The sequence below is a fragment of the Actinotalea sp. JY-7876 genome (assembly GCF_014042015.1).
Classification (GTDB): domain Bacteria; phylum Actinomycetota; class Actinomycetes; order Actinomycetales; family Cellulomonadaceae; genus Actinotalea.
This window is the reverse complement of record NZ_CP059493.1, coordinates 1093546-1149474: the sequence shown is the minus strand read 5'-3', so window position 1 is coordinate 1149474 and position 55929 is coordinate 1093546. Positions and strand designations below refer to the sequence as shown.

Genomic DNA, 55929 nt, shown 5'->3' with positions numbered 1-55929 from the left:
GCCCGGGAACTCGAGCAGCGCGTTCTCGAGGGAGCCGAGGGTCTCGACGTCGAGGTCGTTGGTCGGCTCGTCGAGCAGCAGGACGTTGCCGCCCTGCTGGAGCGTCAGCGCCAGGTTGAGGCGGTTGCGCTCACCGCCGGACAGCACGCCGGCCGGCTTCTGCTGGTCCGGACCCTTGAACCCGAACGCCGCGACGTAGGCGCGGGACGGCATCTCGACGTTGCCGACCTTGATGAAGTCGAGCCCGCCCGAGACGACCTCCCACAGGGTCTTCTTCGGGTCGATGCCGCCGCGCGACTGGTCGACGTAGGACAGCTTGACCGTCTCGCCGACCCGCAGGTCACCGGCGTCGAGCGGCTCGAGGCCGACGATCGTCTTGAACAGCGTCGTCTTGCCGACGCCGTTCGGGCCGATGACGCCGACGATGCCGTTGCGCGGCAGGGAGAACGACAACCCGTCGATCAGCACGCGGTCGTCGAAGCCCTTGCGCAGGTCCTTCGCCTCGATGACCACGCTGCCGAGCCGGGGGCCCGGCGGGATCTGGATCTCCTCGAAGTCCAGCTTGCGCGTGCGGTCCGCCTCCGCGGCCATCTCCTCGTACCGGGCGAGGCGGGCCTTGGACTTGGTCTGGCGGCCCTTGGCCGACGAGCGCACCCACTCGAGCTCGTCCTTGAGACGCTTCGCGAGCTTGGCGTCCTTCTTGCCCTGGACCTCCAGGCGCGCCTGCTTCTTCTCCAGGTACGTCGAGTAGTTGCCCTCGTACGGGTACAGGCGACCGCGGTCGACCTCGGCGATCCACTCCGCGACGTGGTCGAGGAAGTACCGGTCGTGGGTCACGGCCAGGACCGCGCCCTCGTACTGCGACAGGTGCTGCTCGAGCCAGAGCACGCTCTCGGCGTCGAGGTGGTTGGTGGGCTCGTCGAGCAGCAGCAGGTCCGGCTTCTCGAGGAGCAGCTTGCACAGGGCGACGCGGCGCCGCTCACCGCCGGAGAGCACCGACACGTCGGCGTCCGGGGGCGGGCAGCGCAGCGCGTCCATCGCCTGCTCGAGCTGCGAGTCGAGGTCCCACGCGTTGGCGGCGTCGATCGCCTCCTGCAGCTTGCCCATCTCGTCGAGCAGCGCGTCGTAGTCGGCGTCGGGCGACGCCATCTCCTCGGAGATCTGGTTGAACCGGTCGAGCTTGTCCTTGATCTCCCGCACGCCGTCCTCGACGTTGCCGAGCACCGTCTTGGACTCGTCGAGCGGGGGCTCCTGCAGCAGGATGCCGACGGTGTAGCCGGGCGAGAGCCGCGCCTCACCGTTCGACGGCTGCTCCAGGCCCGCCATGATCTTGAGGATCGTGGACTTGCCCGCGCCGTTGGGACCGACGACGCCGATCTTGGCGCCGGGGTAGAAGCTCATGGTGACGTCGTCGAGGATGACCTTGTCACCGTGCGCCTTGCGCGCCTTGTACATGGTGTAGATGAACTCAGCCACGCAGATCTGCTCCTGCTCGTCTCGAGGGCGTCGGGGTCCGGCCAGGTCGCGATCACTGGCGCCGGAACACCCGCCAGCCTACGGCGTCCGTGCGCCGCCGTCCGCGTCCACCAGGTCCTCGAGCCGGGTCGACGACCCGTCCGCCGCCGCACCGTCCGGCTCCTCGCTGCCGTCCCGCTCCTCGGCGTCGTCGGGTGCGGGCGCGCCGTCCGTCGCCCACGGGTCCTCGGTGTCGGGCAGCGGGGCGGCCGCGCCGTCCGCGTCGCGCGCGGCAGCCGCCGGCTCCCCGGGGGCCGTGCGGACGACGCGGGCGAACCGCGTCCGGCCGCGCGTGAGGTCGTGCCCCAGGGCCGAGGCCTCGAGCACGAGCGTGGTGCGGGGGCCGTTCTCCCCCTGCCACTCCTCGGTCTGCAGCCGACCGTGCACGAGCATCGGGTCGCCCTTGCGGACCGACTCGGCGACGTTGTGGGCGACGTCCCGGAACGCCTTGACGGTGATCCACTCGGTGCGACCGTCGGCCCACCCACCCGTGCGGCTGTCGAACCGCCGCGGGGTCGTCGCGAGGCGGAAGCTCGTGTAGGGCACCCCGGTGCCGTGGATCTCCTTGGGCGGGGTCGCCACCCAGCCGACGACGGTCACCGACAGTCCTTGCGCGTTCATCAGGTCCTCCTGTCCCCCGCCGGTCGCTCCGGCGGCGGGACCACGGTCGCGCGCCTCGCGTGGGCGCGGCGGGAGGGACCCGTCAGCCTGTGGACAGGCCGTCGAGGTGTCGACCTGTGGACGACACCGCGGACGGCGCCGTCGCCTCGCGGGCCGCCCGGTGCTCACCGAGCACCGCCGCGACGGGGACCACGAGGCGCTCGTCGACCACGCGGCCGATCGCCTCGCGCGCGGCCGCCGCCGCGGACTGCGCGTCGCGCTGCGCCGCCGCGCGGGCCGACCGGCCCGCGAGGAACCACGCGAGAACCGCGAGGACCAGCGCTCCGGCCGCCACGGCGCCCGGGAGCAGGGGCCCGCCGTCCCCCGCCCCGGCGGCGACCGCCAGCCCGAGGGCGACCAGGCCGGCCACGCCGAGCAGCACGGCGAGCACCCGCAGCACGGTCACCGCCGCGGTCCGCCGTCCCTCCAGCGGCACGCCCGCGAGGGCGTCGTCGACCGCGGCGCTCAACGCCCGGTGGTCGGGCAGCACCGCGTCGATCGCGGCGCGCCAGCTCGCCGGCAGCCCGGCCGAGGCGGCCTCGGCCCAGCGGGAGCGCAGCCGGGCCACCCGGTCGCGCTGCACGGGCTCGACGAACGCGCGGACCGTGCGGCCACGCCCCGGACCGGCCGCGACCACGCCGACCGCCGAGGCGAGCCCGGAGGCGTCCGCGAGCGCGTCGACGGCCTCGGCCCGCGGGAGCTCCTCCGGCGCCGTCTCCGACGACCCGAGGTCGCGCGCCAGCAGGAGCGCCGCCCCGTCGATCTCGGCGGCGGCACGGACCTCGGCCAGCGTGCTGCCCGCGACGTGATCCGCCAGGACGCGGCGCAGCTCCCGCACGCCCTCGCCCGTACGGGCGGAGACGGCGTGCACCGCGACGCCCGGCAGGCCGTCGGCCTGGAGCAGACGGGCGACGTCGTCGACCAGGCCGGCCCGAGCGTGCTCCGGGACCGTGTCGGTCTGGTTGACCACCACGAGCATCGCCGCGTCGCGCCCGGTGAGCCGCCGCAGGTACCCGGCGTGCAGCGCGTCGTCCGCATACTTCTGCGGGTCGACGACCCAGACGAGCAGGTCGGCCAGCGGGAGCAGCCGGTCGACCACCTCGCGGTGCGCCGGCTCCACCGAGTCGTGGTCGGGCAGGTCGAGCAGGACCAGGCCGCGCAGGTCGGCCTGCGACTCGCCGTCGAGGGCGCTCTCGCGCACGATCCGGCGGTCCGGTGCCACGTCGAGCCAGTCGAGGAGGGCCGTCGCGTCGTGGGCCCAGACGCACGCGGAGGGCTCGGCCGTCGTGGGGCGCCGCACACCGACGTCCGCGAAGGCCAGCCCGCTGAGCGCGTTGAACAGGCTCGACTTGCCCGATCCGGTGCCGCCCACCAGGGCCACGACGGTGTGGTCGGCGCCGAGGGCGAGGCGCTCCCGCACCGTGGTGAGCGCGCGTCGCACCGCGGCGGACGTCGCGGTCGGCACCCGGCTCCCGACCGCGTCGACCGCGCCCTCGAGCCGGGCCACGCGCTCGAGCAGCGCGGCCGTGCGCACGCCTGCGCCCGGCCCGGGGGTCGTCATCGCCTCATCCGTCGTCATCGGACCGCCTTCAGCACGGCGCCCCGCAGGCGCAGCAGCGAGGCCGCGTCGGCCGCGAGGTCCGGAGCGTCGAGCACGGCCCGCCCGGGCTCCCCGCCCCGGCGGACCTCGGCGGCCACGAGCGCGAGCAGCTCCTGCGTCCCGCGCTCGACCACCTCGCCACCCGCGTCGCCCAGGACCTCGGACACGAGCGCACGCGCCGGCTCGAGCCCGGCGGCGGCCGCCACCACGACGGCGCCGGCCTCGGGCCCGCACCGACGGTCGAGGGCGGCGTGGCCCGTCCCGCCGGTCGCGGCCGCCCACTGGGCGGCGGCGGCCCGGGCGTGCCCCTCACCCGCGGCGCGCCCGTCGTCGGACGTCGCGAGCGGTGCGCCCTGCGCGTCGAGCGCGGTCACGACGGCCGGCGCTCCCGCCAGGCTGCTGGCCGCGAGGGCCGACCGCACGCCGGCGCGACCGGCGGCGCTCGCCTCCGCGAGCACGACGGCGACGGCCCGCACGACGTCGTCGCGCAGCGCCGCCAGCTCCCGGTCGCGCTCGGCGCGGCGACGCCGCGGCACGCGCCGCGCGAGCAGTCGACGCTGCTCCGCGCCGCGCCAGCGTGCCCGCACCGGACCGGCGACCACGGCGCCCTCGCGTGCCGCGCCGACCGCCGCGTCCGCCGTGCGGCCGAGCGCCTCCTCGACGACCGCGCCGAGCGCCGACGCGGCGTCGACCTGCGCCTGCACGGCGTCGGCCAGCTCCTCGACCCACGGGCGCAGGGCCGCGATCGCACCGCGCTGCGTGCGGGTGATCACGGCGCGCGCCCGGTCGGGACCCGCGACCATCGCGAGCCACCGGCGCATCGGCGCCACGGCGGCGGGCGGCAGCAGGCCCTCGTGAGGGCCGAGGTCCTTGACCATGAAGAGCGGCACGGCCGCGAGGCCCCGCGCGCGCAGCCGCGCCATGAGGTCGGTCCGGATGGTCACGAGCGCGTCGTCCGGCACCCGGTTCAGCACCATGGCCATCGAGGTCCCGCGCAGCGCGGCGCGGTCCAGCACCTGCCAGGGCAGGGCGTCGCCGTAGCGCGCGGCGGTGGTGACGAAGACCCACAGGTCCGCGGCCTCGAGCAGGCGGTGCGCCGTGCTCCGGTTGCTCTCCACCAGCGAGTCGAGGTCGGGCGCGTCGACGAGCGCGATGCCCCGCGGCACCTCGTCGCTCACCACGACGTCGACCGCGTCGCGCAGCGGGTGGTCGGCGAGCAGCTCGGTGTCGGCACCGTGGTGCACCAGGACGGGACGCCGCGTCGTCGGCCGCAGCACGCCCGCGGTGCTCACCTCCCGACCGACGATCGAGTTCACCAGGGTCGACTTGCCGGCGCCCGTGGAGCCCGCGACGACCACGACGGCCGGGGCGGAGAGCTCACGCAGGCGGGGCAGCAGGTGGTCGTCGAGCTGGTCGAGCAGCTGCACCCGGCGCTCCTCGGCCTCCCGGACCCCCGGGAGCGGCAGCGGGAAGCGCGTGGCGTCCACGTCGCGGCGCAGGTCGCTGACCGCGTCCAGCAGCGAGGCGCTCGCGCGCGGCCGCTGCTCGACCGACGCCGTCGCCGACCGGGCGAGGCCGGTCGGACGCCCCTCGACACCGGTACGGACCGCTGGCGGGAGCCCTGAGGTGCTCGGTGCCATGGTCACGGGACCATCCTCCCGTGCGGCGCGTCGGCGGCCAAACGACCGCGCCGAGCAGCGCGTCGCCGTCTTCCCGGCGGCGGGCGGCGGGCCGCGTGTACGATGGGGCCGCATTTGCGTCATCGCAGGTCAAGTGCCATTTTTCGGCACAGCGACGTCCGGGTGCGCCGGCCCCCGTAGCTCAGTGGATAGAGCATCGGACTTCTAATCCGCAGGTCGCAGGTTCGAATCCTGCCGGGGGCGCGCCGCCCGGGTGGTCCGCGTCAGGCGTCGGCGGTGACCCGCGCGGCCCGGGCCGCACGACGCCGGTCGACGACCACGACCCCTCCCAGCACCGCGACCGCCAGCGCGACGGACGCCACGACGTCCGTGACGAAGTGGTACCCGAGGTACAGCCGGCTCAGCGCCACGACCGCCACCCCGAGGACCACACCGAGGAACCACCTGACGAGCGACGCGACGCGCGGCTCGCGGATCCAGGCGAGGTACCCGACCACGAGCAGCAGGGTCGCCGTGCCGATCGTGTGGCCCGAGGGGAAGGAGTAGGTGGTCTCCACCCCCGCCTCGACCATCGTGTCGACGGGCGGCCGGGGCCGGGCGACCGCCGACTTGATGAGGACCGAGACGAGCGTCGAGGCGATCATCGCGCCGGCGAGCAGACCCGCCTGCCACCACTGCTTGCGCCAGAAGCCCCACGTCAGCGTCCCCACGAGGACGAGCACCGGCAGGATCTCCGGGCCGGTGACCGTCGTGATCACCGTGAGGACCGCCGTCACGGGCGCGCTGCGCGCCTGCGCGAGCCCTTCGAGGACGGGGGTGTCCAGCTCCGCGAGGTCGTCCCTCTCCTGCACGGCGTCGAAGACCCCGAAGAACCCGGCGGTCCCCAGCACGACGAGCAGGAGGCCGACGACGATCGCGACCTGCGGCCCGTGGTCCGTGACCCATGTGCGCCGTCCCCACACCTCGGCGGCGCGCCGACGCGCGCCGGCGACCCACCCGGAGCTCGTTGCTGACATCTGGTGAGCATCGCATCGCGTGCAGCCCTTCGCGCGACGAGCCGACGCCCCGTCCCGGGCCTCGGGAGGCCCTCGCGCCCGGATATTCACGTGCCCGCGGGCGCCGCCGCCTGCCAGCCTGGGAGCACCGCGGTGAAGGACCTGGCCCGTCCTCGCAACCAGTCCCTTCACGTCCCAGGAGCACCACCATGCATCCCATCACCGTCTACGAGATAGCCGCCCGCGAGCACGAGCGCGCGACGCGCGGGAGCGTGCGCGCCGCCCGGATCGACCAGCTGCTCGCCGAGCGCAGCGCCGACCGGAGCCGCGCACCGCGCCGTGCGGCCGGGCGCCGGGCGGTCCGGACCGCCGCCCCGCGCGTGACCGCGGCGGGCCGCGCCGTCCCCGAGGGTCGCGGACGCCCCGCGCTCGCCTGACGGCGGGTGCGGGGCGCCCGCACGTCCCGCTCTGCCACGATGACCGCATGGCCGCGTCGTCCACCGCTCGCGAGGCCGGCTGATGGGCCGCCACGCCTCGGCGCCGGCCCGCCACGACGGGACCGGCCCCGAGCCCGCTCCGAGCCGCCGCCTCCTGCACCGCCTCGCCCTCACCGTGGTGGTCGCCGCGACGACCACGCTCGTGCTGGCGTGGGGCGGCACCCCGTGGCTCCGCGCCCTCCTGCTCGGCGCCGGCGCCGGCGTCGTCGTCGCGGTCGGCGCGCTGCTGGCGGCCTCGATCCCCGCACCGGCGCCCGGCCCCGAGCCCCGCCGGGACGACGACGAGCCCGTACAGTGACGCGCGTGAGTCCTGCCGCACCGAACGACCGCATCGTCTGGATCGACTGCGAGATGACGGGCCTCGACCTGCAGCGCGACGCGCTCGTCGAGGTCGCCGCCGTCGTGACCGACTCCGAGCTCAACGTGCTCGGCGAGGGGGTCGACGTCGTCATCGCGCCGCCCGCCGAGGCGCTCGAGCAGATGGAGCCCTTCGTGCGCCAGATGCACACGACCTCGGCACTGCTCGAGGCCCTGCCCGGCGGCGTGACGATCGCCGAGGCGCAGGAGCAGGTCCTGGCCTACCTGCGCCAGTGGGTCCCCGAGCCCGGCAAGGCACCGCTCGCGGGCAACTCCGTCGGCACGGACAAGGCCTTCCTCGACCGGGACATGCCGGAGCTGGTCGGCCACCTGCACTACCGGATCATCGACGTCTCCTCGATCAAGGAGCTTGCGCGGCGCTGGTACCCGCGCATCTACTTCGCCTCGCCCGAGAAGAACGGCGGGCACCGCGCCCTGGCGGACATCCTCGAGAGCATCGACGAGCTGCGGTACTACCGGGCCGCGATGCTCGTGCCGCAGCCCGGCCCCGACTCCGCGACCGCGAAGCAGATCGCGGCCGAGATCTCCGCCACCAGCGTTCGTCAGGGCCACGACGCCCGCTGAGCCGGACGGCCGCACGCTCAGCGGTCGACGAGGTGCGGCAGGCCGTTCATCAGGGCGACCGTCGCCGTGGCGACGTACGCCAGCGCGCCGCAGAAGTACCCGGCGGCCCGGATCTTCTCGTTGAGCGGCGGACGGGTGAGCTCGCTCGCCCCGCGCAGGAACATGCCACCGGCTCCCAGGAGCACGACCATGGCGATACCGACGACCAGGCGCACCCGGTCGTCCGCGATGAGCCGTTGGACGCCCGCGATGACGACGGCCAGAACCGCCGCGACCAGCGCGAAGTACACGACCCTGCCCATGACCCGCTCGACGAACCGGAGCCAGGCGGGCGTGGGCACGCGCTCGGCGGCGCGCGCGGCGGCTTCCTCCGCGCGCTCGACGACATCCTCCGCGCGCTCGACCGCGCCCTCGATGCGCCCGACGACGCCCTCGGCGCGCTCACGCGCCGGCTCGGCACTGCGGGCCCGCGGAGTCTCGTCCGGCATGGTCCGACGCTAAACCCGCCACGCGCCAACCACGAGTGGTCACCGGACCGCCCACGGGGCGGCGGTGAGATGGGGTGGCTAACGGGACTTGAACCCGCGACCCCCTGGACCACAACCAGGTGCTCTACCGACTGAGCTATAGCCACCACGACCCCGGACCGCCGTAGCGGTCGGGACCGGCCGAAAGTCTATACGGTCGCGGCGGGTGCTCCGAGCGCACGCCCCAGGACCGCGTCGGCGAACCGGTCGGTCGCCCCCGCGCCGAGGCGCGTGAACAGCGACGGCTCGACCATCTCGAGCTCCATGAGCACCGGCTGACCGTCGTCCCCGCTCACGAGGTCCACGCGCGCGTAGAGGAACGGCTCGTCCGGCAGCGCGCTGCCGTCGGCGGTCAGCAGCTCCCGGGCGGTGGCGATGACCCGCTCCGCCATGGCGAGCTCGTCGGCGGACGCCTCGATGCTCGACATCCGCTCCTCCTTGTACAGGGCGGTCTCGCCGGTGTCGGGTCCGCTGAGCATCGCGCCCTTGTGGACGCTGTGGGAGTACTGCCCGTCGATGAAGATGTGCGCCCGCTCGCCCACCGTGTCGACGCTGGTGAGGTAGCGCTGGACCATCACGGTGCGGTCGGCGGCGAGCAGGCGGCGCGCGTGCCCGATCGCCAGGCCCCGGGACCCCGCGTCGATCGCGGTGTACCGGCCCGTGTCGACGGAACCGGCCGAGACGGCAGGCTTGATGACGAAGTCGCCGTTGGCGGGGAACCGCGTGTGGAGCGCGCGCGAGGACAGGTGGCGCTCCGGCTCCAGCCACATCGTCGGCACGATCGGGACGCCGGCGCGCTCCAGCTCCGCCAGGTAGTGCTTGTCGCTGTTCCAGCGCACGACGGCGGCCGGGTTGAGCAGCGTGGCCTGGGCCTCCACCCGGTCCGCCCAGGCGACGAACTCGGCGCGACGGGTCGCGTAGTCCCAGGTGGACCGGATCACGACGAGGTCGAAGCCCGACCAGTCGACCGACGCGTCGTCCCAGACCGGGGTCGCGACCTCCACACCCCGGGCCTCGAGGCCCGCGAGGAGCGGGCTCTCGTCGGCGTTGAGCGTGGGCAGCGCGGCGCAGGTGGCCAGAGCGATCTTCACGCTCTCCACTCTACGGGGCCGGGCGGGGCCGCCCGGGGGTCCCGCCGTTGCCGCGCCAGGCGTGAGAGCGCTGCCGCAGTGCCAAGCGGGCTCCGGTGCGGTTGGATTCGGTGCTAGTGGTGCTGCCGCGAGGAAGGACAGCGATGACTGCGACGCACGGAGAGGGCACAGAGCCCTCCGGGATGGCGCTGACCGAGGAGCCGGACCGTTCCGTCGTGCGCGCCTGGGGCGAGATCGACCTCTCGGTACGCCGCGGGGTCGGCGACCTGTGCCAGGCCGTCGCGGACCGCGGGCTGCCCGTCGTCGTCGACGCGCGGGACGTCACCTTCATCGACTCGACCGGCATGTCGGTCCTCGTCCGCCTCGCGCGTGACGCCGAGGTGCGCGGCTACCCCATCTCGCTCGTCGACGCGCCGTGGATGCTCCGGGAGCTGCTGGCGATCACGGGCGTCGACCAGCTCATCCCGCTCGCGGACGCACCGGGCGACGAGGAGGCGTGAGGGCGCGGACCGGGGCGCGCGCGTGACGCGCCGCGTCCCACCGTGATCCGGCCGGACACGCGAGAGGCCCCCGACCATCGGTCGGGGGCCTCTCGCGTGGTGGTGCGCCATCAGGGACTCGAACCCCGAACCCGCTGATTAAGAGTCAGCTGCTCTGCCAATTGAGCTAATGGCGCGCGGTGCACGAGGTTAGCACCGTGCCTGGGGGGACGCGAAATCGCAGGTCAGCGTCGTGAGGCACGTCACATGCCGGGCCAGGCGCACGCCTGCGCGGCGTCAGCCGGCGTCGGGCCGCGGCTCGGCGTCCGCCGCCTCCGGGACGGCGTCGGGCGAGGCGGGCGCGTCCTCCGCGTCCCACCAGGCGACCTCCGGCAGGCCCTCGTCCTCGAGGATCTCCGGGGAGGCCGGCCCGTCCGGGCTGGCGAGGTCCGCGAGCAGCGCCAGCGGCACGCCCTGCGCGAGGAGGCTCATGACCTCCTGGGAGTGCTCGGTGTCCGCGCGCTCGACGGCCTCCACGACCTCGGGCTCGGGCTCCAGACCCGTCCTGGCGTCGTCGTTGCCCACGCCGGTGTCCAGGTTCATCGCCCGACCCTCCTCTCGCTGGTGCTCAACGGACACACTGCACCACCTGCGTCGTCGCCGCGCAACGGTGCGGGCCCGAGAGCGCGCGACCGGGTGACGCGGTCACAGGTACAGGCCCGTGCCCTCACCGCTCGACTCAGGCTCCGCGACGCCGTGGATGTCGCGCTCGCGCAGCAGCAGGTACTCGACGCCGGCGAGCTCCACCTCCGACCGGTCCTCCGGGTCGAACAGCACCCGGTCGCCCCGCTGCACCTGCCGCACGTGCTCCCCCGTGGCCTCGACCCGCCCCCAGGCGAGCCGGCGCCCCACCGACGCTGTCGCCGGGATGACGATGCCCGAGGACGACAGCCGCTCCGCGGACTCCTGGTCCAGCCGCACGAGCACGCGGTCGTGGAGCATCCGCACGGGCGGACGCTCGTCGGCGCCCGGCACGGCGGGGGTGGGGCGGGCGGGTCCTGGCTGACGCGGGTCACTCACGTCGCCGACGGTACATTGGGCTGCCCACCCGAGGAGGACCATGCCCCGCCTGTCCGTCGGTGACACCGCTCCCGACTTCACCGTGCCCACCGCCGACGGCGGGAGCTTCACGCTCTCCGAGCAGCGCGGCACGCGCGTGGTCATCTTCTTCTTCCCCGCGGCGATGACGCCGGGCTGCACCACGCAGGCGTGCGACTTCCGCGACTCGCTCGGCGCCCTGCAGGCCGCCGGCTACACGGTGATCGGCATCTCGCCGGACCCGGTCCCCCGACTCGCGGCGTTCACGGAGCAGGCGGCACTGACCTACCCGCTGGGGTCCGACGCCGACCGGACGGTCCTGGACGCGTACGGCGCCTACGGCGAGCGCAAGCTCTACGGCAAGACGGTCCAGGGCGTGATCCGCACGACGGTCGTCGTCGGCCCGGACGGCACGGTGGAGCTCGCCCAGTACAACGTGCGCGCCACGGGCCACGTCGCCAAGCTCAGGCGGGACCTCGGCCTCGCCTGAGCCCTACGCTCTCCCCGAGCGCGAGTGGCGAAATCGGCAGACGCGCCAGGTTTAGGTCCTGGTGCCCACGGGCGTGCGGGTTCGACTCCCGCCTCGCGCACCCCGGTGGCTCAGGCGCACGCTCGTCGGGCGCGGAACGCCTCGGCGAACTGGCGCGCCTGGGTCCGCACGAGCCGCTCGTGGCTCGCGCGGAGCACCGCCACCCGCTGCTCGGGCGCCCCGCCGTCGCGGGCTGCGACCCACGCGTCCCGCGCCAGCCGGACATCGCGGTCGGTCACCGTCACGAACCACTCGATCTCGGGCATGGGATGACTCTGACCCGACATCGCCGGGAGCGCACCCCGGGGCACACGATCGGGCGAGTGTGGCGCTCGTCACACGATGGCCCGTGTGACGGGCCTCGCGTCAGTGCTGGTGGTCGTGCTGGTGGTCGTGCTGCTGCTGCTGCTGCTCCGCGAGCTCGGCGCGCACGGCGTCCATGTCCAGGCTCTTCACGGCCTGCACGACCTGCTCGAGCGACTGCTTGGGCAGCGCCCCGGCCTGGTTGAAGACGAGGATGCCGTCACGGAACGCCATGAGCGTCGGGATCGACACGATGTTGGCGGCCTGGGCGAGGCCCTGCTCCGCCTCGGTGTCGACCTTCGCGTGGACCACGTCGGGGTGCGCGACGGACGACTCCTCGAAGACCGGCGCGAACATGCGGCACGGCCCGCACCAGGCGGCCCAGAAGTCGACGAGCACGATGTCGTTGCTCGTCACGGTCTTCTCGAAGTCGGACTCGGTCAGCTCGACGGTCGTCATGGGGTTCCTCTCGTTGACGTCCTTGTGTCAACGCCGCGCGGGGACAGGTATTCCGGCGCCGCACCCCACCGGGAGGCGTCCGGCCGCGCCGCCCGCGCCCCACCCGCAATAGGCTTCGCGACGTGACGGAGACCGCCGACTACCCACGCGACGAACCCAGGCCGGACGGCTGGCTCAGCCCGGCCGAGCTCGACCGGGCACGCGCCCGCCTCCCCCTCGTCTACGTCGACGCCGTGCCCGTGCGGGTCGACGACAGCGGCGACGTCGTCGCGGTGGGCCTCCTCCTGCGCGTCAACAGCGCCGGGGAGATGACGCGCGCGCTCGTGTCCGGACGCGTCATGTTCCACGAGCGGGTCCGCGACGCCCTCCTGCGCCACATCGAGAAGGACCTCGGCCCCATGGCGCTGCCGCAGATCCCGGCGTCCCCGCAGCCGTTCACGGTCGCCGAGTACTTCCCGACGCCGGGCGTGACGCCGTACCACGACGCGCGCCAGCACGCCGTCTCGCTCGCGTACGTCGTCCCCGTCTCGGGCGACTGCCAGCCCCAGCAGGACGCGCTGGACCTCGCGTGGGTCACGCCGGAGGAGGCGTGCAGCGACCAGGTGCAGGGCGAGATGGCCGGCGGCCAGGGCTACCTCGTGCGCCAGGCCATGGCCTTCGTGGGCCGCCTGGCCTGACCAGGCTCAGAGCGCGAGCTCGGGCCACCCCGCGAGGTCGCGGCGCAGCGCCCGGTCGTGCGTCGCGACGACGACGGCGGCGCTCGTGGTGGTCAGCGCCTGGGTGAGCTCGTCGACCAGCGCGACCGAGAGGTGGTTGGTCGGCTCGTCCAGGAGCAGCACGTGCGGGGCCGCCAGCAACGCCGACGCGAGGGCGAACCGGCGGCGCTGGCCGACCGAGAGCTCGACGAGCGGGCGGTCGAGGTCCTCCTCGGTGAGCAGCCCGAGCGAGGCGACCGGCACGAGACGCTCCGGGTCGAGGGCTCCCGCCGCGAGCAGCCGGAGCGCGTGCGCCGCGTAGGCCTCGAACCCGGTGACCCGCGTCGGGTCCCGTCCATCGCCCGGCCCGGCGGCCGCGTCCTCACCGGCGGCCTCCTGGCCCAGCAGGCCGACCCGCACGCCCGGCGCGACGTGGCGCACGCCGCGCACCGACGGCACGGCGCCCGCCATGACCCCGAGGAGCGTCGACTTGCCGGCGCCGTTGACACCGGTCACGAGCAGCCGACCGCACGCGGGGAGCTCGACCCGCACACCGGGCAGGTCCAGGCGGCCGGGGACATGGACCCCGCGCACCTCGAGCAGCGGTCGCGAGCCGTCCCCGCCCGGCGGCAGCGACGGCAGGTCGGGGAACGCGAGCGAGAGCGGGGGGACGGGGACCTCGACCGCGGCGGCCTCGAGCCGCTGGACCAGGCGGTCGGCCGCCTTGACGTGGATGCGGGCGTGGGTGGCGCGGCCGTGCTTGGCGGACCCCTTCGGCGGGCGCCACTCGTCCGAGAGCCCTTCGTAGGCCTCGTCGAGCCGCGCCGCGAGCGCCGCCGCCCGCTTGCGCTCCGCGGCGTAGCGGGCGCGCCAGCGGCGCAGGGCGGCGGTGCGCTGGAAGCGGTACGCCGCGTAGCTCGAGCCGCCGTAGAGAGCGGGCCGGCCGTCCACCGAGGGGTCGAGGTCGAGGATCGCCGTCATCACGTCGTCGAGCAGCTGCCTGTCGTGCGTGACGATGACGACGACGCCGGGCCAGCCCTGCAGCTGCGCCGTCAGGTGCTCGATGCCGCCGACGTCGAGGTGGTTGGTCGGCTCGTCGAGCAGCAGGATGTCGGGGCGCTGGGCGATGCGGCACGCGAGCCGCACGCGGTACCGCTCGCCGACGGAGAGCTCGGCGAGCAGACGCGCCCGGTCGCGGGGCGCGCCGAACCGCGTCAGGGCCTCGTCCGCGCGCCGGTCGGCGTCCCAGACCGCGAGCCGCTCCGCGAGCGCGAGCGCGTGCGAGACCCGGGCGGTCGCCGCGTCGCGAGCGGGGGCCTCGGCGTCCGCGGGCAGCGCGTCGAGCTCGGCGGTCGCGTCGGCGAGCTCGCGCGCCGCACCTCGCACGGTGGCCAGAGCCTCCTCGACGAGGTCGCCCACCGTGACGCCACCCGAGACCTCGAGCTCCTGGGCGACGCCGGCGACCGACCCGACGGACCGCACCACGCCCGACGTCGGCTCGAGCTCGCGGGCGAGCACCCGCAGGAGGGTCGTCTTGCCCGTCCCGTTCTCCCCCACCAGGCCGATGCGCGAGCCGGCGGAGGCGCGGAAGGTCACCCCCTGCAGCACGGGCCGCCCGGGGTAGCCGACGGCGACGTCGCGCGCGCTCAGGTGCACGGCGCCGAGCGGCACCGCCGAGGGGACGGCGAGGGCGCTCACAGCCTCGCGGCGATGGTCGGGGCGAGCGCGCGGAACGCGGTGCCGCGGTGCGAGATCGCGTTCTTCTCCTCGGGCGTCAGCTCGGCGCACGTCAGGAGGCGGCCCGCGGCGCGCGCGGGCTGCTCGTCGGGCACGAGCACCGGGTCGTAGCCGAAGCCGCCCTCGCCGCGGGGCGAGCGCGCGAGCCGCCCCCGCAGGACGCCGATCTCGACGTGCTCGAAGCCGTCCGGCGTCACGAGCGCGGCCGCGCACGTGAAGCCGGCGCCGCGGTGCTCGTCCGGCACGTCCGCGAGCTGCGCGAGCAGCAGCGCGAGGTTCGCGGCGTCGTCGCCGTGGGCGCCCGCCCAGCGCGCGGAGAAGATCCCGGGCGCACCACCGAGGACGTCCACGCACAGACCCGAGTCGTCCGCGACAGCGGGCAGGCCGGTCGCCGTCGCGAGGGCGCGCGCCTTGAGGAGCGCGTTCTGCGCGAAGGTGACGCCGTCCTCGACGGGCGGCTCCGCGCCGACGTCGGCCGCGCCCACGACGTCCGCCGGGTCGAGCCCCGTCACGACCGGCGCGAGGATCGCGCGGAGCTCGCCGACCTTGTGCGCGTTGTGGGTGGCCAGGACCAGGCGCGCCGAGCCGGCCGGACGCGCGCTCACGACCGCGCGGACCCGTCGGCGAGGGCCGCCGCCTGGAGCCTCGTCAGCTCCGCCGTGCCACCGACCGCGAGGTCGAGGAGCACGTCGAGCTCGGCACGGTCGAAGGGCGCGCCCTCCGCGGTGCCCTGGACCTCCACGAAGTGCCCGCTGCCCGTGACGACGACGTTCATGTCGGTCTCGGCCCGGACGTCCTCGACGTACGGCAGGTCGAGCATCGGGACGCCGTCGATGATGCCGACGCTCACGGCGGCGACGGAGTCCGTGAGGACCTCGGCCCGGCCCGTGATGCGGCCGGTGCTGCGGCCCCACGCGAGCGCGTCCGCGAGCGCGACGTAGGCGCCGGTGATGGCGGCCGTGCGCGTGCCGCCGTCGGCCTGGAGCACGTCGCAGTCCAGCACGATCGTGTTCTCGCCGAGCGCCTTGACGTCGATGACGGCGCGCAGGGACCGGCCGATGAGGCGCGAGATCTCGTGCGTGCGCCCGCCGACGCGGCCCTTGACCGACTCGCGGTCGCTGCGGGTCGACGTCGCGCGCGGGAGCATCGCGTACTCGGCGGTGACCCAGCCCTCGCCCGAGCCCTTCTTCCAGCGCGGCACGCCCTCGGTGAAGGACGCCGCGCACAGCACCCGGGTGCGCCCGAACTCGACGAGGACGCTGCCCTCGGCGGCGTCGAGCCAGTGACGCGTGAAGGTGACGGGGCGCAGCTGGTCGGGCAGGCGGCCGTCGGAGCGGGGGGTGGGGGCGGGCGAGGTCATGCTCACGACCCTAGGCGACATCGGTGGCCCGACCTCACAGCCGCACGACCAGGCCCGCGTGGACCGCCTCGACGGGGCCCGCGTAGGTGCCGCGGGCCTCGGCGAGCGCGACGTCCTTCTCGTTCCAGGACGGCAGGTGCGTCAGGAGCAGGCGCCGCGCGCGGGCGTCGGTCGCGACCTGCCCGGCCCGGCGTCCCGTGAGGTGGATCCCGGTGACGGCGTCGTCCCGGCCCTCGACGAACGCCGCCTCGGAGAGCAGCACGTCCGCGTCGGCGGCGAGGGCGACGACGCCCTCGCAGGCGTCCGTGTCCCCCGTGTAGGCCAGCACCACCGTGCGCGCGGGGTCGTCCTCCGCCGGGCCGCTCACGCGCACGCCGAAGGCGGGCACCGGGTGGCGGACGGCGACCGGCGTGAGCCGCAGGGGGCCGACGTCGACCGGGGTGCCGGGGACCCACTCGCGCACGTCCAGCTGGTCCTGCAGGCTCTCCCCCGGCTCGGTGCCGTACGCCTGCTCGAGCCGGCGCTCCGTGCCGACCGGCCCGTGGACGGCGAGCCGGCTGGGTTCCGGCCGCACGCCGCTGACGGGGTGGTGCCGGTCGGGGTGGTACTTGCGGTAGACGTACAGGCCGCACAGGTCGGCCATGTGGTCGGGGTGCAGGTGCGAGAGGGCGACGGCGTCGAGGTCCGACGGGTCCAGGTGGCGCTGGAGCGGTCCCAGCGCGCCGCTGCCCAGGTCGAGGAGCACGGACCACGTGCGCCCCGCGACGTCGTCGGCCTGCACGAGGTAGCACGACGCCGCCGCGTCGGGGCCGGGGAAGGAGCCGGAGCAGCCGACGACCGTGAGCCTCATCGCGCGCTCAGACGCGAAGGCTCGCGGCGGTCTCCACCGCGGCGACCTCGGGGCCCAGGAAGCGGCGGGCCAGGGTGGCGAACGAGCGGGCGTCGCCTGTGGCCACGAAGCGGTGCTCGGGTGGCCCGAGGGCGGGGTCCCGCTCGAGGCCGTGGGCGACGAGCGTGCGGTAGACGTCCTTGGCCGTCTCCTCGGCGCTGGAGACGAGCGTGACCTCGTCGCCCATGACGTAGGAGATGACGCCGGTCAGCAGCGGGTAGTGCGTGCACCCGAGGACGAGCGTGTCCACGCCCGCGTCCACGACGGGCGCGAGCGAGCGGCGTGCCACGTCCAGCACCTCGGGCCCCGACGTGCGGCCGGCCTCCACGAGCTCGACGAACTCCGGGCACGCCTGCGAGGTGAGGTGCAGCCCTGCGGCGACCGCGAAGGCGTCGTCGTAGGCGCGCGACTCGACGGTGGCGCGCGTGCCGATGACACCGACCCGGCCCGTGCGCGTGGCGGCCGCGGCCCGCCGGGCGGCGGGCAGGATGACCTCGACCACCGGGAGCCCGCGGCGCTGCGTGTACCGCTCGCGCGCGTCGCGCAGCACCGCCGCCGACGCGCTGTTGCACGCGATGACCAGCATCTTCACGCCCGCGTCGACGAGGTCGTCCATCACCTCCAGGGCGTGCGCGCGGACCGCCGCCAGCGGCTTGGGACCGTACGGGCCGTTCGCCGTGTCGCCGATGTACAGGACCGACTCGTGCGGGAGCTGGTCCAGGACCGCGCGTGCGACGGTCAGCCCGCCGACGCCGGAGTCGAAGATGCCGATGGGGGCGTCGCTCACGAGGCAGAGCCTAGTCGGGCGGTCGGACATCTCCGGGCAGGTCGTCGAGCATGAGGCCCACGAGCGACTCCTGGAGCTGGGTCAGCACCGCGTAGACGGCGGCGAGCAGGCGCCGCGGCTCCGGGTCGTGGCGCGTGGGCGCGACCGCCACCCGGTACACCTCCTCGGCGTCCTCGTCGGTGCGCACACCGAGGCGCTCGGAGATCACCAGCCGCAGGTCCGTGAGCGCGGCCGCGACGTGCGCGGCCTCGCTCGGCACCACGACCGCCTCCCCGCGGGCACCGACGAGCGCCGCGCGCAGACGGGCCAGGTTCGCCAGCTTCGTGGCCCGCACGTCGGCCTCGCTCAGGCGCCGGAACTCCGCGGCGACCTCGGCGTCGGGCGACGCGTCCGGCAGCAGCCGGCGCAACGCGGGGTCGACCGGCGCCGGCACGGGCAGCGGCTCGAGGGTCACCGCGTCCAGCGGGTGCAGCGCCGCGCGCGCGGCGTGCTGCTCGTGGGTCGCGGCGCCCCCGAGCAGCTCGACGACCTCGTCGACCACGTCCAGCAGCACGGCCCGCTCGGTGGGCGCGACGGCGACGACCCACCCGCCCTCGTCGCGGTGGAAGGTCCAGGGCGCGCGGTGGCGCGTCACCGCCCGGCCGCCTGGACGGTCGCCCACAGGCCGTAGCCGTGCATCGCCTGCGTGTCCCGCTCCATCTCCTCGCGCGTGCCCGTCGAGACCGTCGCGCGTCCCTGCTCGTGCACCTGCCGCATGAGTCGCTCGGCGCGCCCGGCCGGCATCCGGAAGTACGTGCGGAACACGTAGGTCACGTAGCTCATGAGGTTCACGGGATCGTTCCACACCACGGTCACCCACTGGTCCGGGGTGCCGACGCTCTCCTCGGCGCGGAGGTCCTCGAGCGGGAGGGTCGCCGTCCCTCCCATCGACGTGCTGTGTTGCGTCACGGTCTCACTCTACGGACGTCCGACGTCGCCTGATGGACGGCGATGGCGCGCAGGGCCCTCGGCGTCGCTCTACGGTTCTCCCATGAGTGCAGAGCCGCCCTCGGCCACCGCCGCCCCCGCCGGCCTCGCCGGGCTCGCCGGGCTCGCCGGCATCCGGGACCCGGAACGTGTGGTCAGCACCTCGTCCGCGCTGCTCACCGACCGGTACGAGCTCACGATGGTGCAGGCGGCCCTGCGCGACGGCACGGCGGACCGGCACTGCGTCTTCGAGGTGTTCACCCGGCGCCTGCCACCCGGTCGCCGCTACGGCGTGCTCGCCGGGACCGGGCGCGTCCTCGAGCACCTCCCGTCGTTCCGCTTCGGCGACGAGGAGCTCTCGTGGCTCTCGCGCCAGTCCGTCGTCGACCGCGCGACCCTCGACTACCTCGCCGACTACCGGTTCACCGGGACCATCACGGGCTACGCCGAGGGCGAGTGCTTCTTCCCCGGCTCGCCGGTCATGGCCGTGGAGGGGACGTTCGCCGAGGCGGTGCTCCTCGAGACGCTGATCCTGTCCGTCCTCAACTACGACTCGGCCGTGGCGTCCGCGGCGTCGCGCATGACCAGCGCCGCCGTCGACCGCCCCTGCCTGGAGATGGGCTCGCGGCGCGCCCAGGAGGACGCGGCGGTCGCGGCCGCGCGGGCCGCCGTCGTGGCCGGCTTCACCGCCACGTCCAACCTCGAGGCGGGACGCCGCTACGGACTCGCGACCATCGGCACGGCCGCGCACTCCTTCACGCTCCTGCACGACGACGAGCGGTCCGCGTTCGCGTCCCAGGTCGCGGCGATGGGCCCCGACACGACCCTGCTCGTCGACACCTACGACGTCGTGCAGGGGGTGCGTCACGCGGTCGAGGTCGCGGGGCCCGGCCTCGGCGCCGTCCGGCTCGACTCGGGCGACCTGACCTTCCTCGCGCACGAGGTGCGCGCGCTGCTCGACGAGCTCGGCGCCACCGAGACCAAGATCGTGGTCAGCTCCGACCTCGACGAGCAGGCGATCGCCGCGCTGGCCGTGGCACCGGTCGACTCCTACGGCGTCGGGACCTCCGTCGTCACCGGGTCCGGGGCCCCCACGTGCGGCATGGTCTACAAGCTCGTCGCGCGCGAGGGACGCGACGGCCGGCTCGAGCCGGTCGCCAAGGCGTCGGCCCGCAAGGAGAGCAGCGGCGGGCGCAAGACCGCGGCCCGGCGCCTGGGCGAGGACAACCGCGCCGTCGAGGAGGTCGTGGTGACGGGTCCCGACCTCGCCGTCACGCAGTGGATCCCGGCGGACGGCGACCTGCGCGCGCTCCACGTCCCGCTCGTCGCGGCCGGGGCCGTGGACACGAGGTGGACGGGCAGCGCGGGCGTCGAGCACGCCGTGGAGCGGCACCGCGCCTCGCGCGCCGAGCTGCCGCGCGGGGCGCGGCGGCTGTCCGCCGGCGACCCGGCCGTGCCCACGACCACGCTGCGCCTGCCGGACTGAGCGGCCGGACCGCCGGCGTCACGCGGCGCCGACGGCGGCCTGGACCACCCGGACAGCACCGCGCCCGGGTCCCTCGCGGTGCGAGGTACCCGGGCGTTGCGCTGTTGGGGGGTGCGGTTACACGCGAGCCTTGCCGCGGCCGACGAGGCCGAGGATGAGGCTGACCACGAGCACGGCGATGCCGAGCCAGATCAGGAACTGGGCCGCCTCGACGGCGACGCCGAGCACGAGCAGCACGGCGCCGATGATGAGGATGATGAGCCAGGTAGGCACGATGGGCCCCTTTCGGTCCGGTGTCACCACCCGGAAAGTCACCGGGCGGGGGGTATTGACAGGGAGCCTGACACGTGGGTCAGGGGCCCGCATCCGGAACGATCACGTCGGGCGAAACTCGCACACCTCTGGTACACGCCACCGTGGTGACCATGGCGGGAGGCGCTGACCTGCACCGATGCGCCGCTCGCGGCGCGCGGGGCCGGCCCGCGGCCCAGATCGGGTAGCGCACGTCACAGCCGCCGCCCGGGCCGGGTGCCGCCTCAACGCCGCCCGACGAACCAGTCCCGCACCAGCGCCATGCGCGCCTCGAGCTGCTCGGTGCTCGCCAGGGCGACCTCGGGTCCGCCGCAGCGGCGGCGCAGCTCGGTGTGGACGGACCCGTGCGGCTGACCGCTGCGGCGGGCCCACGCGCTGACGAGGCTGTTGAGCTCCTTGCGCAGCGCCGTGAGGCGGCGGTGGTCCACCGCCGGGCGACCTTCGCTGCGCCCGGCGACCTGGTCCGCCTGGCGCTGACGCAGCAGCGTGCTCACCTGGTCGGCGTCGAGGAGGCCGGGCAGGCCCAGGAAGTCGAGCTCCTCCTCCGAGCCGACCTCGGCGCCGGTGCCGAACTCGCCGCCGTCGAACAGGACGCGGTCGAACGTCGCCTGCGCGTCGAGGGCCTGGAACGTCCCGGCGACGCCGTCGGCGCCCACCGCGTCGGGTGAGCTGTCCTCGCGCTCCGCCAGGAGCAGCAGGTCGGCCTCGGGGTCGGCGTCGTCGCCCTTGGGCCGGTCCAGCGCGTGGTCGCGCTCGAGCTCGAGGGTCGCCGCGAGCGCGAGGAGCTGCGGGACGCTCGGGAGGAAGACCGACGCCGTCTCGCCGCGGCGCCGCACGCGCACGAAGCGACCGACGGCCTGGGCGAAGAAGAGCGGCGTCGCGGTGGACGTCGCGTAGACGCCCACCGCCAGGCGCGGGACGTCGACGCCCTCGGAGACCATGCGGACCGCGACCATCCAACGCGACGTGCCCGCGCTGAAGGTGTCGATCCGGTCCGAGGCGCCGTCGTCGTCCGACAGCACGACCGTCGCGGCCTCGCCGGTGATGCGGCGCAGGTGTGCCGCATAGGCGCGGGCGTCGGCCTGGTCGGTGGCGATCACCAGCCCGCCGGCGTCCGGCACGCTGCGCCGGACCTCGGACAGGCGCCGGTCCGCCGCCGCGAGGACGGAGGGGATCCACTCGCCCTCGGGGTCGAGCGCCGTGCGCCACGCCTGCGCGGTCATGTCCTTGGTGAGGTCCTCGCCCAGGCGCGCGCTCACCTCGTCGCCCGCGCGGGTGCGCCAGCGCATCTGGCCGCTGTAGGACAGGAAGATCACGGGCCGCACGACGCCGTCGCGCAGCGCGTCGCCGTACCCGTACGTGTAGTCGGCGAGCGAGCGCCGGATGCCGTCGGCGCCGGGCAGGTAGGTGACGAACGGGATCGGGGCGGTGTCCGACCGGAAGGGCGTGCCGGTCAGCGCGAGCCGGCGCGTCGCCCCCTCGAACGCCTCCCGGACGGCGTCGCCCCAGCTCAGCGCGTCACCGCCGTGGTGGATCTCGTCGAGGATCACGAGGGTGGGCGCCGCCTTGGTCCGGGCGGCGTGCAGGGCGGGCTTGCTCGCGACGCCCGCGTACGTCAGCGCGACGCCGTCGAAGTCCGCACCGTGGCGACCCTGGCTGTTGCGGAAGTTCGGGTCGAGCCGGATGCCGACGCGCGCGGCCGCATCGGCCCACTGGCGCTTGAGGTGCTCCGTCGGCGCCACCACGGTGACCCGCCGCACGATGCCGCGCTGGAGCAGCTCCGTCGCGACCCGCAGGGCGAAGGTCGTCTTGCCGGCGCCCGGGGTGGCGACCGCGAGGAAGTCGCGCGGCTGGCGCTGCTCGTACGCGTCGAGCGCGGCCTGCTGCCAGGCGCGGAGCTTGCCGGCGGTGCCCCACGGCGCGCGTCCCGGGAAGGCGGGCGGCAGGTGCGAGGCGGCCGCGGCCGAGGGCGCGTGGACGGGCGCGGGCACGCCGGTGGAGGGCCCCTCCACCGATGAACGCGCCGCGTGGTGCGGGGCGTTCACCGTCCGCCGGTCGGGCCGGCGCCGTCGCCGGGCTTGTCGCCGTCCTGCGGCTCGCGCAGGCCGTCGTAGATCTCCTTGCAGATGGGGCAGACCGGGAACTTCTTGGGGTCGCGCCCGGGCACCCACACCTTCCCGCACAGCGCCACGACGGGGCTGCCGGAGAGCGCCGAGGCGAGGATCTTCTCCTTGCGCACGTAGTGCGAGAAGCGCTCGTGGTCGCCCGGCTCGACCTCCTGGCGGGTCTCCTCACGCTCCAGGACGCCGGTCGCCGAGCCCGGACCGTTGCCTCCCGGCTGACCGAAGGGGTCGTCCGGACCGCTGGGGCTGGTCGGCTGGCTCATGCGGGAGAGTCTACGACCCCCCTCCGACAGACCCCGGGCCGTCCACGCCCGACCGCCCTTCCGCGTTCGGGACGGGCGGGACCGGCCGGCCTCCGGGACCGCGCCGGGGCGTGCCGCGGCGGCGGCGCGCGGCGAGCACGACGGTGAGCGCAGCCACGGCGAGCAGGAGCGCACCGATCGCCAGCGCCCAGGCCGGGAGCGGCTGGACGACGTCGACCTCCCGGCGGACGACCGCAGACATCGGGCGCGGCTCGGCGCCGGCCGACGGCGCGACGGACGGCGTCGCGGACGGCGTGGCGGACGGCACCGCCGTCGGGGACGGCGCCGGCACCTCGGCCGCGGCGTCGCCCGGCAGGGCAGGCTCCGGAGCCGCCGGAGCGACCGGGGCGGGCTCCGGGGCGGCCGCGGGGGCCGGCACCGGGGCCGGAGCCGGGGCAGGCGCGGGGGCCGCGGCGGCAGGCGCGCCCGCCGGCGGCGTCGCGTAGGCACCGAACACCTGCGTCGCCCACGCGGCCCCGTCGACCACCGTCACCGCGATCCCGACGTCGGTGAAGGCGGGGTTCAGGATGTTCTCGCGGTGGCCGGCCGAGGCCATCCACTGGCGGTGCAGCCCGGCGACGTCGGCCGGTTGGTTCGTCGCGACGTTCTCCGCGGCGGCCGTCCACCCGGCGGGGATCTGGGTCGAGTACGAAGGGTTGTGCGACAGCTGCCGCGCCTGCCCCAGCTGCGCGCTCCACGCGGCCGCGACACCGGTCATGGCCGGGTCGAGCCGCAGTGGCGCCAGCCCGTGGGCCGCCCGGTCCGCGTTGACCATGGCGAGGAGGTCCTCACCGGGGCCCGCGTGCGCCGACGTCGCCGCCAGCGCCGGGACGAGCCCTCCCAGCACCAGGGCCAGCAGCAGGCGCGCGGCGACGCGTGCCGCGACTCCCCCGGGCCGCCCGGTCGCGGTCGACGCCGTCGCCGATCCGGATCGCGTCACCGCAGCGCCCCGGCGCGGTCCGGCCCCGCGGGCGGCACGACCTCGGGGTGGTCGAGCCGTGCCGGCGGGACGCTGCTCAGTGCCCAGCGGATCGCGCGCGTCGCGACCCGGCCGCCCGGGCGGCCGAGCGCGGCGTCGACCCGCGGGCGGTAGCGCAGGCCCAGCTCGGACCGCGTCCACGCGGGCATGAGGGCGACGCCGCCCGCGGCGAGCAGCCCGTACACGGGGCGGGCCGGCGCCGGCAGCGGCGGCGTGCGGAGCAGGAAGGCGGCGGCCTCGCGCGCCTCGGTGGTCCCCCGCAGCTCGGGCCGGTACGCGCCGAGCGCCTCGTGGAGCCCGGCGAGCGTCGTCGGCAGCGGCGCCGCCCCGAGCGCGTGCCCGACGACGGCCACCTGCGCGACGTACTCGTCGCACTCCTCGTCGCTCAGGGGTCGCGCCCCGAGGCGCTGGTGGGCGAGCAGGAAGCTGTCGACCTCGGCCAGGTGCACCCACCGGACCAGGTGCGGGTCGGACGCCTCGTAGGGCTCCCCCTGCGAGGTGGTGCCGCTGACGCGGGCGTGCACGGCACGCACGATCGCGACCGCCCGCGCGGCGTCCTCGGCCGGGCCGAAGGTCGTCGTGGCCAGGAAGGTCGCCGTGCGCTGAAGCCGGCCCCAGGGGTCGCCGCGGTAGCCCGAGTGCGCCGCGACGGCCGCCATGGCGCGCGGGTGCAGCGACTGCAGCAGCAGCGCGCGGATGCCGCCGACGAACATCGACGCGTCCCCGTGGACCCGCCCGATGGGACTGTCGGGGTCGAACCACCGCGGCCCGGGCGCGGCGTGGACCCGCGCCCGCGCCTGCGCCGGGTCCGGCCCGGCGACCCGCCGCAGCACGGCACCGGCGGCGGCGGCCCGCAGGCGCTCGACGCCGCCGGTGGGGGACGGTGTGCTCGGGGCGGCGCTCGTCGTCATCGTGTCGATGGTCACACGGGACACGGTCGCATGACGAAACGATCACGATCCCTTGGCGGACGGACCAGGCGCCTCCGCGCAGGCCTAACGTGGCGCCATGCGCAGCCTGATGCAGTCGCTCGCCGTCGTCGCCGTCCTGCTCGTCGCCGGGTGCTCGGGCGGCGGTGCCGACTCCGGAGCGGGCGGCGCGCAGCCGCACGCCGCCCGCTCCGAGGAGGGGGCCGTCTCGGACGAGGGCGCCGGCGGCGAGCAGAGCTTCGTGGTCACGGGCAGCGTCTCGATGCTGGTCGAGGACCCGGCGGTCTCGGTCGCCGAGGCGGCGCAGCTGGTCGAGGACGCCGGGGGCCACGTCCAGGAGCGCGTCGAGCAGGGCGGCGCGGACGACGACTACGCGTGGGCGGAGCTCGTGGCCCGCATCCCGGCCGACGAGGTGACCGAGACGCTCGAGGAGCTCAAGGGCCTCGGCGAGGTGCGTGACACCTCGATCCAGAGCGAGGAGGTCACCGACCAGGTGCGCGACCTCGACGCCCGCATCCGGGCGCTCGAGATCTCGATCACCCGCCTCGAGGAGCTCCTCGGGCGCGCCGGGACCGTCTCCGAGATCGTCGAGGCCGAGCAGGTGCTGACGGAGCGCCAGTCCGAGCTCGAGGTCCTCCTCGGGCAGCAGGCGGCGCTCGCCGACGACATCGCGCTCTCGACGTTCCGGATCGAGATGTGGACCGAGGGCGCCGCGCCGGAGGAGCCTGCGACCGGTTTCTGGGCGGGCCTCGTGAACGGGTGGAACGCCCTGCTCGCCACGCTGACGGGGCTGCTGCAGGCCATCGGCACCCTCCTCCCGTGGCTCGCCTTCGCGGCCCTCGTCGCGGCCGTGGTGCTCTTCGTGCGCCGCGCCCTCCCGCGACGGAGGGCGGCGCGGCCCTCCGCCACCCCGCGGTTCGGGCCGGGCGGGGCGACCGGACCGACGACGTCGCTGCCGCCGCAGGGCGGGCCGACCGGCCCGGTGCCGCCGAGCGGCCCGCCTACGGGGCCGGTCGCGCCGGGAGGGGCGCCCGCACCGAGCGGCCCGCCCACGTCGGTGGCCACCATGGACCCGGTGCCGGCTCCGGAGCCGAGCGGGGCCGCGACGCAGGACACCGCCCCCGCAGCGGTCGCCCCCGCAGCGGACCGGCCCGCGAGCACCGCGCCGCTCCCGACGGTCCCCGGCGACCCGACCGACCCGCTGCCGGACCCGCCGCCCCCGGGCCGGGGCTCCGCACCCGCCCCCGCACCTCGCAAGCGAACCCCGCGCGCGCGCCCGCCGAGGGATACCCCGCCGGGAGAGTGACCTGGCGGGGACGACGCGACGTCCTGCGTCGCGTCTGACGCCGGAGGGGGCCCTCGACCTCGTCCGCGGCGCCCTCCTCGCCTGACCACCACCCGCCCCGGGTGCCAGGTCGGCGTCCGCGCCGGTCACCCGAACGAGTTGTCCACATGGGGCGATTCGCGGTGGTTCGCTGCCCTATGCTCACCGGCAGCGTCAGGAGCCGCGGCGCGTCAGCCGGGTACGCGGAGCAGGGGGTGCCGTGGAGGGGGTCGCACAGCTCGAGCTCGAGGTCCGCGAGCTCATCCGCCGGCGCGGGATCGACCCGCTGCGCGACACCGCGTCCGTCCGCGCCCTGGTCCGCGACGCGATCGCCGACTACGACGACCGTTCGCTGCGCGGTCACGTCCCGCCCCTGACGGACCCGCACGCCGCGTCCAAGGCCGTCGTCGACGCCGTCGCGGGGCTGGGCCCGCTCCAGCAGTACCTGGACGACGACGAGGTCGAGGAGATCTGGGTCAACTCCCCCGAGCAGGTGTTCGTCGCCCGGCGCGGCGAGCCGGAGCTGACGACGACCATCCTCACGCAGGAGCAGGTGCGTGACCTCGTCGAGCAGATGCTCAAGGTCTCCGGCCGCCGCCTGGACCTGTCGAGCCCGTTCGTCGACGCCGCGCTGCCCGGTGGCGAGCGCCTGCACGTCGTCATCCCGGACGTCACGCGCAGCGCGTGGGCGCTCAACATCCGCAAGTACGTGGTCCGCGCCTCCCACCTGGACGACCTCGTGGCGCTCGGCTCGCTCACCCCCGCGGCCGCGCGGTTCCTCGCGGCCAGCGTGGCCGTCGGCCTCAACGTCCTGGTCTCGGGCGCCACCCAGGCCGGCAAGACGACCATGCTGAACGCGCTGGCCGGCTCCATCCCCGCTCGCGAGCGCGTCATCACCTGCGAGGAGGTGTTCGAGCTCCAGATCGGGCACCGCGACGTCGTCGGGCTCCAGTGCCGCCAGCCCAGCCTCGAGGGCACGGGCGAGATCACGCTGCGCCGCCTGGTCAAGGAGGCGCTGCGCATGCGCCCCAGCCGCATCGTCGTCGGTGAGGTCCGCGAGGCGGAGAGCCTCGACATGCTCATCGCGCTCAACGCCGGCGTGCCGGGGATGTGCACCATCCACGCGAACAGCGCCCGCGAGGCGCTCACCAAGCTGTGCACCCTGCCGCTGCTCGCCGGCGAGAACGTCTCCGGCGCCTTCGTCGTCCCGACGGTGGCGTCCGCCGTCGACCTCGTCGTGCACCTCGACCGGGACGCCCGGGGCCGCCGGCGCGTGCGGGAGGTCGTCGCCGTGCCCGGACGGGTCGAGGCGGGCGTCGTCGAGACCACCGACATCTTCCACACCCGCCACGAGACGCTCGTGCGCGCCGACGGCTTCCCGCCGCACCCCGAGCGGTTCCAGCGCGCGGGGATCGACGTCGTCGCGCTGCTGCGGGACGGGGAGGCCTGACGTGGGCACCGCCGCGGGCCTGCTCCTCGGGGCCGGTCTGTGCCTGCTGCTGTGGGCCTGGACCTCGCCGGCGCCGCAGCGCCGCCGTCGCTCGCGGTGGGGGGCCGAGCTCGCCGATCTCCTCGTCCAGGCGGGGTCGCCCGGCGTGAGCCCGGCGGGCCTGCTGGGGGTGTGCGCCGGGGCCGGCGTGCTCGTGCTCCTGCTCGGGATCGGGCTGACGGGGTCACCGGCGGTCGCGACCTGCTTCGCGGTGATGGCGGCCGCGGCACCGACCGCGCTCGTCCACGCCCGCGCACGACGGCGACGGGCGGCCCTGCGCACGGTGTGGCCCGACGTCGTGGACCATCTCGCGTCCGGCATCCGTGCGGGCCTCTCGCTGCCGGAGGCCCTCGCCCAGCTCGGCGAGCGGGGCCCGGTCCAGCTCCGGCCCGCGTTCCTCGCGTTCGCCGCCGACCACCGCGCCACCGGGCGCTTCGGGGACAGCCTCGACGCGCTCAAGGCCCGGCTCGCGGACCCGGTGGCCGACCGCATCGTCGAGGCGCTGCGCCTGACCCGGGAGGTCGGCGGCACGGACCTCGGACGCCTCCTGCGCACGCTGTCGGCGTTCCTGCGCGAGGAGAGCCGCACGCGGGGCGAGCTCGAGGCGCGGCAGGGCTGGACCGTGAACGCCGCGCGGCTCGCGGTCGCCGCCCCCTGGCTCGTGCTCGCCCTGCTCTCGACCCGTCCGGAGGCGGCGTCGGTCTACGACACACCGGCCGGCGCGGCGGTGCTGGCGCTCGGCGGTGGCTGCACGATCGTGGCGTACCGGCTGATGGTCCGGATTGGGCGCCTGCCCGAGGACGTGCGGGTGCTCCGATGAGCCCCGGTGTGGGCGCCCTGGCCGGGGCCCTGGCGGCGGCCGGCGCGTGGCTGCTCGTCTCGAGCTGGCAGGCGCGGCGCCGTCCGCGGCTGGACGAGCGCCTGGCGCCGTACCTGCGCCTGCCCGCGGGCACGTCGGGCCTCCTCGAGGAGCCGTCGACCCGCTCGCTGTTCCCGGCCCTCGAGCGCCTGCTCTCGCCCGTGATGCACGACGCCGTCCGCCTCGTCGAGCGGCTCGGCTCGACCACGACGGACGTGCGCACCCGACTGCGGCGCGCCGGGCTGACGACGAGCGTCGAGCAGTTCCGCTCCGAGCAGGTGGTCGCCGGTGTCGTGGGCGCGGCCGCCGGGCTCGTCCTCGCGCTCGCCCTGGTCGCCGGACGCGGTCTGCACCCGCTGGCCGGCCTGCTGCTCGTGGTGTGTGCCGCGGTCACCGGCCTCGCCGCCCGGGACCAGGCGCTGAGCCGGCAGGTCCGGCGGCGCGAGGAGCGCATGCTCGCCGAGCTCCCCGCGGTCGCCGAGCTGCTCGCCCTCGCCGTCGGCGCGGGCGACGGCGCCCTCGGGGCGCTGGAGCGCGTGGCGCGCGCGACCCGCGGTGAGCTCTCCGCGGAGCTGCGGGCCGCGCTCGCCGAGACGCGCGCCGGGACCCCGCTGACCGTCGCCCTCGAGCGCATGGCGGACCGGACCGGGCTGGCGAGCCTGTCCCGGTTCGCCGAGGCGGTCGCCGTCGCCGTGGACCGCGGGACGCCGCTGGCGGACGTGCTCCGTGCCCAGGCGCAGGACGTCAGGGAGTCCGGCCGGCGCGCCCTCATGGAGGCCGGCGGCCGCAAGGAGGTCGCGATGATGGTGCCGGTCGTCTTCCTCATCCTGCCCGTGACGGTGGTCTTCGCCGTCTTCCCGGGCCTCGCGGCCCTGCGCCTCGACCTGTGAGGCATCCACCTGTGAGACAGCGCGAGCCCGTCCCCCGTCCGCACGTCCGCACGCCACGACCCACCGGAGGAACCGTGCCGCACCCGCAGAGCCCGTCGACGCCCCACCCGGACCCGCTCACGCCGGCATCGACCGCCGCACCCGGCCCCGCCGACCGCTGGCGCGAGGACCGGGGCGACGTGCCCGGCTGGGTCCTGGTGACGCTCATGACCGCCGGCCTGGTCATCGCCCTCTGGGCGGTCGCGGGACCGGCCCTCGCCGGGGTCTTCGAGGCCGCGATCGAGCGTGTCACGTCGTTCGGCGGCTGATCGGCGGGCCGCGGCGCGCGCGGACGCCGGATCGGCGATCGTCGACTTCGTCCTCGTCGGGGCGCTGACCACCTTCCTGTTCGCGGGGGTGCTGCAGCTGACCCTCGCGCTGCACGTGCGCGCCACGCTCATCGACTGCGCCGCCGAGGGAGCCCGGTACGGCGCGTTGGCCGACCGCACCCCCGAGGACGGGGCCCGGCGCACCCGGGAGCTCGTCGCCCTGTCGCTCGCGCCGGGCGTGGCCCAGGACGTCGTCGCCGAGGCGACGACCGTCGACGGCCTGCCCGTGGTCCGGGTCGAGGTCAGCGCGGCGCTGCCGGTCCTCGGACCGCTCGGGCCGGCGGGCGCGCTCGTCGTCGACGGTCACGCGCTCGAGGAGGCGCCGTGACCTGCCTGCGCGCCGCCCGCGCAGCGGCGGCGAGGTTCCGCACCCGGGTCGGCACGGCCGCGGCCCCGGCCGACGCCGGGAGCGCCGTCGTCGAGTTCCTGGGCGTGGCTCTGCTCCTGCTCGTGCCCACGGTCTACCTCGTGCTCGTCCTCGGGCGACTGCAGTCCGCGGCCTTCGCCGTCGACGGCGGCGCCCGGGAGGCCGTCCGCGCCTTCGTCACCGCTGACGACGACTCCTCCGGCACCCAGCGCGCGCTCGCCGCCGCCGGGCTCGCCCTGGCCGACCAGGGCCTCGACCCCGAGGCCGTCACCACCGGCCTGCGGCTCGCGTGCGGCTCACAGACCTGCCTCGTCCCCGGCACGCGGGTGACGGCCGAGCTGGTCGTCGAGGTGCCCCTGCCCGGCGTGCCGGCGTGGCTGGGCGACGTCGTGCCGCTCGCGGTGGCCGTCACGGCCGACGCCACGGGCGTCGTGGACGAGTTCCGGGACGTCGGATGAGCCGGACGCGCCCGGGCGACGACGACGGCCAGATCATGCTCCTGTCGATCGCCTTCGGCGCGCTCGCGCTCCTCCTCGTGACGGCCGTCGTCGCGGCGTCCGGGGTGCATCTCGAGCGCAAGCGCCTGCTCGCGCTGGCGGACCTCGCCGCCCTGGACGCCGCCGACGCCCTGGACGAGTCGGCCTACTACGCACGCTCCGCCGACGACGACGTCCTGCGCCTGTCGAGCGCGGGCGTTCGCGCGTCGGTCGAGGAGTACCTGACGGCGTCGCCCGCCGCGGTGCGGCTCGAGGGGCTGACCGTGCTGGACGCGAAGTCGCCCGACGGCCGGACCGCCGAGGTCACGCTCGGCGCCGTCGCCCGCCCTGCGCTCGTCAGCTGGGTGACGGCCGCGTGGTCCGACGGGATCGCGCTCACCGCCACCGCGACCGCGCGGGCCGACTGACCTCGCGGCCTCCCGCCGGTGGAGCGCGGACCGGCGGGCCGAGCCCTACGACCCACCCGCACGACGACGGCCGGCCCCCGAGGGGACCGGCCGTCGCGGTGGTCGTGCGGTCGCGGTCAGGCCTTGACCGCGCCCTCCATGATGCCGCGCACGATCTGCTTGCCCGCCACGAACAGCAGCAGGATCAGCGGGACCGTGGCCAGGAAGGACCCGGCGAGCACGATGCGGTACTTGACGTAGTTGCCCGACGCCAGGTTGCTCAGCGCCACGCCGATCGTCTTGTTGTCGCTCGAGCCCAGCGCGATGAGCGCCCACTGGAACTCGTTCCACGTGCCGACGGCCGTGAGGAGACCGAGGACGCCCAGGGCCGGCCGGATGATCGGCAGGACGATGTTCCAGTACACGCGGAACGTCGAGGCCCCGTCGACGCGGGCCGACTCGATGAGTTCGTCGGGGACCGAGTCCTGGATGAACTGGCGCATGTAGAACACGCCGAAGGCGCTCACGAGACCCGGGACGATGACCGAGATCAGCTCCCCCTGCCAGCCGAGCTTGGCGATGATGATGTAGAGCGCGACGATGCCCAGCTGGTTCGGGATGGTCAGCGTCAGGATGACGACGACCATGAGCGCGTCACGGCCCTTGAAGCGCAGCTTGGCGAACGCGAAGCCCGCCAGGGAGCAGAAGAACAGCAGCGACGCCGTGACGATGACCGTGACGATGATGCTGTTGACGAACGAGTCGGCGAACCGCGCGTTCTCGTACGACCGCCCCTGCTCGCTGATGTTGCCCAGCACGACCCCGACGTTGTGCAGGAAGTTGTCGCCCGGGATCAGTCCCTCGTACGCGGGGCGTGCGAGGTCGGCGTCGGTACCCGTCGCGACGACGAACATCCAGTAGACGGGGAACGCCGAGACGATGATCGCGAGGACGAGGAACACGTAGTTCCACGCGCTCGCGGCCGTGTCCTGCGGCGAGCGGCCCAGCAGCGCCGCCTTGCGACGCGTCGGCGCGGGCGTGCCGGCGACGGTCGTGGGGCCGACGGCCCCGACGGTGCGGACCCCGAGGGTCGACGGTCCGGTGGCGGTCATCGCTTGCCTCCGAGGCGGTTCGTGAGGAGGGCGTTGAGGCCGGCGATGACGATGATGATGAGGAACAGGCCCCACGACATCGCGGCGGCGTAGCCGAGGTTCAGCTGCTTCCAGCCGGTGTAGTAGATGAGCTGGGCGACGGTCTGCCACTGGCCGCGCGTGCCGCCGGTCGCGGCCTGTGCGTTCTGCTCGAAGAGCATCGGCTCGGTGAAGAGCTGGAGCCCGCCGATCGTCGACAGCACGACCGTGAACAGCACCATCGGGCGGATCATGGGGACGGTGATGCGCCACAGCTGCTTCCAGGCCCCGGCGCCGTCGAGCGCGGCCGCCTCGTACACGTCCTTCGGGATGGACTGCATCGCCGACAGGTAGAGCAGGGCGTTGTAGCCGACCCACTTCCAGTTGACCATGATGGCGATCGCGGCCCAGGAGGTCGCCTTCGAGGAACGCCAGTCGAAGCCCTGGATCACCTGTCCGCCGCCGAGCTCGCTCTCGACGCCGAGCACGCCGAAGAACCAGTTCGCCAGGCCGTGGTCCTTGGCGAAGATCGACGCGAACACCAGCGTCGAGGCCACGATCGGCGTCACGTAGGGCAGCAGGATGCCGACCCGGAAGACCGACTGGGCGCGCAGCTTGCGGTTGAGCAGGGCCGCGATGACGAGCGCGAGGAACAGCTGCGGCACGGTCGAGAGGATGAAGATCCCGAAGGTGTTGCCGAGCGCGTTCCAGAACTTCTCGTCGCCGATCAGGCGCTCGAAGTTGGCGAAGCCGGCCCAGCCGTCGTTCGCCGGGTCGATCAGGCTCCAGTTCCGGAACGCGACCACGCCGTTGTAGAGCAGCGGGAAGAGGCCGAACACGGCGAAGAGGATGAAGAAGGGCGAGATCAGCAGGTAGGGCACGACCTTGTGGTCGAACCTCCCCCAGAAGCGGTGCCAGGAACTGCCCTCCTGGGGCGGCTGCACCGGACGGCTGCTACGGCTCTCGCTCCCGGTGCGCGGTGCGACGGCCGTCGCCCCTGCGCCACTGGTGGCGGACATGGAACCTCCTGAGGGGACCGGTCGAGGCACCGGCGCTGGCGGACTGTGGACGCGAGCGGCCCCGATCGGGACCGGCCGCGGCGCTGGGCGGGGCGGGCTCGACGCCCACCCCGCCCAGCGTGCTGCGGGTCAGCAGGTTCGCTGACGCGCGGGCTGGTTCAGCCCTGCGAGGCCGCCTCCGCCTCCGCGACAGCCCGGTCCCACGCCTCGGCACCGGTCTGGATGTTGCCCGCCTGGATGTCGTTCAGGACGTTCTCCACGGCGACGCGGACGGGCCCGTTGCGCTTGCCCAGGTACTGCGGCTCGAGCGCGAGCGCGGTGGCCGAGAAGATCTGGCCGGTCGGCGCGCCGTTGAAGAACTCGTCCGTACGCTCCTGGATCTTCGGGTCGTCGTAGAGCGCCGGCTGCGACGGGAGGTTGCCGACCTGCTCGAAGACGGCGATCTGCTGCTCGGGCTCGAGGAGCCACGTCATCAGCTTGTAGGCCTCCTCGTGGTTCTCACCCTGCGCGGGCAGCGTGAGGAACGAGCCGCCCCAGTTGCCGCCGCCGCCGGGGATGGCCGCGATGTCCCACAGGCCCTCCTTGTCCGGCGCCTGGTTGCGGATGTGGCCCGTCATCCAGGCCGGGCAGCCGAGCACGGCGAACGCGTCGTTGGCGAAGCCCGCGTTCCACTCGTCCGACCACGCCGCGATGTTGGCCGACAGGCCCGCGTCGATGATCTCCTCGGTGAGCTCGAACGCCGCCTTCGGGCCGGGCTCCATCATGAGCTCCTCGTCCTCGGAGAAGAAGTTGTTCTCCTGCTGGGCGAGGATCGGGTTGAACACCTGGGTGGCGTTGTCGACGAACTTCTTGCCCGAGTTGGCGACGTACGTCTCGCCGGCGGCGATGAAGCCGTCCCAGCCCTCGTCGTCCCACAGCGCGGAGACCTCGGCGCGGTCCGACGGGAGGCCGGCCGCCGCGAACAGGTCGTGGCGGTAGCACATGGCCTGGCCGCCGACGTCCGTGCCCAGGCCGATCTGGGTCGCGCCGTCCGGGGAGAGCGACTGCTGCCACTTCCACGGCAGGTAGCGGTCCTCGAGGTCGGCGGCGCCGAAGTCGTTGAGGTTGACGAACTTGTCGGCCTGCTCGCGGAACTGGACGACGAAGCCCTCGTCGATCGCGGCGATGTCCGCGGCGCCGGAGCCCGCGATGAGCTGCTGCTGCAGCGCCTCGTGCTGGGCGTTGAACTCGCCCTCGACGAGGTTGACGGTGACGCCCTCGTTCTCCTGCTCGTACTGGTCGACGAGGTCGGCGAAGCCCATGTCGCCCCAGAAGTGGATGGAGAGCTCGACCGTGTCCGAGTCGCCCTCACCCTCTCCACCCTCGCCGGGCTCCTCGCCGCCGCCGCTGCACGCGGTGAGGAGGAGGGCGGATGCTGCGCCGAGTGCGAGGAAGCTCGCCGGCCGGGATCGAGACCACTTCATGCCATATCCCCTTTGAAGGCTGTGGGTGCGCTCCCACGTTGGAGCGTTCCCACAATGTAGCGGCGGTCATCTTCGCCCCGACACGGGACGCCGGTCACGACTTGGTTACGATCGACTTGGGGACGAACTCGCGTGCTCAGACGCGGGTGAGGCCGGTGGTCGCGCGACCACCGGCCTCACCCGTCCGGACGCAGGGCGCCCGCGCGCCTCACACCGTGCGGGCGCCTCCGACCAGCGCGTTGGCGGTCCGCAGGACCTCCGGCGACGCGAGGCGCGCCCAGTCGGCGTCGGCCGGACCGCGCACGCCCAGGACGACCTCCTGACCCGCCAGCAGGGTGACGAGCTGGTCGTCGACCCGCGCGTCGGGGTGGACCTTGTCCACCAGGAGCGCGAGGTCCCGGACGAACGAGCGCGCTCGCACCCGCACCGTGGCCCCGCCCGGCCCCGGCTGCACCGCGACCTCGACCGGCTCGGGGTCCAGCGCCAGGTCCTTGTCCTCGGCCCAGGTGTGCACCGCCTGCGCCACGACCGCAGCGGCCGGGCCCGCCGCCGGCGCCTCCTGCGGCGTGGCGCGCACGGCCAGCAGCTCGCGGCTCTCGTCACCGACGGCGAGCACGTCGTCGGGCAGCGCGACCGCCACGGCGCTGCGCGGAGCCACGACCAGGGGGCCGTCGGCGGCCGCCAGCACCTCCCCCGAGAAGGTCGTGCGCGCGCTCTTCAGCGTCGTCTCCCACGGCTGGTCCGTGTCGTTGACCGCCACGACCACGAGCCGGCCGTCCCGCGGCTGGACCGTGAGCAGGCGGTCGGCGTACGCCGCCCGCAGCGCGTACCAGAGCGGCTTGGGCCGCTCGTCGCCGTCGACGGCCGCCCAGGACGTGACCGGCCAGCAGTCGTTGAGCTGCCACACGACGCTGCCCGCCGTGCGCGGCCACCACGAGCGGTAGTGCTCGACGGCGTACCGGACCGCACGCGCCTGGTTGAGCGACGTCGCCCAGTGCCAGTCCTCGAAGTCCTCCGGGACGGGCAGGTGCGGCTCGAGGCCGCGGTTCAGCTTGCCGTTGCCGTCCTCGGCCTTCTGGTGGAGCAGGAACGCCTCGGACTCCTGGCTCAGCGCGTCGGCGGGGACGGACCGGGTGAGAGTCGCCCACGTGGCCGGGCCCTGCCAGCCGAACTCCGAGCAGAACCGCGGCACGTCGTCGCGGTAGTGGACGTAGTCGCGCCGGTTCCAGCACTCCCACTCGTGGTGCGTGCCGTGGTCGGGGTGGTTGGGGTGCGTCCCGGTGTCGGTCGAGCCCGGCGTGAACGGGCTGTTGAGCGAGTACGGCCGCGTCGGGTCCAGCTCGGCCAGCACGGCCGGGAACAGGTCCGCGTAGTAGCCGAGACCCCAGGTGCGGCCCTCGAGCTGCTCCGGCCAGCCCCAGTCCCAGTAGCCCCAGACGTTCTCGTTGGCGCCGTTCCAGATCACGAGCGACGGGTGGTGCATGAGGCGGACGACGTTCTCGCGCGCCTCGGCCTCGACCTCGCCGCGGATCGGCTCCTCCTCGGCGTACGACGAGCACGCGAAGAGGAAGTCCTGCCACACGAGCACGCCCGCCTCGTCGCACAGCTCGTAGAAGTCGTGGTCCTCGTAGATCCCGCCGCCCCAGATGCGCAGCAGGTTCATGTTGGCGTCCGTCGCCTGGGCGATGCGCCGCGCGTACCGGTCCCGGTCGATGCGCGTGAGGAAGTGGTCGTCGGGAATCCAGTTGGCGCCCTTGACGAAGACCGGCCGGCCGTTGACGACGAGCGTGAAGGGCGTGCCGTGCTCGTCCGGCGTCTGGTCGACCTCGACCGTGCGGAAGCCGATGCGCCGCTCCACGCGCGCCAGCACCTCGCCACCCGGGCGCGCCACCTCGACCACGAGGTCGTGCAGCGGCTGCTGCCCGTAGCCCCGCGGCCACCACAGGTCCACGTCGGGCACCGTGAGCTCGACGACGCCGTCCGTGCTCCCCGCGGGCACGACGACCTCCGCGCGCTGCCCGGCGACCTCGGCGCTCAGGACGAGGTCGACGTCGTCGTCGCCCAGGCCCGAGCGCTCGACGGTGGCGTACACGACCACGCGGCCCGTGGCGCCGTCGACGGTGACGAGCGGGCGGACCTGCGCGAGGCGCGCCACGCGCCACCGCTCGAGCCCGATCGGCCGCCAGATGCCGGCCGTCTGCAGGTCCGGGCCCCAGTCCCAGCCGAAGGAGCACGCCATCTTGCGGACCATGTTGAACGGGTGGTCGTACACGTGGTCGCGGCGTCCGAGCTGCCGCTCGACCTCCTCGGCGTGCTCGAGCGCGGAGCGGAAGGACACGGTGAGCGCGTTCTCGCCGTCGGCCAGCAGCGAGCGCACGTCCACGCGGTAGCTGCGGTGCATGTTGGCGGTGCGGGCGACCTCGGTGCCGTTGAGCTCCACGGTCGCGACCGTGTCGAGCCCGTGGGCGACCAGGTCGACGCGCTCGTCGTCCGCCGGCGCCGTGGCCGCGAACGCCGTCGTGTAGCGCCAGTCGGTGCGGTGCGCCCAGACGAGCGCGCTCTCGTTGCGGTCCAGGTACGGGTCGGGGATGAGCCCGGCGGCGAGGAGGTCGGTGTGCGCGCTGCCCGGGACCGTGGCGGGCACGGACCTGTCGCGCAGCTCGGCGGGCACGGGGCCGCCGACGGCCTGCAGGGACCAGCCGTCGTGCAGCGGCTCGGTGGCGGGCACGACCGTCCCGGGGACGTGGGTGGAGGCAGTCATCTCGCTCGTCTTCGGCTCGGGGGCGGCCGCGTGGCCGGGGCTTCGTCGCCCGCCGAGGATCCTAGGGTCGGGCGTCCGCATCGCGCCGCTCCCGCGCTCGACTAGCCTGGACGGTCGTGGCAGCCACCGACTTCACCTCCGAGATCGCCGCCCTGCGCTCGACGCTCGGCACCATCCGCGCCGTGACCGACCCCGAGCGCCTGCGCGCCCGCATCGCCGACCTGTCGGAGAAGGCGTCCGCGCCGGACCTGTGGGACGACGCCGACGCCGCCCAGAAGGTCACGTCCGCCCTCTCGCACGCGCAGTCGGAGCTCGACCGCATCGCGGAGCTCGAGCAGCGCCTCGAGGACCTCGAGACGCTCGTGGAGATGGCGCAGGAGGAGGACGACGCCGACACGCTCGCCGACGCCGAGTCCGAGCTGGCCGGCCTGCGCCGGGACCTCGGTGCGCTCGAGGTGCGCACCCTCCTCAACGGCGAGTACGACTCGCGCGAGGCCGTCGTGACCATCCGCGCGGGAGCCGGCGGCGTCGACGCCGCCGACTTCGCCGAGATGCTGCTGCGCATGTACCTGCGCTGGGCCGAGCGCCACGGGTACCCGACCGCTGTGCTCGACACGTCCTACGCCGAGGAGGCCGGCCTGAAGTCCGCGACCTTCGAGGTCAAGGTGCCCTACGCGTTCGGCAACCTGTCGGTCGAGGCCGGGACGCACCGCCTCGTGCGCATCTCCCCGTTCGACAACCAGGGGCGCCGCCAGACGTCGTTCGCCGCGGTCGAGGTGGTCCCGCTCATCGAGCAGACCGACCACATCGACATCCCCGAGAACGAGCTCAAGGTCGACGTGTTCCGCTCGTCCGGGCCGGGTGGGCAGTCGGTCAACACGACGGACTCCGCCGTGCGCCTGACCCACCTGCCCACCGGCACCGTGGTGTCGATGCAGAACGAGAAGAGCCAGATCCAGAACCGGGCCGCCGCGCTGCGCGTGCTCCAGTCGCGCCTGCTCCTCCTGCGCCAGGCGCAGGAGAAGGCCACCCAGAAGGAGCTCGCGGGCGACATCAAGGCGAGCTGGGGCGACCAGATGCGCTCCTACGTCCTGCAGCCGTACCAGATGGTCAAGGACCTGCGGACCGAGCACGAGGTCGGCAACCCCTCCGCGGTGTTCGACGGCGACATCGACGACTTCATCGAGGCCGGCATCCGGTGGCGGCGCAGCGGCGGTGCCGACGCCTGACGCGGGGTTCGCGCCGCGCGCGAGGATCGGACAGCGCCTGTCGGCACCCCCGCGGGCCACGGGCTCACCCGCGCGCCTCCAGCTCGACCCGCGTGGTGCCGTCGCTCTCGGTGCTGGCCGAGAGCATGCCGCTCGTCGCCGCCCCGGGGTACTCGAAGTCGGAGGTCATCCGGTACTGGTTCACCTGGACGGGTTCGAACGTCAGGTGGCCGAACGTCGCCTGCGCGGCCGTGACGGCCCGGGGCACGTCCTGTCCCGGCGCCGACCACGCGACCATGACCATCGGCGGCTGGTCACGGACGAGCGTGAGCCGCGCGAACCTGAGCTGCCAGTCCTGCGGGCGAGCGCCCTCGGTCAGGCGCGAGACGAGGGCGCGGACCCGCTCCTCGGACAGGTCAGGGCGTGCGGCGTCACGGCGGGGTAGGTCCTGGACGTGGAGCATGCTGCCGTCGGCTTCGGCGACGACGTCGACGGAGGCCGCCGAGCTGCCCGCCGCCCCCAGGACGAGCGTGACCGTCCGGCGGCCGTCGTCCTCATCGGTGCCCTCGATCACGTCGAGCACGGTCGAGCCGCGCGGCGGGCTCGCCACCTGCTGGGCGACGAGGGCGTCCACCGCCTCCGGCGTCGCCACCTTCAGGTCCGTCTCGATGCGGTCGAGCCGCTCGCTGCCGTCCGCCGCGAAGAACAGGCCGACGGTCAGCGAGCGCCATGTCCCTGCGGCCGGCAGCGTGACACCCTCCAGCTGGCCCGCCCAGGCGATCAGCTCGGCCGCCGACCACGCCGCGACCTCGTCCCCCGTGGGCAGGAGGGCGTCGAGCTGGGACGACGGGGCCCCGGAGGGTCCGTGCGCCGACGCCTCCGGTGGCGGGTCGGCGAAGACCGGCGCGCCAGGGATGTCGACAGGATCGACGCCGGTGGGGGTCGAACCGCGCCCGGCGACCAACGCGGGCGGCCGGTCGGACGCCGTCGGGACGGGCTCGGCGGGTCGGCCGCAGGCGGCGAGGAGGATCAGGACGAGCGCCACGGCGGTGGTGGCACCGGCCTGCGTGCCACCACCGCCTCGGACGCCGCGCGTGCGGCGCCCCGGCCCGGACCCGGGCCCCTGGTCGCTCAACGGAGGGCGTCGACCGCAGGTCGCCGCAGCAGCTGCGCAGCGAGGTCCATCCGGCTCGACAGGTCGAGGCTGTCGGCCGCCGCCGTCGCCAGCTCCACGGTGGCCGGTGTGGCCGGCCGGCCGAGCGCCCGGTACTCCCATCCGGCGGCGCGGTAGGCATCGGCGTCGAGCGCGTGACGCCCGTCGACGACCCGCCGCTGCGCGACGAGCCAGCCCATCATCTCCGGGTCGGCGTGGCGGAACTGCTCCCACTCGGTGAGGAGCACCACCACGTCGGCGCCCTGCACGGCCGCCGGCAGCGAGTCCGCGTAGCTGAGATCCGGATAGGCACGGCGGGCGTTGGCCATCGCCTGCGGGTCGTACACCCGGACCGCGGCACCCTCCTGGTGCAGCATTCGCGCGACGTCCAGGGCCGGGGCGTCACGGATGTCGTCGGAGTTGGGCTTGAAGGCCGCCCCGAGCGCGGCGACCTTCACCCCGGTGAGGCTTCCGCCGGAGATCTCGCGGACCAGGTCGACCGTGCGCCGACGTCGACGGACGTTGATGGCGTCGACCTCGTGCAGGAAGGACACCGCCTGACCGACCCCGAGCTCCGCGGCCCGGGCGGCGAAGGCACGGATGTCCTTGGGCAGGCAGCCGCCACCGAAGCCCAGCCCGGGCTTGAGGAAGCGGCCGCCGATGCGCTCGTCGTAGGACAGCGCCCGGGCCAGGAGGTTGACGTCGGCCCCGGTGACCTCGCAGACCTCCGCCATGGCGTTGATGTAGGAGATCTTCGTGGCGAGGAACGAGTTCGCCGCGACCTTGACGAGCTCCGCCGTGGCGAGATCGCACTGCACGACGGGCGTGCCCCGGTCGACCACGGGCGCGAAGGCCGCGGCGAGCTGGGCCGCGGCCCACGGGGACTCCACGCCGAAGACCATGCGGTCCGGCTGCAGGGTGTCCGCGACGGCGTACCCCTCGCGCAGGAACTCCGGGTTCCACGCCAGCTCGACGGCGGTGCCGGCGGGGGCGACGGCATGGATGCGGTCGCGCAGCTGGGCGGCGGTGCCGATCGGCACCGTCGACTTGCCGACGACGAGCGCCCGGCGGCGCAGGTTCACCGCGAGGGACTCGACGGCGGCGTGGACGTAGGACAGGTCCGCGGCCGGTGAGCCCTTCGCCTGCGGGGTGCCGACGCAGATGAAGTGGACGTCACCGAACTCGGCGGCCTCGGCGAAGTCCTGCGTGAAGCGCAGGCGGCCGCTGGCGAGCGCGTCCTTCAGCAGCTCCGGCAGCCCGGGCTCGAAGAAGGGGACCTCACCGTTGTTGAGCGCCTCGATCTTGCGGGGGTCGACGTCGACGCCCAGGACGTCGTACCCGACGGCCGCCATGCAGACGGCATGGGTCGCGCCCAGGTAGCCGGTGCCGATGACGGTGAGGCGGGGATGCAGGACGACGGCCGGCTGCCCGGCAGGGGTGGCGATCGTGCTCATGGATCCTCCTGAGGGTGTGGCGGACCCGCCGTGCGGCGTCGCCGACGGTTGCTGGTGGTGTGTGGGGTCCGGTGGTGTGTGGGGTCCGGTGGTGTGTGGGTCCGGTGGCGTGGTGCTGGTCGTGGGTGGAGCAGCGGTTGTCGGTAGGGCCCGACGGCGCTCAGCAGGCGTGGGGCGTCATACGCATCGCTCGTTCGAGAGCTCTCCGATGTCGCCGAGCAACCGGTTGGAGCAGCGGGCGACGTTGTCGTTCGCCGGGCGCATCGCGACCAGGAAGCCCTCCGGGTCGTCCAGGGAGCCCTCGTTGTCGAGGAACTCGTTCTGCTCGCCCCAACCCTCGTAGACGTCGTGCGTCTGGAAGCCGTCCATCGGGGTCCCGTGACCCACGTTGTCCCGGATCGTCCAGTCGTTGCCCTTGACGTCGACCCACGAGTCCGCGCCGGTGATGGTCGAGCCGTCGAACTGGTTGCCCTCGACGAGCCCGTCGCTCGTGCCCTCCTTGATGTCGACGCTCTCGCTCGTGCCGGCGTAGACCGCGTTGCCGATGACCTGGTTGCGGTCGCTCAGGTCCGGGTCGCAGTCGGTGATCCGGCACCAGTTGCTGTTCGCGGTGCCCACGTAGACGCCTTCGCCGAACTTCTCCCGGCGCCGACCGGTGTCGCTGATCGTGTTGTGCGCGACCAGGTTGTCCGTGCTGTGGGCCCGCAGGTGGATCCCCTCGTCACCGATGCCGTAGACGGTGAGCCCACTGATGGTGGTCCCGGTCGTGCCGTCCGCCATCACGCCCTTCTGGCCGTTGCGCACGGTGAAACCGCTGAGCACCCAGTGCTGCGCACCGTCCAGGTGAAGGACGTACCCGCCGCGCTGGTTGTCGCCGTCGAGGACGGCGTCCGCCTCCCCGCACAGACGCGCCGGCGCGTCGGCGGTGCCGGACGCCGTCGTGACGAACTTGCCGATGTAGACGCCGGGCGCCAGACCGATGACGGTGCCGGGGCCCGCGTCGTCCAGAGCGTCCTGCAGCTCGTCCGCGTCCGAGACCCGGACCGTCGGCGTCGGGCACAGCCCGTCGTCGGGGCTCGGCCTCGTCATCCACTCCGGGAACGGGGAGGGCTCGGAGAGCAGCTCGGGGCCGCGGCGGCGACCCCGGTCGCCGTCCTCGTCATCCTCGTCGTCGCTGGGCTCGGGCGACGGCGAGACCGGCTCGCCCTCCTCGCCCAGCACCGGCGCACCGCCGGGGCTCTCCTCCGGCTCGATCGGCGCCGACGTCGCCTCCGGACGTGCGTCGTCCGACGGCGGCGGCTCGGGTGCCGGGGAGGTGCAGCCCGCTGCCAGGACCACGAGCGACCCCGCGAGCAGCCGCAGCGCGCGGCCCCGGGTCACTGTCCGCCCCGCTCGGCATCGACGAGCTCGCGCCCGCCGCGCGCGTGCTTCCCGCCGTCGCCCGGCGGGTCCTCGGCCCTGCCGAGGTCCACGGGTGCCTCGACGAGGTCGGCCATCTTGGCCTGCTCCTGGTAGGGGTGGCGCCGTTCGCGCCGTTGGCGAGCCCCCTTGACCGCGGTGCTGATGACGATGAGCCCCAGCGCGAGCCACATGAGGGTCAGCGGCTGCAGCGTGTTGCGCACGGCGGTCCAGAAGGGCTTCGTGCTCTCCCAGTCGGACAGGTCGTTCTCGCCCACGGTCGCACCCTCGGCGCGCTTGACGTCCACCGCGCTGGGGCCACGCCCCGAGACGGTGTTCGCCTCGACGAGCGTCCCCGGTGTGAGGCCGATGGCGGTCACGGCGTGGTTCGTCAGACCGTCCAAGGTGTTCCGCACGACGGTGGCGGAGGAGTCCCGGACGTACACCCCGGTCGGGCTGTCCGAGATGATGTTGCCGGTAATCTCGACGTCCGTGGCAGCGTCACGCAGGGCCACGGCGTGCCGGACGTTGTCCTCGAAGTGGTTGCCGACGAGCGTGATGTCGGAGGCGCCCTCGCGGACGACGATCCCCATGTCGTTCGCCGTCACGTCGTTGGAGTTCAGGCTGATGTTCCGGCCGCCGATGATCTCGATCCCGTACCGGGCGTTCTCGTCGGCGCTGCTGTTGCTCACGGAGTTGTTGCCGTAGTCGCCCACCGGCATCCCGGTCGCGCTCGGCCCGTTCGCCAGGGCGCTGCCGCGGATGACGATCCCACTGCCGCTGTTGCGGCGCGCGGAGACCTCGCTCAGCACGATGCCGGTGGTCGCGCGGGCGAGCACGAACCCGTGGCCGGCGTTGTCCTCCGAGACCGTGTCGGTGACGGCCGCGTTGACCACGTACCGGTGCATCGTCAGGCCGTCCACGAGGCTCCCGGTGATGGTCGAGCCGGAGATGTCGACGCCGTTGGCGCTCGAGATGAAGAGGCCGAAGGCGTTCCCGTCGAAGGTCACGTCCTCCACCTTCGCGGAGACGTAGCTGTACTCCGGGTCCTCGTCGTCCGTGTACGGCACCGGCAAGGTGCCCGCGGGCAGCAGGCCCTCGACCGGGGACCCGGCGGTGGCGTCCTGGAGCACCTCGCCGCGCGGCACGGCCGGGTCCACCACGGTCGGGTCCACCACGGCCGGGTCCACCACGGTCGGGTCCACCACCGTCGGGTTGGCGTCCGGCACCGTCCCGAAGGGGACGTCGAGGCCGCTGGCGGCGTTGTTGGAGGCGACCGCGTCACCGAGGTCACGTCCGTACTCCTCCAGCGCGCCCTCGCTGGGACGGTCGACGCCCGTCAGGGCGACCCCGCCCGTGCGACCGCTCCAGAACCCGAGGTGGCTGAAGGTGGTGCCCTCGAGGGTCACCTTGCCGCCGACGGAGCGCACGTACGCGCGGCCGTCCTGCGTGGTCTCGTCCTCGGTCCCGGAGTCGCGGTTCCAGCTCGTCAGCGTGACGGGGGACGCGGCCGTGCCGACGATCTCGAGCTCGCCGCCCATGTTCACGATCGAGACGAAGCGGTCCGTGTCGCTCGCCATCCGGATGGTCAGCGGCCCCGTGTTGCTCATCACGAGCCGGGCTCCGGGCTGCACGACGATGTTCTCCGAGAGCAGGTAGGCGCCGTCCGGTTCACGGACGAACGTCTGGGGTGCGAGCTCCAGGAGGTCGGACAGCGTGTACGGCTCGCTGCGCCGGGTGAGCACGAGCGTGTAGGCCGAGCCGGTGCTGAGGCGGTACGCGCCGAACACCGGGAGCTTGCCCCACTGGATCATCCGGCCGACCGTCTGGACGTCCGCCAACCGGTCCTCCTCGTCAGCGACCAGCGAAGGCTCCGTCACCGGGTTGCCGGGGTAGGCAGAGCCGAGGACCGTCGCGGCGTCGTCGTCCGCCGCGGCGCGGTCGGTCGCGGCCTCGCGGGCGGACTCCTCGGCCGCCGGCGACCCGCCGCCCCCCGGGTCCGCGCTCTCGCTCGCGGAGGCCGGCGCGGCGGTGCAGGCGAGCGCGACGGCGAGCGCGACGACGGTCGCGGCGCGACAGGCGGGTCGTGACGAGGGCCGGGGCACGCGGCGGCGGCTCATGCGGGGACCTTCTCCGCCTCGCGAGCCGTCACGGGAACGGCGGGGGCCTGCAGGACGGACGCCTCGCGGCGCATCGTGCTCGCCGTCTGGCCGTCGCCGCCCATCTGGTCGGCGTGCCGGGTCAGCCAGCCCTGCTTGTTCATGGTGACGAAGGCGTAGAGCTTGATCGGCAACGCCACCATGATCACGATCAGCGCGAGGAGCGGCAGCAGGAGGATCTCCCCGGGGTGCTTCCTCAGGTGCGACCAGCCGCGGATACCGCGGCCGAGCAGCACCCAGCCCACGGCGAGAGCGATGCTCACGGGCGTCGCCTCGAGGCGGGCGAAGACCAGGTAGCCGAGCGTCAGGCCCATCGTGACCGGGGTGAGGAGGATCTGCAGCACGGTGATCTTCGTGACGAACGGCACCTGCCACAACCACCCCTTGTAGATCGCCGTCAGGTAGCAGCGGTAGGAGTTCCGGCTCCACCGGACGCGCTGCTTGACGAAGGCCCGGAACGACGCGGGGAACATGGACAGCGCCCGTGCTGTCGACTGGTGCACCGTCGTGTACCCGGACGCCAGGACGAGCCACGTCAGGCGCCCGTCGTCACCGGCGATGCACCGTCGGCCGAGGAAGAACTCGTCCTCGAGGTTCGCGATCACGGGCTCGACGGCCGCGCGGCGGTAGGCCGCCGTGCGCCCGGACAGGCAGGCGACGGCGCCGGCGGCGCCCATCGCCGGGACGTAGTCGTAGTAGCGCAGGTCGACCAGCCAGTCGGCGATGCGGCGCCACACGCTCGAGCCGCGCTCGTAGACGTTCTGCTGGGTGCTGACCCCGCCCACGCCGGGGTCCACGAACGGCATCTGGACGGCCTCGAGCAGGCCGGGGCGCCATGAGGTGTCCGAGTCCACGAGGACGAGCAGCTCGCTGGTGGCCAGACGCATCCCGACGCCGAGGGCCGACCGCTTGCCTGCGTGCCGGAACATCACGGCGCGGACCCGGGGGTCCCCGAGCGCCACGATCCGCTGCTGCGCCTCGGTGTCGGCGAGGTCGAGCACGATGATGACCTCGGTGGGCTCCTGCGACAGCCAGCTGTGCAAGCAGCGCATGAGGATGTCCGGGTCCTCGTGGAAGGACGGGACGACGACCGAGGTCGTGGTGCGGAAGTCGTTGACGACCGGGCTGGCACGGCGCGACAGGATCACGCGGTAGAGCCACAGGCTCCACACGACGATGCCGGCAGCGGCGAGCGGGAACGCAGCCCAGAGCTGTTCGGCGGAGATCTCACCGATCCTCAGATCGGTGAAGAAGGAGTCGAGCGGCATGGGGTCTGTCCTCCCGTCGGGGGCGGTACGTCGGTCCGCGTCGACCTGCATGACGTCGTGCTCCGACGTTAGGGGGCGTGGCGTTCTGTCCGATATGGGGCACTACACCTGTTTCATCGCCGTCACACCTGTGTTCCCACCGCGTCGAGCCGGGATCGCACGCACCCGTTAGCCCGAACGGGTGAGGTGGGCCGGGCGCGGCCTGCGTGTCAGCCGAGGAGGGCGGCGAGCTCGGACCGGCTCGCGACGCCGAGCTTGGCGTAGATGCGCGAGACGTGGCCCTCGACCGTGCGAACCGAGAGGTGCAGCGCCCTCGCCACCTCGTGGTTGTCGAGCCCCTGGGTGACCAGGGCGGCGATCTGCGACTCCCTGACCGTCAGGTGGTGAGCTCCGGAGAGGCCGGCGCGCCGGCTGCGCGCCCCGATGCGCGCCTGCACCGCGCGGGCTTCCCGCGCCAGCTCCGTGTCGTCACGGCGCACGGCGGCCGCGAGGGCCAGGGCCGCGACGCTCCGCGCGACACCCCGCCGTCCGCACTCCTCGGCGTCCGCCGCGGCCGCGAGCAGCGGGGCGGCGTCGTCGCCGGCCAGGCCGACCGCGAGGGCCCAGCCCCACCGCGCGAGCGGGCCGTCGATGTGCCCCGCCGTCATGCCGAGGAGGTCGGCCGCCTCGCGGTCGCCGGCCAGCGCCGGCACGAGGAAGAAGCGAGCCGCCATCAGCGGACGGCCCGCGGCGGCGTCGTGCCGCCCCTCGTCCACCAGCCGGGTCGCGGCACCCGGCTCCCCGAGCGCCAGCTCGGCGGAGGTGGCGAGCAGCGTGGCGACGCGCGCGGGCAGCCAGCGCCCGGAGCCCGTCACCCGGGCGAGGTGCTCCCGGGCGGCGGACCGGTCGCCGTCCTCGGCGGCCGCGAGGGCCGCGGCAGCGTGCGCGACGGTGCGCGCGCCGGCGGCATCCAGCGCCACAGGCACGGTGAGCACGGCCTCCAGGGCGGCGCGCGCCTCGCCGAGGGCCCCCGCCCGCAGGGCGTGGAGGCCGGCGCACAGGTCGTCCAGCGCCGTCACGCCCGGCTCGCCGTCCGCCGCACCCGGGGGCACGACGACGAGGTCCCGTCCCGTGAGGTAGTCGACGAGCACCGCGGACAGGCGCCCGTGGGTGCGCGCGTCGAGCCCGTCGCCCCCGCCGCCGGGTGGGGCGCCCTCCACGACCGTCCCGCTCCCCGGCCCCGCCGGGGGTCGCCCCTCCGTGAGGGCGATCGCCTCGGCGAGCCGCCAGCGGACCGCGGCGTGCCAGGCCGCGCGGTCGACGTCGTCGGCGCCGGCCAGGTCGGCGAGGCGTACCGCCTCCGCGCGCAACGGCTCCAGCGCGGGCAGGGCTCCCCCGGCGGCCAGGTCGGCCACGGCGGCGACGGCGGCCCGGCTCGCGGGCAGCCACGACCGCCACGCCGTCGGCGCGAGGTCGAGCAGCAGCCGCCCCGCGGTGCCCCAGCGCCCGGCATCGTGCGGCAGCGTCAGGTCGGGGCACGCGCCCAGGCCCCAGGCGACCTGCGCGGCCGCCTCGTCGTCGTCGGGCAGCAGCCGGGGCAGCGACAGGAGCGCGTCCAGCCCGCCCCGTCCTTCTCCCGCGAGCAGCAGCGCCAGGCCGGTGAGGACGCCGTGCGCCGGCGACCGGTCGGCCTGCGGGACGGCGTCGAGCACGAGCAGCGCCGTCGGGGCGTCACCGGCCTCGAGGGCGAGCCGGGCGGCCCGCGAGGCCGTGCCGGGCGACACACCGACGCCGCCGTCGGCGGCCCACCGGGCGTACCGCAGCACGAGGTCCTCGTCCTCCGGCTCGCCGTTCGGGAACGTCGCGTGCAGGAGCTGCACCCGCCTCCCCGCGCCCACCTGGTGCCGCACCGCTGCCGCGACGACGTCGGTGCAGACCCGCACCGTCGGCCGCGGCGGCGCAGTGACGCCTGCCAGGCCGCCGCTGAGGAGCGCGTCCACGGAGTCGGGGCCCCCCACCCGCGCCGCGTGGGGCAGCGAGAGCCCTCCGGCGAGGGCGAGGACCTCGAGCAGCCGGCGGTCGGAGGGCGTGAGCGCGGCGTACGCGGTCGGCAACGCCGTGTCGAGGCCGGCGCGCCCGGGCCAGCGGTCGACGTCGAGCAGCGCCCCCGGGCCGACGTCGTCGACGTGCTCGACCAGGGCGACGAGCGAGCGCACGTTCCCCCGGCTGGCTCGCCACAGGCGCTCGACCAGACGCGTCGGCGCGTGGCCCCAGCGCCCGGCCAGGAGCTGAGCCGTCTCCTCCAGCGTGAGCGGCGGGATGTCGAGGGCGGTCATGGCGCCCTCGCGCACGAGGACCGCGATGTCACGCGGAAGCGTGCGGAGCGAGTCCGCGACGAGCACGAGGGAGCAGTCCGGCACCGAGGCGAGGGTGGACAGCACGAGGGCGCTCCATGCGTCCACGTGCCGGGCGCCGTGGACCACCAGGACCACCGAGTGGGCGCCCTGGGCGACGAGGTGGTCGACCGCGGAGCGCAGGGCACGCAGGGGGTGCTCGACCGCATCGATGGCACCGTCGCGCAGCAGGGGCATCACCGCGCCGTACGGCACGCCTCCTGAGCCGACCGAGCTGTGGGTGTGCCGCACCGCGACGCGGGGGTCCAGACCCGCCTCGAGCTGGTGGACGAATGCCGTGGTCCCGACGCCGGGCGCACCGTGGATCACGATCCCGTGCGAGTGCGGGTCGGACAGGGCCAGCCGGGCGCGGTCGAGGAGGTCGACACGCCCGACGAACGCGGGCAGGGGTTCGGCCATGGGGGACCCTCCCGGCGACGCAGGTCTGTGCGACCGGGCGAGGGCCCGGTCGACCGCAACCACAGTGTGCACTCGACTCAGACCCGGCGGAACCGCACAAGACCCCATAGACCGGGCGAATTCTCGCAGCACGGGCACGATGCCCCGGCACGGGCTCGGTCCTCCCCCGTCGGGCGGCGTGTCCCGGCCGGACGCGCGGACACCGCTGCTTAGTGTGGTCGCGCACCGCTGGTGCCCGCGGGGCAGCGTGACCCCGGCTCCCCGGGCGGCGGCGACGACCTGAACCCGAGCACCCGAGGACCGCGTGATCCGCTTCGAGAACGTCACCAAGGTCTACGCGCGCGGCGCCCGCCCCGCGCTGGACGACGTCGACCTCGAGGTCGAACGCGGCGAGTTCGTCTTCCTCGTCGGCGCGTCCGGCTCGGGCAAGTCGACGTTCCTGCGCCTCGTGCTGCGCGAGGAGCGGCCGACCGCGGGCAAGGTCTTCGTCGCGGGCCGCGACCTGTCGACCCTCTCGACGTGGAAGGTCCCGCACCTGCGCCGCCAGATCGGCGCGGTGTTCCAGGACTTCCGGCTGCTGCCGAACAAGACGGTCTTCGAGAACGTCGCCTTCGCGCTGCAGGTCATCGGCAAGCCGCGCCACCACATCATGACCACCGTGCCGGACACGCTCGAGCTGGTCGGGCTCGGCGGCAAGGAGAAGCGGCGCCCGCACGAGCTCTCGGGCGGCGAGCAGCAACGCGTCGCCATCGCGCGGGCCTTCGTCAACCGTCCGTCGATCCTGCTGTGCGACGAGCCCACGGGAAACCTCGACCCGACGACGTCGGTCGGCATCATGCGCCTGCTCGACCGGATCAACCGGACCGGGACCACCGTGGTCATGGCCACGCACGACGACGAGATCGTGGACCAGATGCGCAAGCGCGTGATCGAGCTGGACAACGGGCAGCTCGTCCGCGACCAGTCGCGCGGCGTCTACGGATCCACCCGCTGAGGACATCATGAGACTCCAGTTCATCCTCTCGGAGATCGGTCTCGGCCTGCGCCGGAACCTCTCCATGACGATCTCCGTCGTCCTCGTGACGTTCGTGTCGCTGACCTTCGTCGGCGCGGCCGGCCTCCTCCAGCTCCAGATCAACGAGATGAAGGACGACTGGTACGACAAGGTCGAGGTCTCGATCTTCCTGTGCCCCAGCGACTCCGACGCCCCGACCTGCGCGGGCGGCGAGGTGACCGCGGAGCAGACGCAGGCCCTGCGCGACCAGCTCGAGGCCGAGGCGCTCGAGCCGTACGTCGAGGCGGTCTACTACGAGTCGAAGGAGGACGCGTACGAGGCCTTCCAGGAGCGGTTCGCCGACGAGTGGTGGGCCCAGGGCGTGACGGCCGACCAGCTCCAGGGGTCGTTCCGCGTGGCGCTGGTCGACCCGGAGCAGTACCAGGTCGTCTCCGACGCGTTCACGGGCGTGGCCGGCGTCGAGGAGGTCCGCGACCAGCGGCAGGTCATCGAGCCGCTGATCCTCGTCCTCAACCGCTCCAGCCTCGTCGCGGCGGGCCTCGCGGCCGTCATGCTCCTGGCCGCCGTCCTGCTCATCACGACGACGATTCGGCTCTCGGCCATGAGCCGGCGTCGGGAGACCGGGATCATGCGGCTCGTCGGCGCCTCGAACCTGTTCATCCAGCTGCCGTTCATGCTCGAGGGCGCCATCGCCGCGACGATCGGCGCGGCGCTGTCCGTGGCAGGGCTCTGGTTCGGGGTCCGCTACCTCATCGAGGACTGGCTCGCGACGCAGGTCCAGTTCGTGCAGTACATCGGCACCGACGCCGTCTGGACGATCGCCCCGCTGCTGCTCGTCGTCGCGATCGGGCTCGCCGCGGTGTCAAGCGTCGTCACTCTGAGCCGATACACGAAGGTGTGACGCCGATGCCCCCCGCCACCCTCGCCCCCGCGCGCCGCCGCACGCGCCGCGCCTTCGGCGCGCTCCTGGTCGCCGTGCTGGCCTCCGGTGCCGTGCTGCCCGCCGCCGCGGACGAGTACGACGACCGGCGCGCGCAGACGCAGGCGCGCCAGGCCGCGACCGACGCTGCGATGGAGGCGCTGCAGGCCGAGCTCGAGCACACCGACGCCGCCCTCGTGCAGGCCTACGCCGAGCTCCAGGGCATCGAGGCGCAGATCCCCGTGGCGCAGGAGCAGCTGGCCCTCGCGGAGGAGACGCTCGCGCGGCTGCAGCGCGAGGCGCAGATCATTGCGGAGCGCCTGGTGGTCGCCGAGCAGGAGGAGTCCTCGATCACCGCGCAGATCGACACGGACACGGCCCGCGCCGACGACACGCGCGTGGCCATCGGCCAGATGGCGCGCGACGCGTACAAGGGCAACATGGCCCAGTCGTCGTTGTCGGCCGTGCTGGACGCGACGAGCACCGAGGAGTTCGTCGAGCAGTCCGCGCTCGCCTCGACGGCGCTGCGGACCCAGACCCAGGCGCTGCGCGAGCTCGAGCAGATCAACGGGGTCAACCGGAACCGCCAGGTGCGCCTCACGGCGGTCCGCGAGGAGATCACCGGCCTCAAGGCCGAGGCGGACGCCAAGGTCGTCGAGGCCGAGGCCGCGCGCGCGGCCGCCGAGGCGCGCAAGCTCGAGCTCGAGGACCTCCAGGCGGAGGCGGCGGCCAAGACCGCGCAGATCGAGTCCGCCAAGGCGACCATGGAGGCGCAGGAGCGCGAGCTCGCCAACCAGCAGGCCGCGCTGGCCGCGGAGCTGCAGGCCATCGTCGCGGCGCAGGAGGAGCGGCGGCGCGCCGACGCCGCCGCGGCAGCGGCAGCGGCGGCCGCAGCGGGCAAGCCCGCACCACCGCCGCCCTCGGGCGGCTCGAGCGCGAGCCGGCCGTTCATCAACCCGAGCTCGGTCAACCCGATGTACGTGACGTCCGACTACGGGATGCGCCTGCACCCGCTCCTCGGCTACTACCGCCTGCACGCCGGGACCGATCTGCGCACGTGGTGCGGCACCCCGCTCTACGCGGGCGCGAGCGGCACGGTCGAGTGGGCGCGGGCACGCAGCGGCTTCGGCAACCAGGTGATGATCAATCACGGCTACTGGCAGGGTCAGTCGCTCATGTCGAGCTACAACCACATGACGAGCTTCGCCGTCTCGGGGGGCCAGCAGGTCTCCCAGGGCCAGCTCATCGGCTACGCAGGGAACACGGGCACCTCGGGCGGCTGCCACCTGCACTTCGAGGTCTACGTCAACGGCAACACGCGTGACCCGCGCCCGCTGATCAACGGCTGAGGGTTTTCCGGCGGCCCGTGTCGGGCCCATCCCCTAGCCTGTGACCATGGCCAAGGAGACGGGACGCAAGCTCGTCGCGTCGAACAAGAAGGCGCGGCACGACTACCACATCGACGACACCTTCGAGGCCGGCCTCGTGCTGACCGGGACCGAGGTCAAGGCGCTGCGCGCCGGCCGGGCGTCGCTGGTGGACGGGTTCGCGAGCGTCGAGCGTGGCGAGGCGTGGCTCGAGGGCGTCCACATCCCCGAGTACACGGAGGGGACGTGGACCAACCACGCGCCTCGCCGCAAGCGCAAGCTCCTCCTGCACCGGCGCGAGATCGAGGAGCTCGAGCGCGAGAGCCAGGGCAAGGGGCACACGATCGTCCCCCTCGCCCTGTACTTCGTCGACGGGCGAGCCAAGGTCGAGATCGCGCTCGCGCGCGGCAAGAAGGAGTACGACAAGCGCCACGCGCTGCGTGAGCGCCAGGAGAACCGTGAGGCCTTGGCGGCGATGAGCCTGCGCAAGCACGGCTGATGGCACGAGCGCGCGGCGCCGCCCGCTGGCGGACACGTTCCTCGGCCCTCGTGGGCGTCGCGGTGCTCGCGGCGGTCGGCGTGCAGCTCGGCGCCGCGGCACCGGCAGTCGCCGACGACGAGTCCGGCAACGACCCCGAGGACGTCGTCACGCGCTACGCCATGGACGTCACGCTCGACCGGGACGGCTCGGCCGATGTCGTGCTCGACCTCGAGGTCGACTTCGGCACGACGGCCAACCACGGCCCGTACCTCACATGGCTCGTCAAGCAGCGGTGGGACGACGAGCAGGATCGCGTCTACCGGATCACCGGCATCGAGGCGGAGTCTCCCTCGGGTGCGCCCGACGACGTCGACGTCGAGGAGGACGGCCCGCTCCTCGTCGTCCGGGTCGGCGACGAGGACGAGGAGATCACGGGGCTGCACCGCTACCGCCTGACGTACGAGGTCGAGGGCTGGATCAACTCCGCCGACCTCACGGGTGGCGACGACGAGTTGCACCTCAACGTCTTCGGCGGCTGGGAGATCCCGGTCGAGGACGTCACGGTCGCGGTCACGGGTCCGAGCGACGTCGTCACCGCGGACTGCGCCACCGGGCCCAGCCGCTCCACGGAGCCGTGCACGCGGGCCGACGCGGACGGCACGACGGCGGTGTTCGGCCAGGACCTGGTCGAGCCGGGCGACGGCCTCACGGTGGTCGCCACCTTCCCCGCCGGCACCTTCGGCGGGGTGGCACCGATCCTGCAGGACCGCTGGTCCTTCGGCCGCGCGTTCGCGCTCGACGCCGGTACGGGCGTCGCGACGCTCCTGGTCCTGGTCGGTGGGACGGCGCTCGTCGCCGGCCGGGCGACCACGCGCGGACGCGACGAGCAGTACGTGGGGCTCACTCCCGGCCTGCAGCCCGCTCCCGGGCAGGAGGCCACGACCGGCGCACGCCGGCGCACGCCGGTCACCGTCCGCTTCACCCCGCCGGAGGGCTTCCGGCCCGGCCAGCTCGGCACGCTCGTGGACGAGCATGCGGATCCCCACGACGTCACGGCCACGGTCATCGACCTGGCCGTGCGCGGCTACCTACGGATCGAGGAGGCGTCGGGCCCCGACGCCACCGCGAAGGACCGCGACTGGCGCCTGGTGCGTGAGAAGGCGGACCCCGGGCCCGAGCTGCTGCCGTTCGAGCGGACCGTCCTCGACGAGCTCTTCGACGACCGCGTGGCGGTCCTCCTCTCCGAGCTGCGCACCACGTTCTCGAGCTCGATGACGAAGATCCAGGGCGAGCTGTACGACGACGTCACGGAGCGCGGCTGGTTCCGCGGCAACCCACGCACCGTGCGGACCCGGTGGGCGCTGACCGGCGTGGGCCTCATCCTGCTCGGCGTGCTGCTCACGGCGGCGCTGGCGATCTGGACCTCGTGGGCGCTCGTGGGCGTCGCGGTGCTGGTGGTCGGGGTCGTGATGACGGCCCTGACCCGCGCGGCTCCCGCCCGCACGGCCGACGGCTCCGCGGTGCTGGCGCAGGCGGAGGGCTTCCGCCGCTACCTCGCGACCGCCGAGGCCGACCAGCTCCGGTTCGAGGAGGGCGAGGACCTGTTCAGCAGGTACCTGCCCTACGCGGTCGCCTTCGGCCTCACCGAGCGCTGGGCCCGCGTGTTCGCAGACCTCGCCGCCCGGGGTCACGCCGTGCCCGAGCCGGGCTGGTACGTCGGCCTGTCCCCGCACGCGGCGTTCTGGAGCTCCGACGACGGGTTCGCCCTGAACCTCGCCTCGTTCACCGCGGTCGCCGGCAGCGCGCTGAGCGCGCCCACACCCGGCTCGTCGGGCTCGTCGGGCTCGTCGGGAGGCGGCGGGTATTCCGGCGCCGGCGTGAGCGGCGGAGGCGGCGGCACCTGGTGATCACCGATCGGTCCACGTCGGCGCTCACCTGCACCCGTACGGGTGCCGATCCTCTCACCGGGTAGAGGTTCTGCGGACGGTGCGGGGAGACGACGTGCTTCGGGGTCGGGTACGAGGGTTGGGCGTGCTCACCCGTCGCGACGAGGGTCGCGTGCTCGCCCTGGCCTGCCTGTGGGTCGGCGCCGTCACGGCCGTGACGGTCGTGGTCCCGTTCAGCCCGACGGCGCCACGTGAGCTGGGCGCGGCGCTCGCGACCCTCGCCCTCGTCCTGAGTGCGGTCCTGCACCTCACCGCCGACCGCGTCCGCCGGGTCCACCTGCATGCCGTCACCGCGCTCGCCACGGGGCTCATCGCCCTGTGCGTGGCACAGGCGACGACGCCGCACGGCATCGTGACCACGAGCGTCGCGCTCCTGTGGCCAGCCACCTACAGCGCGGTGTTCCACCGCCGGCGGGTGCTGCTCCGACACCTGGCCTGGATGGCCGTCGCCCTCGCCGGCGGGCTCGTCGCCGCCGGGGCGGGGTCGGCGTCGCAGACCTGGTTCTTCCTCGTCGTGACGTTCGCGTGCGTCGCGCTCGTGCTCAACAGCCGGATCGTCGACCTCCGGCTCGAGGCCACCACCGACGAGCTCACGGGCGTCCTGTCGCGCCGGGCGTTCCGGGTCGCGGCGGAGCTCGAGATGGCGCGCGCCCGGCGCACCGGCCAACCCCTGAGCCTGGCGATCGTCGACCTGGACGACTTCAAGGCCATCAATGACGAGCGGGGCCACACCGCCGGCGACGCCGTCCTGTCCGGCCTCGCCCGGAGCTGGCAGGAGACCTTGCGACCGGAGGACGTCGTCGGGCGCTTCGGTGGTGACGAGTTCGTCGTCCTCATGCCACGGACCGACGCCGACGGGGCGCAGCCGGTGCTGTCCCGGATGCGGAGTGACCTGTGCGACTGGTCCGCAGGCGTCGCCACCTGGTCCGGCGAGAGCTTCGAGGACTGGTTCGCCGTGGCGGACGACCGCCTGTACACGGCCAAGCCCGACTGACCGGACGGCGCGCGGACCCCGGTCACGACCTCCCGCGGGCCGGTGACTCACCGTCGGCGTCGTCGGAGCCGAGCTCGTTGAGGTAGTTGTAGATGGTGAACCGGGTCACCTGAAGCGCCTGGGCGGCGATCTCGACGCTCTCCTTGAGCAGGAAGAAGCCCCGGCTCTTGAGGTCGCCGACGACGGCGAGCTTGTGCTTCTTCTGCATCAGCTCGACCGGGACGCCGCACGCGTCGATGGTCTCGGTGAGCAGGTGCTGCGCGAGCTCGTCGATGTCGTGGACGAACTTCTCGGCCGGCTCGGCGGTGCCTGCGCTCGCCGT

56 protein-coding genes and 4 tRNA genes (2 of these 60 cut by a window edge) are annotated in these 55929 nt (G+C 74.3%); 24 read left to right on the top strand and 36 right to left on the bottom strand.

The window, feature by feature from the left end:
- The 4 genes from ettA to H2O74_RS05450 all read right to left on the bottom strand — a co-directional run.
- On the bottom strand, positions 1-1476 hold the 5' portion of the coding sequence (ettA, locus tag H2O74_RS05465) for an energy-dependent translational throttle protein EttA (protein ID WP_182113478.1). Its footprint begins 207 nt before the window's first position; 1476 of the gene's 1683 nt are visible here — the first part of the coding sequence; the start codon lies at positions 1474-1476; its stop codon lies off the left edge, out of view.
- A 78-nt stretch (positions 1477-1554) separates the two neighbouring features.
- Entirely contained in the window at positions 1555-2136 is a 582-nt protein-coding gene (locus H2O74_RS05460; RefSeq protein WP_182113477.1) for a single-stranded DNA-binding protein, read from the bottom strand.
- 82 nt (positions 2137-2218) lie between these two features.
- Positions 2219-3754, bottom strand: coding sequence for a GTPase (locus tag H2O74_RS05455; protein ID WP_182113476.1), 1536 nt, complete (start codon positions 3752-3754; stop codon positions 2219-2221).
- The gene (locus H2O74_RS05450; protein ID WP_182114074.1) at positions 3751-5415 is read right to left on the bottom strand and encodes a GTPase domain-containing protein; all 1665 of its coding nucleotides are present in this window, start codon (positions 5413-5415) and stop codon (positions 3751-3753) included. The genes H2O74_RS05455 and H2O74_RS05450 overlap by 4 nt, the downstream gene beginning before the upstream one ends.
- Positions 5416-5585: 170 nt before the next feature.
- Between H2O74_RS05450 and H2O74_RS05445 the strand changes: the two genes are divergently transcribed.
- Positions 5586-5658: transfer RNA gene (locus tag H2O74_RS05445), tRNA-Arg, on the top strand.
- 20 nt (positions 5659-5678) lie between these two features.
- Here H2O74_RS05445 and H2O74_RS05440 read toward each other — a convergent pair.
- Entirely contained in the window at positions 5679-6431 is a 753-nt protein-coding gene (locus H2O74_RS05440) for a phosphatase PAP2 family protein (RefSeq protein WP_182113475.1), read from the bottom strand.
- Between the two features lie 188 nt (positions 6432-6619).
- On the opposite strand from H2O74_RS05440, the gene H2O74_RS05435 reads away from it, so the two are divergent.
- The 3 genes from H2O74_RS05435 (at position 6620) to orn (ending at position 7849) form a co-directional block, all read left to right on the top strand.
- On the top strand, positions 6620-6847 hold the full coding sequence (locus H2O74_RS05435) for a hypothetical protein (protein ID WP_182113474.1): 228 nt from the start codon (positions 6620-6622) through the stop codon (positions 6845-6847).
- An 82-nt stretch (positions 6848-6929) separates the two neighbouring features.
- Positions 6930-7205, top strand: coding sequence for a hypothetical protein (locus tag H2O74_RS05430; protein WP_182113473.1), 276 nt, complete (start codon positions 6930-6932; stop codon positions 7203-7205).
- Positions 7206-7210: 5 nt separating this feature from the next.
- Positions 7211-7849 (top strand): oligoribonuclease, encoded by a 639-nt coding sequence (orn, locus tag H2O74_RS05425; RefSeq protein ID WP_182113472.1) that lies wholly within the window; start codon positions 7211-7213, stop codon positions 7847-7849.
- Positions 7850-7866: 17 nt separating this feature from the next.
- Here orn and H2O74_RS05420 read toward each other — a convergent pair whose 3' ends face one another.
- The 3 genes from H2O74_RS05420 to H2O74_RS05410 form a co-directional block, all read right to left on the bottom strand.
- Entirely contained in the window at positions 7867-8337 is a 471-nt protein-coding gene (locus H2O74_RS05420; RefSeq protein WP_182113471.1) for a hypothetical protein, read from the bottom strand.
- A 70-nt stretch (positions 8338-8407) separates the two neighbouring features.
- Positions 8408-8483 (bottom strand) — tRNA-His (locus H2O74_RS05415).
- Positions 8484-8525: 42 nt separating this feature from the next.
- Complete coding sequence (locus H2O74_RS05410; RefSeq protein ID WP_309232710.1) at positions 8526-9467, bottom strand: hypothetical protein; 942 nt, start codon at positions 9465-9467, stop codon at positions 8526-8528.
- A gap of 143 nt (positions 9468-9610) precedes the next feature.
- Here H2O74_RS05410 and H2O74_RS05405 point away from each other — a divergent pair, with 143 nt between their 5' ends.
- Entirely contained in the window at positions 9611-9967 is a 357-nt protein-coding gene (locus H2O74_RS05405; protein WP_182113469.1) for an STAS domain-containing protein, read from the top strand.
- 100 nt (positions 9968-10067) lie between these two features.
- On the opposite strand, the gene H2O74_RS05400 is transcribed toward H2O74_RS05405, so the two are convergent.
- The 3 genes from H2O74_RS05400 to H2O74_RS05390 form a co-directional block, all read right to left on the bottom strand.
- Positions 10068-10143: transfer RNA gene (locus H2O74_RS05400), tRNA-Lys, on the bottom strand.
- A 100-nt stretch (positions 10144-10243) separates the two neighbouring features.
- Positions 10244-10549: a hypothetical protein gene (locus tag H2O74_RS05395; protein WP_182113468.1), complete on the bottom strand. Its 306-nt coding sequence runs from the start codon at positions 10547-10549 to the stop codon at positions 10244-10246.
- Between the two features lie 102 nt (positions 10550-10651).
- Positions 10652-10948 carry a co-chaperone GroES gene (locus H2O74_RS05390; RefSeq protein ID WP_220458043.1) on the bottom strand — a complete coding sequence of 99 codons (297 nt, stop codon included), beginning with the start codon at positions 10946-10948 and terminating at the stop codon, positions 10652-10654.
- 118 nt (positions 10949-11066) lie between these two features.
- On the opposite strand from H2O74_RS05390, the gene H2O74_RS05385 reads away from it, so the two are divergent.
- Positions 11067-11534, top strand: a complete 468-nt coding sequence (locus tag H2O74_RS05385) for a peroxiredoxin (RefSeq protein WP_182113466.1) — start codon at positions 11067-11069, stop codon at positions 11532-11534.
- Positions 11535-11552: 18 nt separating this feature from the next.
- Positions 11553-11634: transfer RNA gene (locus H2O74_RS05380), tRNA-Leu, on the top strand.
- A gap of 10 nt (positions 11635-11644) precedes the next feature.
- Here the strand turns inward: H2O74_RS05380 and H2O74_RS05375 are convergent.
- Together H2O74_RS05375 and trxA are read right to left on the bottom strand one after the other, a co-directional pair.
- A complete protein-coding gene (locus H2O74_RS05375) occupies positions 11645-11839 on the bottom strand; it encodes a hypothetical protein (protein WP_182113465.1) in 195 nt (64 codons plus the stop codon).
- 100 nt (positions 11840-11939) lie between these two features.
- Entirely contained in the window at positions 11940-12335 is a 396-nt protein-coding gene (trxA, locus tag H2O74_RS05370) for a thioredoxin (protein WP_182113464.1), read from the bottom strand.
- A gap of 122 nt (positions 12336-12457) precedes the next feature.
- Between trxA and H2O74_RS05365 the strand changes: the two genes are divergently transcribed.
- A complete protein-coding gene (locus tag H2O74_RS05365; protein ID WP_182113463.1) occupies positions 12458-13012 on the top strand; it encodes an NUDIX hydrolase family protein in 555 nt (184 codons plus the stop codon).
- A 6-nt stretch (positions 13013-13018) separates the two neighbouring features.
- Here H2O74_RS05365 and H2O74_RS05360 read toward each other — a convergent pair whose 3' ends face one another.
- The 7 genes from H2O74_RS05360 to clpS are packed head-to-tail and all read right to left on the bottom strand — an operon-like array spanning position 13019 to position 18730.
- Positions 13019-14686, bottom strand: a complete 1668-nt coding sequence (locus tag H2O74_RS05360; protein WP_182114073.1) for an ATP-binding cassette domain-containing protein — start codon at positions 14684-14686, stop codon at positions 13019-13021.
- A gap of 38 nt (positions 14687-14724) precedes the next feature.
- Entirely contained in the window at positions 14725-15372 is a 648-nt protein-coding gene (gene rdgB, locus H2O74_RS05355; protein WP_182113462.1) for an RdgB/HAM1 family non-canonical purine NTP pyrophosphatase, read from the bottom strand.
- Complete coding sequence (gene rph, locus H2O74_RS05350; protein ID WP_182113461.1) at positions 15369-16127, bottom strand: ribonuclease PH; 759 nt, start codon at positions 16125-16127, stop codon at positions 15369-15371. Before rph ends, rdgB begins: the two co-directional genes overlap by 4 nt.
- Positions 16128-16161: 34 nt before the next feature.
- On the bottom strand, positions 16162-16977 hold the full coding sequence (locus H2O74_RS05345) for an MBL fold metallo-hydrolase (RefSeq protein WP_182113460.1): 816 nt from the start codon (positions 16975-16977) through the stop codon (positions 16162-16164).
- Positions 16978-16984: 7 nt separating this feature from the next.
- Positions 16985-17803 (bottom strand): glutamate racemase, encoded by an 819-nt coding sequence (gene murI / locus H2O74_RS05340; RefSeq protein WP_182113459.1) that lies wholly within the window; start codon positions 17801-17803, stop codon positions 16985-16987.
- 10 nt (positions 17804-17813) lie between these two features.
- Positions 17814-18437, bottom strand: a complete 624-nt coding sequence (locus H2O74_RS05335) for a DUF2017 family protein (RefSeq protein ID WP_182113458.1) — start codon at positions 18435-18437, stop codon at positions 17814-17816.
- On the bottom strand, positions 18434-18730 hold the full coding sequence (gene clpS / locus H2O74_RS05330) for an ATP-dependent Clp protease adapter ClpS (RefSeq protein ID WP_182114072.1): 297 nt from the start codon (positions 18728-18730) through the stop codon (positions 18434-18436). Before clpS ends, H2O74_RS05335 begins: the two co-directional genes overlap by 4 nt.
- A gap of 238 nt (positions 18731-18968) precedes the next feature.
- Between clpS and H2O74_RS05325 the strand changes: the two genes are divergently transcribed.
- Complete coding sequence (locus H2O74_RS05325) at positions 18969-20255, top strand: nicotinate phosphoribosyltransferase (protein WP_370525895.1); 1287 nt, start codon at positions 18969-18971, stop codon at positions 20253-20255.
- A 117-nt stretch (positions 20256-20372) separates the two neighbouring features.
- Here the strand turns inward: H2O74_RS05325 and H2O74_RS05320 are convergent, their stop codons facing one another.
- From H2O74_RS05320 to H2O74_RS05300, 5 genes are all read right to left on the bottom strand, one after another.
- Positions 20373-20528: a hypothetical protein gene (locus H2O74_RS05320; RefSeq protein WP_182113456.1), complete on the bottom strand. Its 156-nt coding sequence runs from the start codon at positions 20526-20528 to the stop codon at positions 20373-20375.
- 263 nt (positions 20529-20791) lie between these two features.
- The gene (locus H2O74_RS05315) at positions 20792-22579 is read right to left on the bottom strand and encodes a DEAD/DEAH box helicase (protein ID WP_182113455.1); all 1788 of its coding nucleotides are present in this window, start codon (positions 22577-22579) and stop codon (positions 20792-20794) included.
- A 29-nt stretch (positions 22580-22608) separates the two neighbouring features.
- Positions 22609-22953, bottom strand: a complete 345-nt coding sequence (locus H2O74_RS05310; RefSeq protein ID WP_182113454.1) for a DUF3039 domain-containing protein — start codon at positions 22951-22953, stop codon at positions 22609-22611.
- 10 nt (positions 22954-22963) lie between these two features.
- On the bottom strand, positions 22964-23932 hold the full coding sequence (locus H2O74_RS05305) for a CAP domain-containing protein (protein WP_182113453.1): 969 nt from the start codon (positions 23930-23932) through the stop codon (positions 22964-22966).
- Positions 23929-24897, bottom strand: a complete 969-nt coding sequence (locus H2O74_RS05300) for an oxygenase MpaB family protein (RefSeq protein ID WP_255491799.1) — start codon at positions 24895-24897, stop codon at positions 23929-23931. Before H2O74_RS05300 ends, H2O74_RS05305 begins: the two co-directional genes overlap by 4 nt.
- Before the next feature lie 82 nt (positions 24898-24979).
- Here H2O74_RS05300 and H2O74_RS16825 point away from each other — a divergent pair, with 82 nt between their 5' ends.
- From H2O74_RS16825 to H2O74_RS05260, 8 genes are all read left to right on the top strand, one after another.
- Positions 24980-26206, top strand: a complete 1227-nt coding sequence (locus tag H2O74_RS16825; protein WP_182113452.1) for a DUF4349 domain-containing protein — start codon at positions 24980-24982, stop codon at positions 26204-26206.
- A 238-nt stretch (positions 26207-26444) separates the two neighbouring features.
- Complete coding sequence (locus tag H2O74_RS05290) at positions 26445-27674, top strand: CpaF family protein (RefSeq protein ID WP_182113451.1); 1230 nt, start codon at positions 26445-26447, stop codon at positions 27672-27674.
- 1 nt (position 27675) lies between these two features.
- Complete coding sequence (locus H2O74_RS05285) at positions 27676-28533, top strand: type II secretion system F family protein (RefSeq protein ID WP_182113450.1); 858 nt, start codon at positions 27676-27678, stop codon at positions 28531-28533.
- Positions 28530-29462: a type II secretion system F family protein gene (locus H2O74_RS05280; protein WP_182113449.1), complete on the top strand. Its 933-nt coding sequence runs from the start codon at positions 28530-28532 to the stop codon at positions 29460-29462. Before H2O74_RS05285 ends, H2O74_RS05280 begins: the two co-directional genes overlap by 4 nt.
- 74 nt (positions 29463-29536) lie before the next feature.
- Positions 29537-29770 (top strand): hypothetical protein, encoded by a 234-nt coding sequence (locus tag H2O74_RS05275; RefSeq protein ID WP_182113448.1) that lies wholly within the window; start codon positions 29537-29539, stop codon positions 29768-29770.
- A complete protein-coding gene (locus tag H2O74_RS05270; protein WP_182113447.1) occupies positions 29748-30158 on the top strand; it encodes a TadE/TadG family type IV pilus assembly protein in 411 nt (136 codons plus the stop codon). The genes H2O74_RS05275 and H2O74_RS05270 overlap by 23 nt, the downstream gene beginning before the upstream one ends.
- Entirely contained in the window at positions 30155-30655 is a 501-nt protein-coding gene (locus H2O74_RS05265) for a pilus assembly protein (protein ID WP_255491798.1), read from the top strand. Before H2O74_RS05270 ends, H2O74_RS05265 begins: the two co-directional genes overlap by 4 nt.
- Positions 30652-31101, top strand: coding sequence for a pilus assembly protein TadG-related protein (locus tag H2O74_RS05260; RefSeq protein ID WP_255491797.1), 450 nt, complete (start codon positions 30652-30654; stop codon positions 31099-31101). The genes H2O74_RS05265 and H2O74_RS05260 overlap by 4 nt, the downstream gene beginning before the upstream one ends.
- Before the next feature lie 116 nt (positions 31102-31217).
- Here the strand turns inward: H2O74_RS05260 and H2O74_RS05255 are convergent, their stop codons facing one another.
- From H2O74_RS05255 to H2O74_RS05240, 4 genes are all read right to left on the bottom strand, one after another.
- A complete protein-coding gene (locus H2O74_RS05255; protein WP_182113446.1) occupies positions 31218-32192 on the bottom strand; it encodes a carbohydrate ABC transporter permease in 975 nt (324 codons plus the stop codon).
- Positions 32189-33229 carry a carbohydrate ABC transporter permease gene (locus H2O74_RS05250; protein WP_182113445.1) on the bottom strand — a complete coding sequence of 347 codons (1041 nt, stop codon included), beginning with the start codon at positions 33227-33229 and terminating at the stop codon, positions 32189-32191. Before H2O74_RS05250 ends, H2O74_RS05255 begins: the two co-directional genes overlap by 4 nt.
- Positions 33230-33387: 158 nt before the next feature.
- Positions 33388-34692, bottom strand: coding sequence for an ABC transporter substrate-binding protein (locus H2O74_RS05245; RefSeq protein ID WP_182113444.1), 1305 nt, complete (start codon positions 34690-34692; stop codon positions 33388-33390).
- Positions 34693-34900: 208 nt separating this feature from the next.
- Complete coding sequence (locus H2O74_RS05240) at positions 34901-37453, bottom strand: glycoside hydrolase family 2 protein (protein WP_182113443.1); 2553 nt, start codon at positions 37451-37453, stop codon at positions 34901-34903.
- 116 nt (positions 37454-37569) lie between these two features.
- On the opposite strand from H2O74_RS05240, the gene prfB reads away from it, so the two are divergent.
- Positions 37570-38682, top strand: coding sequence for a peptide chain release factor 2 (gene prfB / locus H2O74_RS05235; protein ID WP_182113442.1), 1113 nt, complete (start codon positions 37570-37572; stop codon positions 38680-38682).
- Positions 38683-38746: 64 nt separating this feature from the next.
- Here prfB and H2O74_RS05230 read toward each other — a convergent pair whose 3' ends face one another.
- From H2O74_RS05230 to H2O74_RS05205, 6 genes are all read right to left on the bottom strand, one after another.
- On the bottom strand, positions 38747-39706 hold the full coding sequence (locus tag H2O74_RS05230; protein WP_182113441.1) for a hypothetical protein: 960 nt from the start codon (positions 39704-39706) through the stop codon (positions 38747-38749).
- A gap of 86 nt (positions 39707-39792) precedes the next feature.
- Positions 39793-41268, bottom strand: a complete 1476-nt coding sequence (locus tag H2O74_RS05225) for a UDP-glucose/GDP-mannose dehydrogenase family protein (RefSeq protein WP_182113440.1) — start codon at positions 41266-41268, stop codon at positions 39793-39795.
- Positions 41269-41445: 177 nt separating this feature from the next.
- Positions 41446-42648, bottom strand: a complete 1203-nt coding sequence (locus tag H2O74_RS05220; protein WP_255491796.1) for a nitrous oxide reductase family maturation protein NosD — start codon at positions 42646-42648, stop codon at positions 41446-41448.
- The gene (locus H2O74_RS05215) at positions 42645-44786 is read right to left on the bottom strand and encodes a right-handed parallel beta-helix repeat-containing protein (RefSeq protein WP_182113439.1); all 2142 of its coding nucleotides are present in this window, start codon (positions 44784-44786) and stop codon (positions 42645-42647) included. The genes H2O74_RS05220 and H2O74_RS05215 overlap by 4 nt, the downstream gene beginning before the upstream one ends.
- On the bottom strand, positions 44783-46093 hold the full coding sequence (locus H2O74_RS05210; RefSeq protein ID WP_182113438.1) for a glycosyltransferase: 1311 nt from the start codon (positions 46091-46093) through the stop codon (positions 44783-44785). The genes H2O74_RS05215 and H2O74_RS05210 overlap by 4 nt, the downstream gene beginning before the upstream one ends.
- 209 nt (positions 46094-46302) lie before the next feature.
- On the bottom strand, positions 46303-48885 hold the full coding sequence (locus H2O74_RS05205; protein WP_182113437.1) for a helix-turn-helix transcriptional regulator: 2583 nt from the start codon (positions 48883-48885) through the stop codon (positions 46303-46305).
- 304 nt (positions 48886-49189) lie between these two features.
- On the opposite strand from H2O74_RS05205, the gene ftsE reads away from it, so the two are divergent.
- The 6 genes from ftsE to H2O74_RS05175 all read left to right on the top strand — a co-directional run bounded on the left by ftsE (position 49190) and on the right by H2O74_RS05175 (position 55607).
- The gene (ftsE, locus tag H2O74_RS05200; protein ID WP_182113436.1) at positions 49190-49879 is read left to right on the top strand and encodes a cell division ATP-binding protein FtsE; all 690 of its coding nucleotides are present in this window, start codon (positions 49190-49192) and stop codon (positions 49877-49879) included.
- Positions 49880-49886: 7 nt separating this feature from the next.
- Positions 49887-50801, top strand: a complete 915-nt coding sequence (gene ftsX, locus H2O74_RS05195) for a permease-like cell division protein FtsX (RefSeq protein ID WP_182113435.1) — start codon at positions 49887-49889, stop codon at positions 50799-50801.
- Positions 50802-50806: 5 nt separating this feature from the next.
- On the top strand, positions 50807-52168 hold the full coding sequence (locus tag H2O74_RS05190) for a M23 family metallopeptidase (protein WP_182113434.1): 1362 nt from the start codon (positions 50807-50809) through the stop codon (positions 52166-52168).
- A gap of 46 nt (positions 52169-52214) precedes the next feature.
- Positions 52215-52685 carry an SsrA-binding protein SmpB gene (smpB, locus tag H2O74_RS05185; protein ID WP_182113433.1) on the top strand — a complete coding sequence of 157 codons (471 nt, stop codon included), beginning with the start codon at positions 52215-52217 and terminating at the stop codon, positions 52683-52685.
- The gene (locus H2O74_RS05180) at positions 52685-54574 is read left to right on the top strand and encodes a DUF2207 domain-containing protein (protein ID WP_182113432.1); all 1890 of its coding nucleotides are present in this window, start codon (positions 52685-52687) and stop codon (positions 54572-54574) included. Before smpB ends, H2O74_RS05180 begins: the two co-directional genes overlap by 1 nt.
- A 124-nt stretch (positions 54575-54698) precedes the next feature.
- A complete protein-coding gene (locus H2O74_RS05175) occupies positions 54699-55607 on the top strand; it encodes a diguanylate cyclase (RefSeq protein ID WP_182113431.1) in 909 nt (302 codons plus the stop codon).
- Between the two features lie 22 nt (positions 55608-55629).
- Here H2O74_RS05175 and H2O74_RS05170 read toward each other — a convergent pair whose 3' ends face one another.
- A protein-coding gene (locus H2O74_RS05170) for a transcriptional regulator (RefSeq protein ID WP_182113430.1) crosses the window boundary here: on the bottom strand, positions 55630-55929 show its 3' portion. The gene runs 414 nt beyond the window's last position; only the last 300 of its 714 coding nucleotides appear in the window; the start codon falls outside the window, past its right edge — the gene reads right to left on this strand; the stop codon is at positions 55630-55632.

Excerpts from the sequence above, each read along its gene's own strand:
- H2O74_RS05245 (WP_182113444.1), bottom strand. The coding sequence starts at position 34,692 with ATGAAGTGGTCTCGATCCCGGCCGGCGAGCTTCCTCGCACTCGGCGCA.
- H2O74_RS05310 (WP_182113454.1), bottom strand. The coding sequence starts at position 22,953 with ATGAGCCAGCCGACCAGCCCCAGCGGTCCGGACGACCCCTTCGGTCAG.
- H2O74_RS05455 (WP_182113476.1), bottom strand. The coding sequence starts at position 3,754 with ATGACGACGGATGAGGCGATGACGACCCCCGGGCCGGGCGCAGGCGTG.
- clpS (WP_182114072.1), bottom strand. The coding sequence starts at position 18,730 with ATGGGAGGGACGGCGACCCTCCCGCTCGAGGACCTCCGCGCCGAGGAG.
- H2O74_RS05215 (WP_182113439.1), bottom strand. The coding sequence starts at position 44,786 with ATGAGCCGCCGCCGCGTGCCCCGGCCCTCGTCACGACCCGCCTGTCGC.
- H2O74_RS05405 (WP_182113469.1), top strand. The coding sequence starts at position 9,611 with ATGACTGCGACGCACGGAGAGGGCACAGAGCCCTCCGGGATGGCGCTG.
- ftsX (WP_182113435.1), top strand. The coding sequence starts at position 49,887 with ATGAGACTCCAGTTCATCCTCTCGGAGATCGGTCTCGGCCTGCGCCGG.
- H2O74_RS05190 (WP_182113434.1), top strand. The coding sequence starts at position 50,807 with ATGCCCCCCGCCACCCTCGCCCCCGCGCGCCGCCGCACGCGCCGCGCC.
- H2O74_RS05440 (WP_182113475.1), bottom strand. The coding sequence starts at position 6,431 with ATGTCAGCAACGAGCTCCGGGTGGGTCGCCGGCGCGCGTCGGCGCGCC.
- trxA (WP_182113464.1), bottom strand. The coding sequence starts at position 12,335 with ATGACGACCGTCGAGCTGACCGAGTCCGACTTCGAGAAGACCGTGACG.
- H2O74_RS05435 (WP_182113474.1), top strand. The coding sequence starts at position 6,620 with ATGCATCCCATCACCGTCTACGAGATAGCCGCCCGCGAGCACGAGCGC.
- H2O74_RS05395 (WP_182113468.1), bottom strand. The coding sequence starts at position 10,549 with ATGAACCTGGACACCGGCGTGGGCAACGACGACGCCAGGACGGGTCTG.
- H2O74_RS05205 (WP_182113437.1), bottom strand. The coding sequence starts at position 48,885 with ATGGCCGAACCCCTGCCCGCGTTCGTCGGGCGTGTCGACCTCCTCGAC.
- H2O74_RS05240 (WP_182113443.1), bottom strand. The coding sequence starts at position 37,453 with ATGACTGCCTCCACCCACGTCCCCGGGACGGTCGTGCCCGCCACCGAG.
- H2O74_RS05225 (WP_182113440.1), bottom strand. The coding sequence starts at position 41,268 with ATGAGCACGATCGCCACCCCTGCCGGGCAGCCGGCCGTCGTCCTGCAT.
- H2O74_RS05390 (WP_220458043.1), bottom strand. The coding sequence starts at position 10,948 with ATGCTCCACGACCGCGTGCTCGTGCGGCTGGACCAGGAGTCCGCGGAG.
- H2O74_RS05325 (WP_370525895.1), top strand. The coding sequence starts at position 18,969 with ATGGTGCAGGCGGCCCTGCGCGACGGCACGGCGGACCGGCACTGCGTC.
- H2O74_RS05210 (WP_182113438.1), bottom strand. The coding sequence starts at position 46,093 with ATGCCGCTCGACTCCTTCTTCACCGATCTGAGGATCGGTGAGATCTCC.
- H2O74_RS05420 (WP_182113471.1), bottom strand. The coding sequence starts at position 8,337 with ATGCCGGACGAGACTCCGCGGGCCCGCAGTGCCGAGCCGGCGCGTGAG.
- H2O74_RS05375 (WP_182113465.1), bottom strand. The coding sequence starts at position 11,839 with ATGCCCGAGATCGAGTGGTTCGTGACGGTGACCGACCGCGATGTCCGG.
- H2O74_RS05345 (WP_182113460.1), bottom strand. The coding sequence starts at position 16,977 with ATGAGGCTCACGGTCGTCGGCTGCTCCGGCTCCTTCCCCGGCCCCGAC.
- H2O74_RS05255 (WP_182113446.1), bottom strand. The coding sequence starts at position 32,192 with ATGACCGCCACCGGACCGTCGACCCTCGGGGTCCGCACCGTCGGGGCC.
- H2O74_RS16825 (WP_182113452.1), top strand. The coding sequence starts at position 24,980 with ATGCGCAGCCTGATGCAGTCGCTCGCCGTCGTCGCCGTCCTGCTCGTC.
- smpB (WP_182113433.1), top strand. The coding sequence starts at position 52,215 with ATGGCCAAGGAGACGGGACGCAAGCTCGTCGCGTCGAACAAGAAGGCG.
- H2O74_RS05450 (WP_182114074.1), bottom strand. The coding sequence starts at position 5,415 with ATGGCACCGAGCACCTCAGGGCTCCCGCCAGCGGTCCGTACCGGTGTC.
- H2O74_RS05430 (WP_182113473.1), top strand. The coding sequence starts at position 6,930 with ATGGGCCGCCACGCCTCGGCGCCGGCCCGCCACGACGGGACCGGCCCC.
- H2O74_RS05460 (WP_182113477.1), bottom strand. The coding sequence starts at position 2,136 with ATGAACGCGCAAGGACTGTCGGTGACCGTCGTCGGCTGGGTGGCGACC.
- rph (WP_182113461.1), bottom strand. The coding sequence starts at position 16,127 with ATGACCTCGCCCGCCCCCACCCCCCGCTCCGACGGCCGCCTGCCCGAC.
- H2O74_RS05180 (WP_182113432.1), top strand. The coding sequence starts at position 52,685 with ATGGCACGAGCGCGCGGCGCCGCCCGCTGGCGGACACGTTCCTCGGCC.
- H2O74_RS05280 (WP_182113449.1), top strand. The coding sequence starts at position 28,530 with ATGAGCCCCGGTGTGGGCGCCCTGGCCGGGGCCCTGGCGGCGGCCGGC.
- H2O74_RS05250 (WP_182113445.1), bottom strand. The coding sequence starts at position 33,229 with ATGTCCGCCACCAGTGGCGCAGGGGCGACGGCCGTCGCACCGCGCACC.
- H2O74_RS05385 (WP_182113466.1), top strand. The coding sequence starts at position 11,067 with ATGCCCCGCCTGTCCGTCGGTGACACCGCTCCCGACTTCACCGTGCCC.
- H2O74_RS05260 (WP_255491797.1), top strand. The coding sequence starts at position 30,652 with ATGAGCCGGACGCGCCCGGGCGACGACGACGGCCAGATCATGCTCCTG.